Origin of the sequence: Micromonospora sp. URMC 105, assembly GCF_051386295.1 — a bacterium.
In the GTDB taxonomy this organism is placed as follows: domain Bacteria; phylum Actinomycetota; class Actinomycetes; order Mycobacteriales; family Micromonosporaceae; genus Micromonospora.
In genome coordinates this window covers 1-56,333 of record NZ_JBPQTL010000009.1, presented here as the reverse complement: position 1 = coordinate 56,333, position 56,333 = coordinate 1, and the positions used below count along the sequence as shown (strand labels likewise).

Sequence of the window (56,333 nt, the reverse complement as noted above, 5' to 3'; positions counted from 1 at the left end):
AGCCGCCCGCGCCGGTGACCAGCACCCGTCGGCCCGCCAGGCCGTTGCGCTCGATCATCAGCTCGGCCACCCGCTGGGCCCGCCCGAGCAGGTCGGTGAGCTGCAGGTCGCGTACGTCGGTGGCTCGTACCGGCCGGTCCAGCAGTTCCCGGACCGGGGGCAGGACCTTGAAGGCGGCGCCGGCCTGCAACGTGCGGCGGCGCACGTCGCGCATCAGTTCGGCGTCCGCGCCGTCGATGGAGAAGATGACCGTGCTGGCGCCGGTGCGGCGGACCGCCTGCTCGATCTGCTCGCGCCCGCCCAGCACCCGGAGTCCCTCCAGGCGCAGCCCCTGCCGTTCGCGGTCGTCGTCGAGCAGCCCGACCGGCAGGTAGCTGCCGCCCGGGTCGCCGAGCAGCACCCGTACGAGTCGTTCGCTGGCGGCGTCGACGCCGTAGACCAGGGCCCGCTCCGCGCCGCCGACCGGGCGGTCGTCGCGGTCGCGCCGCCACCGGTAGCCGGCTCGCCCGCCGGCCATCACCAGCAGGGCCACCGCCCCGCCGGTCACCGGGACGCTGGCCGGCACGGGCCGTTCGGTGAGCGTGGCCAGGGCGGCCAGCACCACGACCGCCGCGAGGAGGGTGGTGCAGGCCAGGTCGCGGGCCTCGCCGATGCTGCCGATCGGGTGCCGGCCGCGGGCCGTCGAGCGCACCTGCTCGATGGCGGCGTGGACGACCGCGCAGACGACGGCGGTGCCCAGCGCGAGGGCGCACTGCCGGGGCGTGAGGCCGAATTCGTACCTGGCCCAGGCGGCGACCAGGAATCCAGCGCACCATGCGCCGGTGTCGAGCGTTAGCAGAGACAGGGTCTTCGCACGTCGGGTGACCCAGTCGCGTCGCGGGATGTTCGTGTCGGCCGGGAGGGCTGCATCGTCCATTGGTGTCCTCTGCCTTTGTTACCTGATTGCGAGGATTCAGGTCTCCGGGGATGTTCGATCGCTTACATTCGTTTGGTCACTTCACGGCAAGCTTGCGGCGATTAGATCCTGTCATGCCGTTTGGGAAGTATTGGGGGATTTCGTGCAGTTTCACCGGCTAGTTGTCCCGGCGGAACGGAGAGCGTGATGGACATACGCACCTGCCTGCGCCTGATCCGCCGACACTGGTGGATCGTCCTGGTCACGCTGATGGTGGCGGTCGGTTCGGCCGCGCTCATCACCGTTCGCACGCCACCCCGGTACGTGGCCTCCGTGACCTTCTTCGTCACCACGCCGAGCCAGGGCGTCACCGACGCCTACCAGGGCGGGCTCTTCCTGCAGCAACGCGTGAAGTCCTACGCGGACCTGCTGCGCAGCGACCGGCTGGCGCAGAGCGTGGTGGCCGAGACGCAGGTCGGCCTCACCGCGGACGACGTGCAGCGCCGGCTCAGCACCTCCACCGAGACCGGCACCGTCCTGCTGCGCGCCACGATCACCGACACCGACCAGACCCGGGCGATGAAGGTGACCGAGACGCTCGCGGCGAAGTTCGTCGAGCTGGTGCAGAAGGTCGAGACGCCGGCCGAGGGTCGCCCGGCCCCCATCAAGATCGAGCTGGTCAGCGGTCCCCGGGTGAGTTCCAGCCCGGTCTCCCCGCAGCCCACCCGCAACCTCGTCGTCGGCGCTCTGGTCGGGCTGCTGCTCGGCGCCGCACTGGCGGTGCTGCGCGGGCTGGCCGACGTCCGGATGCGCGACGCCGCCGGGCTGCAACGGGTCACCGGCAGCCCGCTGCTGGGTGAGATCCCGTTCGAGGCCGGAGCGAAGTCGGCGCCGCTGATCGTGGGCGACGCGGCGACCTCGGCGCGCGCCGAGGCGGTCCGCAAGCTGCGCACCAACCTGCGGTTCGTGGACGTGCACGAGCCCGCCCGGGTCATCGCGGTCACCAGCGCGCTGCAGGGCGAGGGCAAGACGACCCTCTCCTGCAACCTGGCGATCGCACTGGCCGAGGCGGGCTGGCGGGTGCTGCTGGTCGACGCCGACCTGCGTCGGCCGAAGGTCGCCGACTACCTGGAGCTCGACGGCGGCATCGGCCTGACCGACGTGCTGGTCGGCGACGTGCAGGTCGGTGACGTGGTGCAGCGCTGGGGCGACAAGTCGCTGCTGGTGCTCCCCAGCGGGTCGGCCCCGCCGAACCCGAGCGAGCTGCTCGGTTCCAAGGCGATGGCGGACCTGCTGCTGGCGCTGCGCGAGTCCGCGGACATCGTGGTCATCGACACCGCACCGCTGCTGGCCGTCACCGACGGCGTGGTGGTGGCGGTGCAGGCCGACGGCGCGCTGCTCGTCACCCAGCAGGGCCGCACCTCGCGGACCCAGGTCGCCGCGGCGGCCCGGGCGCTGCACTCGGTCTCGGTCCGCCTGCTCGGCTGCGTGCTGAACATGACCAAGGTGGCCAAGGCCGACGCCTACCAGTACGAGGCCTACCGGATCGCCACCACCGGCAAGTCCTCGGTGCCTGCCGACCGGGCCGCCGCGGCGCGCCGTACCGGGTCGGACGAGGCCGACGGCGTCACGGACCGCACGCAGGAACTCACCCGGCTGCGCCGATGAGTGCCGCCACCGTCTCGGCGTCGTCCGGGGGGTCGACCGGCCGGCCGTCGGCGGGACCTCCGGCACCACCCGCGTCCGGGGCGGCTGGTCACAGCCGTCCCCGGACGCGGGGCCCGGTCCGCGTCGTGGCGCGTGACGGCGGCGGATCGACCTGCTCCGGCAGCCGGTCGGCCGCCGTCGCGGGCCGCCCGGACCGGCGCGGCGTCACGGCCGGGCACGGCGGGCCGGCGGCGCGGTCGCCCATGGCCGCGCCGAGGGGGACCCGCTGATGAGGATCGGCATCCTGTCGTACCACTTCCCGCCCGAACCGGCCTTCATCCCGGGCAGCCTCGCCGAGGAACTGGCCGCCCGGGGGCACGAGGTCCGGGTGCTGACCGGCTTTCCCGACTATCCGGGCGGGCACGTCTACCCGGGCTGGCGGCAGCGCTGGCGTCACCTGACGCGCAGCGATCGGCTGACCGTGCGGCGGGTACCCCGCTACGCCGCGGGCGACGGCTCCCCGGGCGCCCGGATGGCCAGTCACCTCTCGTTCGCGGGCAGCGTGGCGATGGTCGGGCGCCGCTACCTGGCCGACGTGGACGTGCTCTACGTCTTCCAGCTCCCGGCGACGACCTTCGCGACCGCCGCGCTGCTGCGGTTGCTCGGCCGGGTGCCCGCCGTCCTGCACGTGCAGGACCTCTGGCCGGAGGAGGACGTCGCCGGGGACGGCGCGCAGCGGCAGCGCCGGCCCGGACGCCTCGCCACCACCATGCGCCGCGTGCTGCGCGAGGCGGACGCCCTCGCGGTCACGGCGCCGTCCATGCGGGACCTGGTGCTCGCCGACGGCGTCGACCCGGAGCGGGTGCAGGTGGTGCTCAACTGGACCGACGAGCGGATCTTCCAGCCGGTCCGGCCCAGCCGCGCCGCGCAGGGCTTCGTCCGGCGCGACGGCCGGTGCGTGGTCATGCACGCCGGCACGATCGGTGTGCGGCAGGGGCTCGAGACGGCGGTCCGCGCGGCGGCGGCACTGAACGGCCGGACGGACCTGGTGCTGGTGGGTTCGGGCGCGGAGGAGCGGCGGGTGCGGGGGCTCGCCGCCGAACTGCGGGCGGACAACGTGCGCTTCGTGGAGCGCCGGTCACCGTTGGACATGCCGGAGCTGTACGCGGCCGCCGACTATCAGCTGATCATGCTCCGCGACCTGCCCGAACTGCGGGGCACGGTACCCGGGAAGCTGCAGGCCGCGCTGGCCTGCGCCGCGCCGGTGATCGCCTCGGCCGGCGGGGACACCGTGGAACTGGTGGAGCGCGCGCGGGCCGGGCTGTCCTGCCCGCCCGAGGACTGGGCCACGCTGGCCGACCGGTTCTGGCTCGCCTCGACGATTCCGGCCGCCGCGCGGTCGGAGATGGGGCGGCGGGGACGCGAGGCGTACCTGCGGGAGATGTCGTTGCGGGCGGGCGTCGACCGGGTGGAGGACCTGCTCAACCAGGTGGCCGTCGCGCGCCATCGAGGGTGATCACCCGAACGATCCTCGCAGAACGCCTTTCAGGGCGGCAAAGCGACGAAAAGCGCAGGTCAGCCTCGTTAATCGTGCTAGAAAACGATGAATCGTCATTAGTGTCCGTTTTTTGAGTGGAGAGTGGTGTGACCGAGAGCGGTGTGTCGCGTCGCGGTCGACGGCGCCTGCGGCGGCGGACCAGGGTACGCATCCGGCGCGCGTTGCTCGCCGCACTCGTGGCCGGGTCCCTGCTTCTGGCCGGCGCCGGATGGCTCGGTTTCCGGGGCTGGCAGGCGCGCTCACACCTGCTGAACGCCGCCGGCCTGGCCCGCGAACTCAGCGCGCAGATCGTCGGCGGGGACACGGCACGGGCCCAGCGCACGCTCGCCGCACTTCAGGAGCAGGCGGGGGCGGCCCGCGACGCCACCGGCGACCCGGGCTGGTGGCTGGGGCAGCACTCGCCGTACGCCGGTGACGACCTTTCGGCGGTACGTCAGATCGCGGTGGCCATCGACGACCTCGCCCGGCGGGCCTTTCCCACGCTGCTGCGCACCGACCTCGCCACCCTGGTCCCCAGCCAGGGGCGTCTGGACGTGGCGCGGCTGCGGACCGCCTCCACCGAGTTGGCCGACGTCAACGTCACGGTGCGCCAGACCCGGGACCGCCTGGAGGCGGTGCGGACCGACAACCTGGTCGGACAGGTCGGTAAGGCCCTGGTCGACCTGCGGGCGGAGATCGCCAGACTGGCCGGGCTGACCGGGGCGGCCGACCAGGGGGCGAAGGTGCTGCCGTCGCTGCTCGGCGCCGACGGCCGTCGCACCTACCTGCTCGTCTCCCAGAACCCGGCCGAGCTGCGCGCCACCGGGGGGATGCTGGGGGCGTACGCGTTGATCCGCGCCGACGGTGGCCGGGTGGAGATCGTCACCCAGGGCACCGCGGCGGACCTGCAGCGTTTCTATCCGCCCGTGGCCACGATGCCGGCCGAGTTCCGCCGGCTCTACACCGACCTGCCCGCGATCTACCCGGCGGACGTCAATCTGACCCCGCACTTCCCGACCGCGGCGAAGCTCTACCGCGAGATGGTCCGGCGCCGCACGGGCACCACCGTGGACGGCGTGCTGGCGGTCGACCCGGTGGCCCTGTCGTACCTGCTCGCGGCGACCGGCCCGGTCTCCGTGCCGGGCGGCCCCAAGCTCGCCGCCGGCACGGCCGTGCGGACGCTGCTCTCCGACACCTACCAGACGATGGGCCTCAAGGAGCAGGACGCCTACTACACGGCGGCGGCTGCCGCCGTCTTCGACGCGGTTCTCGCCGCGAAAGTCAATCCAAAGGCTGTTTTGTCCGCTTTCGACCGCTCTATAGCGGAAAGAAGGATATTGTTCTGGAGTGCCCGGTCGGAAGAACAGCGCATCATCGGCGACAGCCGGATGGGCGGGATTCTGCCGGAGCACGAGACGGTGCCCAGCGTGGGGGTGTTCCTCAACGACGGCAGCGGCGCGAAGCTCGGCTACTACCTGAAGCCGACGGCGCACCTCACCGTCGGTGAGTGCCACGAAGAGGGACGCCGTCAGCTGCGCCTCCGGTTCACCCTGCACTCCTCGGCGCCGAAGTCCGGCCTCAGCAAGTCGGTGCTCGGCCTGGGAAAGGCGGGTGACCCGTACACCGTCCGCACCCTGGTCTACGTCTTCAGCCCCGCGGGCGGCGCCGTGATGGGTGCCCGGATCGACGGGGCGGACGTCGGCCTGGGCGGCGGGACCGAGCGGCGCCGGCAGGTGGGCGTGGCGACCGTCGAGGTTCCGCCCGGGGGCACCCGGACGCTCGACGTCGACCTGCTGACCGGGCGGAACACCGCCGGCACGCCCGAGCTCTGGCTCACTCCCACAGCCACCCCATGGACCACCCAAGTTGTTCCCGCACCAAGCTGCAACCAGTAGGAGGAGACCACCATGCGGCTATCCCGCATCATCATGGCGCTCACGGCCGGCCTGGCCGTCGTGCTGGCGCCGACGGCGGCGGGGGCGGCGCAACCGCAGCCGGCCCCCGACAGCACCCCACAGCCGCCGCCGGACTACCCGCCTGGGGGAGTGGCAACCTTGACGGCGAACCCGACCACGGTGTTCGTCGGCCAGACCATCACCCTCGTAGGCACCGGCTTCGGTCCCAACGAGATCGTCGACATCGACGTGAGCGTGACGCCCTTCGCCGCCTCCGTCCCGGGCCAGGCGCCGGCCCGCCGTAGCGACGGCAGCACGGTCGCGATGGCGGCGGTGGCCTACCCGCAGCCGGCCCCGCGGCACCTCACCGCGGTGACCAACGCGGCGGGCCGGTTCGTCGTGACGTACCGGCCGACCGAGCCCGGTCGGTACGTCTTCACCGCGACCGGCCGCGAGTCCGGCCGCACGGCCAGCGCCACCGTCACGGTCCTGGCGAAGAAGCGGGACGGTGGGAAGCAGCTGCCGGTCACCGGCGACAGCATGGGCACGCCGCTCAAGGTCGGCGGCGGTCTCGTCGGCGCGGGTGCGATCCTGATGCTCGGCAGCCTCGTCTGGCGTCGGCGCAACCGCTTCGGCATGGGGTCGACGCGCTGACGACAAGAGCCGGGCAGGGCCCCGGCACAGTGAGCAAGGGCGCCCGCCGGAACCCTCCGGCGGGCGCCCGCACGTCGTGCCGTGCGGCGTCGGATCAGGGCGTCCCCGGCGATCCGACGGCCGGCAGCGGCACCGTCAGCACCCGGGCCACCGGGCGGAAGCCGGCCTCGTCGTACATCCGGCGGGCCGGATTGCCGTCGACCACGGACAGCCCCACCCGGGGCAGCCCGGCCGCGCGCGCCCCGCGCAGGGTGTGGCCCAGCAGCGCCCGCCCCAGCCCTCGCCGCTGCGCCGCCGGCGCCACCCCCAGGTTGAGGATCCAGGCGCAGACGTCGGCGGTCCACGGCACCGGCCCGGCGGTGAGGACGTGGCCGGCGCTGCGCCCGTCCGGTCCGACCACCCGCGCCGAGGCCGCCAGCAGCGGCGGCACCGGCTCGGCCCGCTCGAACATCCCCCGCACCTCGGCGGTGTCGCTCGGCTCCCACCGCCCGTCCGGGTGGTCCGGCCCGTACGCCGCCGCCAGCCCCTCGGCCAGGTCGTCGTCCCACCCGGCGGGCGCCCACGACCAACCGGCGGGCAGCGCCACCGCCTCCGGTACGTCGAGCAGGTCGTGCCGCATCTCCGTGGCCGCCCTGCGCAGCCGCAGACCATCGGCCACCAGCGCACCCGCCAGCGCCTCGTCCGGCGTCTCCAGCCGCGCGCCGGCGAGGTCCCGCCGAGCCTGCGCGGCGAGCAGCCGCACGTCCGCCCCCGGCAGGGGCGTCACCTCCTCGGCCACCCGTTCACCGTCGTCGTCGCGCAGCCGCAACCGGGCCAGCGGGGTGCCGTCGTCGGTGCTCAGCAGATGTCCGGTGGATGCTTCGGGGGCGGGGTGCAGCGGCATCCCCGCACCGTAGTGGCGGACCGGGCGCCTTCTCCACCGGATTCGCCGTGGCCCTGGCCGACCGTGCCCGGCGGGATCCCGTCACCTCGGCAGTGCCGGCTGAGCCGCGCCGGCACGATAGCGTCGCGGCGATGCGTACCCCTTCCGGACCAGGCACTCTGACCACCGCCGAGCGCGCGATCGATGCCCGCTTCCGCGCGATGCTGGCCCGGCTGCCGCGGCGCGGACCGGCCGGCTGGCTGACCGAGTTCGCGGTCTTCGGGCTCAAGCAGGCCTGGGCGTGCGTGTTCGGCGGGGCGATGCTGGCGGTCATCTTCGCGGCGCACCTGTGGTACCCGCAGGACGCGCCGCTCGCCCGCAACGACTTCCTGACCCTCGCCGCGGTCGTCATCCAGATCGCGATGGTGGCCGGACGCCTGGAAACCCTGCGTGAACTGCGGGTGGTGGTGCTGTTCCACCTCGTCGGCACGGCGCTGGAGCTGTTCAAGACGCACGTCGGCTCGTGGTCCTACGCGTCCGACGGCGTCCTGCGGCTCGGGGCGGTGCCGCTGTTCAGCGGCTTCATGTATGCCGCGGTCGGCTCCTACATGGTCCGGGTCAACCGGCTGTTCGACTTGCGATTCGTGCGCTACCCGAGGCGCTGGGTGACGGCTGTCGTGGCCGCCGCGATCTATGCCAACTTCTTCACCAACCACTACGTCCGGGACGTCCGGTGGCTGCTCATGGCCGTGGTCGCCCTGGTGTTCGGGCGCTGTGTCATGCAGTTCCGCATCTTCCGGTTCCGGTGGCGCATGCCGCTCCTGCTGGCCTTCTTCCTCGTCGCCGTCTTCATCTGGCTCGCAGAGAACATCGCCACCTGGTCGCATGCCTGGCTGTACCCCAGCCAGCTGGGCGGCTGGCAGCCGGTCTCGGCGACAAAGCTCGCGTCGTGGTTCCTTCTCATGATCATCTCGGTGGTGCTGGTCACCTGGATCTCGCCGCCGCAGCCGCCCGACGACCGATCGCCGACCGCGACGATGGACGTCGGCGTGGGCGAGTGTGCCCCGGTGTCCCCGGCGACGGCCGTCCCCCAACACGACCGGTGAGCCGGAGCGCGCGGCTCGACCGGCCCAGGGGGTGATCGCCCCGTTTGCGGCGTGTCGGGGTGTCCGGCGGCCGGGACGCCCCGACACGCCGCAAACGGGGGCGGCAGGGGCGCGCGGCCGTCCGGCCCCCGGACCTGTCCCGTGTGGGGGCGCCCCCTAGCGGCCTCGTCAGCCTCGGCGCGGATGTCCGGTCACGTGCGATCCGTCCGGATCGTGTCCGATGTCCGGGCTGGGTGCGCTGTCCGGTGACCGGCGCACCCCGCGCCGGAATGGCGACGGGGCCGGGGTCGTTACATCACCTGGACGATCGCAGCAAACGAGCCCCGCTGGCCTGGCCGACGGGGATGCGAGCCCCCCGGAATGGGGGCGGGAAGCGGGTCGTTACATCACCTGGACGACCGCAGCAGCAGCCTCCCGCCCCGGTTCGGTGACGGGGTGTGCAGCCCCGGAATGACGACGGGCCGCCGGTCGTTACACCTGAACCCCGGCGCCGTGAGCCCCCCGGCTCGCGATGACCTGCCGGACCCCTGAGACTTCCTCTGTTCTTTTGAGCGCCCTTGTTGTGGTGCTTGCACCCGCTCGACCCCCCGGTCGAGGCGGTGGTGCCGACCCCCGCATTGGAGCTTCGTGATGAACACGATCATGCGTAAGAGCGTTCTGGGTATCGCTGGTCTGGCCTTCGCCGGTGGTCTCGCCGCCGGCCCGCTCAACCACGGCACGACGACCGAGACGACGGTCGACAGCCGGCCGTTCGCGGTCGCGGTGCAGGCCGACAAGCCGGCCGTGGACAAGAACAAGCTGATCCCGCACGGTGTGCAGGGCAACCAGTCGCGCATCGACCTCAACGACGAGCAGGTCAAGAATGTGAAGGCGATCATCGCCGCGACGAAGAAGTCCGACATGGACGAGCGGGCCGCCGTGGTCGCGATCGCCACCGCGCTGCAGGAGTCGAAGCTGGAGAACCTCGGTCACCTGGGTGAGCGCAACGACCACGACTCGCAGGGCCTGTTCCAGCAGCGCCCGAGCTCGGGTTGGGGCACGGTGGAGCAGATCACCGACCCCGAGTACTCCACCAAGGCGTTCCTGAAGGGCCTGAAGCAGGTCGACGGGTGGCAGGACATGCCGCTGACCGAGGCCGCCCAGACCGTGCAGGTCTCGGCCTACCCCTTCCACTACGCGCAGTGGGAGCAGCAGGCCGCCGACCTCGTCGCCCAGCACTGGAACAACTGACCACACCTGACCGACCCGCTGGCCGGCCCTGAAACGAAGCCTCGTCGGAGCGAATCTTGGACACTTACCGTTCGGACCGAACGGCAACTGTCCAAGTCTCCCGCCGACCACCCCGCCCACCCCGATGATCATGAAGTTGGCGGCAGTGGATAGAGATCAACATCGCCGCTAACTCCATGATCAACGAGAGTGCGGCGGGTGGGCGCGTGAGGCCGGCGCGGAAGTGACGCGGAAGTGGAGGGCACGGGGAGCGGAGGCGCAACCGCCAGCAGGAAGTGCGGGCGGGCGTGGCCGACCAGGATCGTGCGCCGGGCCGCCGGGAAGTGGGGGCAGAGGGCACGGCTTCACCGGCGAAGTGGAACACCATGGCTGTCTGCGGTCGCTGGAGACGTTTGTGGTGTTCCACTCGCCGCCGACGACGAGACGCCGCGTCCGGCTGCCGAGGCACCAACAGCCGAGGAGCCACACGCTCTGGGCCCACAGCCGACGCGCTCACGCCGCCCGAACCCGTAGCCGGCGCGCCCGCACCCTCCGAAGCCCAGCCGGCGCGCCCGCACCCTCTCAAGCCCAGCCGGCGCGCCCACAAGGCCTGGGCCCCGCAGCCGGCATGTCCACGTCCCAGTGGCCCGCTGCCGACGGCCTCACGCTGATAACCCGGCGAGCGAAGCGGGCTCACCCGCAACCGGCCAACCGGTGCCAACCCCACCCCAAGCACGGCGCCACAGCGGTGGTGGCGGTCACACGGGGTGGTGGAACAGGTGGGAGGGGTAGCCTGTTGAGTCAGGTGTCGGTGTGTCCAGTGTCCCCGGGCCTCACCTAAATTGCCTTCGCGGAATACCGTTCGGCTGGAGCCGCGTCGTGCCACTCGCCGAGAGGCGACCTGCACACCGACACCCCAGCGCCGCCCCCGACCCACCAGGGCGGGGGGGGGCGCTGTCTGCACCGGCGAAAGAGATCCGCTCGCTCCCCTCGCGGACGCCGCCGCGCTGCCCTATCTTCAGGGGGTCAGGAGCGTCCGGGAGGGGGTACGGGGAGCGTGGGCCTGCGTACCTTCATCGAGGGCTGGCCGGTCTACCGGCAGCTCACCGGCACCGACCCGCTGGGCCGGGGCGCCGCGGCGCAGTCCGGCCGCTCGGCTGAGCTGACCGCGCGCACCGAGACCGCGGACCGGGTGGCCCGCTCCGTCTGCCCGTACTGCGCGGTGGGTTGCGGGCAGCGGGTGTTCGTCGCCGACGGCCGGGTCACCCAGATCGAGGGCGACCCGGACAGCCCGATCTCCCGCGGCCGGCTCTGCCCCAAGGGCTCGGCCAGCAAGAGCCTGGTCACCAGCCCGCTGCGGCAGACCACGGTCCGCTACCGCCGGCCGTACGGCACGGAGTGGGAGGACCTGGAGCTCGACACCGCGCTCGACATGATCGCCGATCGGATCCTCGCCGCGCGCGAGGAGACCTGGGAGGACGTCGACAGCGAGGGCCGGCCGCTCAACCGGACGCTGGGCATCTCCAGCCTGGGCGGGGCGACGCTGGACAACGAGGAGAACTACCTCATCAAGAAGCTGTTCACGGCGATGGGGGCGCTCCAGATCGAGAACCAGGCCCGGATTTGACACTCCGCCACCGTCCCCGGTCTGGGGACCAGCTTCGGTCGCGGTGGCGCGACGGACTTCCAGCAGGACGTCGCCAACGCTGACGTCATCGTCATCCAGGGCTCGAACATGGCCGAGGCCCACCCGGTGGGCTTCCAGTGGGTGATGGAGGCCAAGCGGCGCGGCGCCAAGGTGTTCCACGTCGACCCCCGGTTCACCCGGACCAGCGCCGTGGCCGACACGTACCTGCCGATCCGCGCGGGCACCGACATCGCGCTGCTCGGCGGGGTGGTGCGCTACATCCTGGAGAACGAGCTCGACTTCCGGGAGTACGTGCTGGCGTACACGAACGCCGCCACCATCGTCAGCGAGCGCTACGTCGACGCCGAGGACGGTGACGGCTTCTTCTCCGGCTTCGACCCGGAGACCGGCAGCTACGTGCAGGACACCTGGCAGTACGCGGGCCACGAGGACTCCTCCGGCAGCGGGCACACCGCCAAGGAGCGGGACAGCGCGGCCGGGCTGCGCCACGAGTCGCACGGCGCGCAGGTCGCCGGTCAGGTGCCGCGCGACGAGACGTTGCAGCATCCGCGCTGCGTCTACCAGATCCTCAAGCGGCACTTCGCCCGCTACACGCCGGAGATGGTGGAGCGGGTCTGCGGCATCCCTCAGGAGAAGTTCCTGGAGCTGGCCCGCGCGTGGACGCAGAACTCCGGCCGGGAGCGCACCGGCGTGCTGATCTACTCCGTGGGCTGGACCCAGCACAGCGTCGGCGTGCAGTACATCCGCACCGGCGCGATCATCCAGCTGCTGCTGGGCAACATGGGCCGTCCCGGTGGCGGCATCCTGGCGCTGCGCGGGCACGCCAGCATCCAGGGCTCCACCGACATCCCGACGCTGTTCAACCTGCTCCCCGGCTACCTGCCGATGCCGCACCACGCCGACCACCCGAGTTTCGACGAGTGGGTGGACAGCATCCGGCACCCCGGGCAGAAGGGGTTCTGGGGCAACGCGCGGGCGTTCGGCGCGAGCCTGCTCAAGGCGTACTGGGGTGACGCGGCGACGCCGGAGAACGACTTCTGCTACGGCTACCTGCCCCGGATGACCGGCGACCACGGCAGCTACCAGCAGGTGTTGAACATGATCGACGGCAAGGTCAAGGGCTACTTCCTGCTCGGCCAGAACCCGGCGGTCGGCTCCGCGCACGGGCGCGCGCAGCGCCTGGGCATGGCGAACCTCGACTGGCTGGTGGTCCGCGACCTGTTCATGATCGAGAGCGCGACCTTCTGGCGGAACGGCCCGGAGGTGGCCACCGGCGAGATCGTGCCGGAGGAGTGCCGCACCGAGGTGTTCTTCCTGCCCGCCGCCTCGCACGTGGAGAAGGAGGGCACCTTCACCCAGACGCAGCGGCTGTTGCAGTGGCGGGAGAAGGCCGTCGACCCGCCGGGCGACGCCCGCTCCGAGCTGTGGTTCTTCTACCACCTGGGTCGCCGGCTGCGGCAGAAGCTGGCCGGCTCGGACCAGCCCCGGGACCGCGCGCTGCTCGACCTGGCCTGGGACTACCCCACGCACGGTCCGCACGCGGAGCCCAGCGCCGAGGCGGTGCTGCGCGAGATCAACGGGTACGACGTGGCGACCGGCCGCCCGCTGTCCGCCTTCGCCGAGGCGCGCGACGACGGCTCCACCGCCATCGGCTGCTGGATCTACACCGGCGTGTACGCCGACGGGGTCAACCAGGCCGCCCGCCGCCGGTCCCGGCACGAGCAGGACTGGGTGGCCGCCGAGTGGGGCTGGGCCTGGCCGGCGAACCGCCGCACCCTCTACAACCGCGCCTCGGCCGACCCGCAGGGCCGCCCCTGGAGCGAGCGGAAGCGCTACGTCTGGTGGGACTCCGAGGCCGGCGAGTGGACCGGCTACGACGTGCCGGACTTCGAGAAGACCAAGCCGCCGACGTACCGGCCGCCGCCGGGTGCGTCCGGGCCGGAGGGGATCGCCGGCGACGACCCGTTCGTCATGCAGCCCGACGGCAAGGGCTGGCTGTACGCGCCGAGCGGGGTGCTCGACGGTCCGCTGCCGACGCACTTCGAGCCGGCCGAGTCGCCGTTGCGCAACCCGCTCTACGGCCAGCAGGCCAACCCGACCCGGAAGGTCTACGCCCACCCGGTGAACTCGGTGAACCCGAGCCCGCCCGAGGAGCACAGCCAGGTCTTCCCGTACGTGTTCACGGTGAGCCGGCTGACCGAGCACCACACGGCCGGTGCGATGAGCCGGACGGTGCGGCCGCTGGCCGAGTTGCAGCCGGAGATGTTCGTGGAGGTGTCACCGGAGCTGGCCGGGGAGACCGGCCTGACCCATCTGGGCTGGGCGCACCTGATCAGCGGCCGGGCGGTGATCGAGGCGAAGGTGCTCGTCACCGACCGGCTCACCCCGCTGCGGGTGGACGGCCGGGTGATCCACCAGCTCTGGCTGCCGTACCACTTCGGGTTCGAGGGCCTGGTGACCGGCGACTCGGCCAACGACCTGTTCGGCATCACCCTGGACCCGAACGTGCTGATCCAGGAGAGCAAGGTCGGCACCTGTGACGTGCGGCCCGGGCGGCGCCCGACCGGGCCGGCCCTGCGGGACCTGGTTGCCGACTACCAGCGCCGGGCCGGGATCGTTCCGGGGCGGTCGACGCCCACGGTCACCGAGGGGGTACGCCCACCGGCACCCGGCGCGGGGGAGGATGGCGACGATGCCTGACGCCAACAGCCTCTACGGCCCCCTCGACCCCGCCCCGGACGCCGGCTGGACCGACGCCGGCCCCCGGATGGGCTTCTTCACCGACACCAGCGTCTGCATCGGCTGCAAGGCGTGCGAGGTGGCCTGCAAGGAGTGGAACGGGGTGCCGGACTCCGGCTTCGACCTGCTGGGCATGTCGTACGACAACACCGGCGCGCTGACCGCGAACTCGTGGCGGCACGTGGCCTTCATCGAGCAGCCCGTGCCGGCCGGGCACCGCACCCCGCCGTTCGCCGGGACCCCCACCGGCGGGCCGGTCGGCTCCGCCTCGGCGGCCGTCGCGGCCGGCATCGGCAACCCGACCGGCACCGACCCGGGCGTGCCGCCGGGCTCGCCGGCCGCCGCAGCGCGGATGGCCGACGGTCCGGCGGGTGCCGCGGCGGCGGGAACGGTCGACGCCGCCCCGGCGAACGGCACCGGCCAGTTCCTCGGCATGCCGGGCTCGCAACCGCCCGGCCGGTCGACCGGCGTCGAGGAGCGCACCGACTTCCGGTGGTTGATGATGTCGGATGTCTGCAAGCACTGCACCCACGCCGCCTGCCTGGACGTCTGCCCGACCGGATCGCTGTTCCGCACCGAGTTCGGCACCGTGGTGGTGCAGGAGGACATCTGCAACGGCTGCGGCTACTGCATCTCGGCCTGTCCGTACGGGGTGATCGACCAGCGCAAGGGCGACGGTCGGGCGTGGAAATGCACCCTCTGCTACGACCGCCTCGGCGCGGGCATGACGCCCGCCTGCGCGCAGGCCTGCCCCACCGAGTCCATCCAGTTCGGCCTGCTGGACGAGCTGCGGGACCGGGCCGCGCGGCGGGTCACCCAGCTGCACGAGCGGGGCGTACCGGAGGCCCGGCTCTACGGCCACGATCCCGCCGACGGCGTCGGCGGCGACGGCGCGTTCTTCCTGCTGCTCGACGAGCCGGAGGTGTACGGCCTGCCGCCGGACCCGGTGGTCACCACCCGCGACCTGCCGAAGATGTGGAAGCGGGCCGGGCTGGCCGCGCTGGCGATGACGGCGGCCGCCGTCGCGGCGTTCGTCGGAGGTTCGTCGTGAGTCCGGACCGCTTGCCCGTCGGCGCCCTGTTCCGCCGCTTCCGCGACCGGCTGGAGACGCCGGAGCCCGGTGGCCTCGCGCCGCACCCGCCCCGGGACGCCGTGCCGGTGGACCGCCGGGGTCGCCGTCGGCGGGGCGGGCGGGGCGGCGAGGAGCTGCGCGTCCCGGAGGCCGAGTTCACCTCCTACTACGGCCGGCCGATCCTCAAGGCGCCGGTGTGGCGGTGGGACATCGCCGCGTACCTGTTCACCGGGGGCCTGGCCGCCGGCTCGTCGCTGCTGGCCGCCGGCGGGCAGCTCACCGGCCGCCCGGCGCTGCGCCGCGCCGGCCGGGTCACCGCACTGGGCGCGGTCACCGCCAGCGCGTACTTCCTGATCCACGACCTGGGGCGGCCGTCGCGCTTCCACCACATGCTGCGGGTGGCGAAGCCGACCTCACCGATGTCGGTGGGCACCTGGATCCTGACCGCCTTCGGCCCGGCCGCCGGCCTCGCGGCGGTGGCCGAGGCGGCACCGTGGCTGCCCGAGCGGGGAGTGCTCGGGCTGGCCCGCCGGGTGCTGCCCCCGGCGGGGCAGGTCGCCGGGCTGACCGCCGCCGCCACCGCGCCGGCCCTGGCCACGTACACCGGGGTGCTGCTGGCCGGCACGGCGGTGCCGTCCTGGCACGAGGCGTACCCGCAGCTGCCGGTCATCTTCGCGGGCAGCGCGCTGGCCAGCGGCGCCGGCGTGGGGTTGATCGCCGCGCCGTGCGCCCAGGCCGGGCCGGCGCGGCGGATGGCGGTGGCCGGCGCGGCGCTGGAACTGGCCGGCTCGCACTCGGTGGAGACCCGGTTGGGGCTGCTCAGCGAGCCGTACCGGACGGGGCGGGCCGGTCGGTTGCTGCGCGCCGGGCGGGCGTTGACCGTCGCCGGGGTGGCCGGTGCGCTGGTCGGCCGGCGCAGCCGGGCGCTCTCCGCGCTCTCCGGCGCGGCGTTGCTCGCCGCGTCGGTGGCCACCCGGTTCGGCATCTTCCACGGTGGGGTCGCCTCGGCGCGCGATCCGAAGTACACGGTGGTGCCGCAGCGCGAGCGGGTGCGCCGGCGGGAGGCCGCCGAGGGCTGAGGCTCGCTGCGCGGCCCGCCGGGGGCTGTGGTTGACTCCTGGGCGGAGGCGTTCAGGAGGCTGGTGCCCCTCCCGGTCTTCAACACCGGTGTGGTCCGGGATCCGGGCCAGGCGGGTTCGATTCCCGTCCGTCTCCGCCAGAGAACTCCAGGAGATGACGCGCATGGGCCAGGTGCCGGCGGACCCACGACGGCGGGTGCCGCGCACCGACGCTCTGCTCGCCGACCCGCGCCTGGCCGCGGCCGCCGCCACCCTCGGCCGGGACCGGGTCAAGGCCGCCGTGAGCCGCGCCCAGCAGCGCGCCCGCCGCGGCGAGATCACCCCCGAACAGGTACGCGACGACGCCCTCGCCGCGCTGCCCGCGCCGACGCCCCGCGCGGTGCTCAACGCCACCGGCGTCGTGCTGCACACCAACCTCGGCCGGGCACCGCTGTCGGCCGCCGCCGTCGAGGCGGTCGTGGCCGCCGCCGGGCACACCGACGTGGAACTGGACCTGCGTACCGGCCGGCGGGCCCGGCGGGGGCGCGACGCCCTCGACGCGCTCGCCGCGGCGGTGCCCGACGCGGCGGCCGTGCACGTGGTCAACAACGGCGCCGCCGCGTTGGTGCTCGCCGCCACCGCCCTCGCCGCCGGCGCGGAGATCGTGGTCAGCCGGGGCGAGCTGGTGGAGATCGGCGACGGGTTCCGCCTGCCCGACCTGCTGGAGAGCACCGGCGCGCGGCTGCGCGAGGTCGGCACCACCAACCGCACCACCCTGGCCGACTACGCCGCGGCGATCGGCCCGCGCACCGGTTTCGTGCTGAAGGTGCACCCGTCGAACTTCCTCGTCACCGGCTTCACCTCCGCCGTCCCGGTCCGCGCGCTGGCCACCCTCGGCGTGCCGGTGGTGGCCGACATCGGCTCCGGGCTGCTCACGCCGGACCCGCTGCTGCCCGACGAGCCGGACGCCGCTACCACGCTGCGGGCCGGAGCGGCGCTGGTCACCGCCAGCGGCGACAAGCTCCTCGGCGGGCCGCAGGCCGGGCTGCTGCTCGGCGACGCCGACCTGGTCGAGCGGCTGCGCCGGCACCCGCTGGCCCGGGCGTTGCGGGTCGACAAGCTGACCCTGGCCGCCCTGGCGGCCACCCTGCACGGCCCGGACACCCCGACCCGGGCCGCCCTGCACGCCGACCCCGCCGCGCTGCGCGAGCGCGTCGAACGGTTGCGCGACGCGCTCGGTGCCGAGGGCTGCAAGGCCGAGGTGGTGCCGAGCAGTGCCGTGGTCGGCGGTGGCGGGGCGCCCGGCGTCGCGCTGGACTCGTGGGCGCTGAGCCTGCCGGAGGCGTACGCCGGGCCGCTGCGCCTCGGCGCGCCGCCGGTGCTCGGCCGGGTGCTGCGCGGTCGGCTCCTGCTGGACCTGCGCTGCGTGCCCGCCGCCGCCGACGGCGCCCTGCGCGACGCGGTGCTGCGCGTGGCGGCGGCCGGCTGAGATGTACGTCGTCGCCACCGCCGGCCACGTCGACCACGGCAAGTCGACCCTGGTGCGGGCGCTGACCGGGATGGAACCCGACCGGTGGGCCGAGGAGCGCCGCCGGGGGATGACCATCGACCTCGGCTTCGCCTGGACCACCCTGCCCGCCGGCGGCACGGTCGCCTTCGTCGACGTGCCCGGCCACGAGCGCTTCGTACCGAACATGCTCGCCGGGGTCGGGCCCGTCCCGGCCGCGCTGGTGGTGGTCGCCGCCGACGAAGGGTGGATGCCGCAGTCCGCCGAGCACCTGGCCGCGCTGCACGCGCTCGGGGTGTCGTACGGCCTGCTGGCGGTGACCCGCGCGGACCTGGCGGACCCGGGGCCCGCGCTGTGGCAGGCCCGGGCGGAGATCGCCGCCACCAGCCTCGGCGCGGTGGAGGCGGTGCCGGTCAGCGCGGTCACCGGCGCCGGGCTGCCCGAGCTGCGCGCCGCCCTGGACCGGCTGGCCGCCCGCCTGCCGGCGCCCGCCCCGGACGCGCCGGTGCGGCTCTGGGTGGACCGGTCGTTCACCGTCCGGGGCAGCGGCACCGTGGTGACCGGCACCCTCGGCGGCGGCGGGCTGCGCGTCGGTGACCAGTTGGAGCTGGCCGCCACCGGTGAACCGGTCCGGGTCCGTGGCCTGCACTGCCTCGGCGCCGCCCGGGAGCGGGTGGACGCGGTGGCCCGGGTCGCGGTGAACCTGCGGGGCGTGCCGAAGGACCGGGTGGCCCGCGGCGACGCGCTGCTCACCCCCGGCCGGTTCCACCGCACCGACCTGCTCGACGTGCGGCTGGCCGGCGACCCGGCCGCCGACCTGCCCGCCACCCTCACCCTGCACGTCGGCTCGGCCGCCGTGCCGGCCCGGGTCCGCCCGCTGGGCGCGGACACCGTCCGGCTGCGGCTGGCCCGGCCCCTGCCGCTGCTGGTCGGCGACCGGGCGCTGCTGCGCGACCCCGGCCGGCACCACGTCAGCGGCGGGGTGACGGTGCTGGACGTGGCCCCGCCGCTGCTGCGCCGCCGCGGTGCCGCCGCGGCCCGGGCGGCCGTCCTGGCCGGCCTCGACGGACGGCCCGACCTCGCCGGGGAGCTGCGCCGCCGGGCACTGGTCCGCGCCGGTGAGCTGACCCGGATGGGGGTGCCGGTCACCGCCGCCCCGGTCGCCGGGGACTGGCTCGCCGACCCGGAGCACTGGCGGGGGCTCGCCACCCGGCTGGCCGAGGAGACCACCCGGTACGCGCGCGAGCACCCCCTCGAACCGGGCGTTCCGGTGGAGGTGCTGCGCCGACGCCTCGACCTGCCCGACCGCGCGCTGGTCGAGGCCCTGGTCCGCCCGCCGCTGTCGCTGCGCGCCGGCCGGGTCACCGCCGCCGGGGCCGATCCGCTGCCCGCACCGGTGGCCCGGGCCGTGCAGCGGGTCCGCGCCGAGTACGCCGAGCACCCGTTCCGCGCTCCCGAGGCGGGCCGCCTCGCCACCCTCGGCCTGGGCCCCCGGGAGATCGGCGCGGCGGTGCGCGCCGGGGCGCTGCTGCGGCTGGCCGAGAACGTGGTGCTGCTGCCCGGCGCGGTCGACGACGCGGTACGCGTGCTGGCCCGCCTGCCGCAGCCGTTCACCCTCAGCGCCGCCCGGCAGGCGCTGGACACCACCCGCCGGGTCGCGGTGCCGCTGCTGGAACTGCTGGATCGCCGGGGCGCCACCCGCCGGCTGCCCGACGACGCCCGCGAGGTGGTCGGCCCGCCGTCCTGACCGCGATCCGGTCCCGGCGCAGACGGCCCGGCTGTCGGCGAAGCCGCACCGGGGCGGGTACCGGGTCGCCTACCGTGACGCCATGGACCCATCGGCGGTCTGGCGGGACAAGAACCACCGCTGGCGGATCGAGGCGTACCGGGCGCCGGACCTGCGGTTCGCCATCTTCGCCACCAACGGCACCACCGAGTCGGCGCCGCTGTGGCTCTTCGGCATGGCCGCGCTGGCCCGCTGGCTGATGACCCACGCCATCTCCCTGGACGACCTGGAAAACGACTGACCCGACCTCCCCGTCGGCGCCGCTGCGGTTGAGTAGGGGCCAGGGTGGCGGGAGGGGGTGGCATGCTCGGGCAGCTCGCGCTGGTGGCCGTGCTGGTGCTGATCAACGCCGCCCTCTCCGGCAGCGAGATGGCGCTGGTGACGTTGCGGGAGGCGCAGCTGCGCCAGCTGGGCCGCTCCGGCCGGGCCGGGGCGCGGCTGGCCCGGCTGGCCCGGGAACCGAACCGCTACCTGGCCACCATCCAGCTCGGCATCACCCTCGCCGGGTTCCTCGCCTCGGCGGCGGCGGCCGTGTCGCTGGCCCAGCCGTTGATCGGGCCGCTGGGGTTCCTCGGCGGCGCCGCCCGGCCGGTGGCCGTGGTGCTGGTGACCGTGGTGCTCACCTTCGTCACCCTGGTGGTCGGGGAGCTGGCCCCGAAGCGGCTGGCGATGCAGTGGGCGGAACGCTGGGCGTTGCTGAGCGCGTCGCCGCTGGACCTGCTGGCCCGGGTGTCCCGCCCGGCGGTCTGGCTACTCAGCCGCGCCACCGACCTGCTGGTCCGGCTCGCCGGTGGGGACCCCCGGGCGCGGCGGCAGGAAGTGACCGAGGAGGAGCTGCGGGAGATGCTGGTCAGCCAGCGGGGGCTGTCGGCGCAGCAGCGGGAGATCCTCGCCGGGGCGTTCGACATCGCCGGCCGTACCCTGCGGGAGATCCTGGTCCCCCGGCGGGACGTGACCGTGCTGCCCGCCGCGCTCCCGGCGGCCGAGGCGATGCGCCGGATGGCCGCCACCGGGCGGTCCCGCGCCCCGGTCGTCGGGCCGGGCGGGCTGGACGACGTCCGGGGCCTGGTGCACATCCGCGACCTGGTCGACGGCGACGGCGACACCGCCGGCGGGCGGGCCCGCCCGCCGCTGCTGCTGCCCGGCACCCTGCCGGTCGCCGACGCCATGCGCCAGCTGCGGCAGCGCCACGAACAGCTCGCCCTGGTGGTCGACGAGTACGGCGGCATCGACGGCCTGATCACCATGGAGGACCTGCTGGAGGAGGTGGTCGGCGAGCTGTACGACGAGACCGACCGGGACGTCTCCGGGGTGGTCCGGGAGCCGGACGGTGCGCTGCTGCTGCCCGGCGACTTCCCGCTGCACGACCTGGGCGACGTGGGGGTGCGGTTGATGTTCCCGCTGCCGCGCGACTACACCACCGTGGCGGGGCTGGTGCTGGCCGGGCTGGGCCGGCTGCCCGACGGGCCGGGGGAGACGGTACGGCTGCCCGGGCTCACCGTCGAGGTGGTCGAGGTGGGCCACCGGGCGGTACGCCGGGTCCGGTTGCGCGGCCCGGCGGCCGGCTGCCGGACGGAGTGACCCGGACGGGGTAACGCCCGCGAAAACCCCCGTGGGGGTCCGGAACCGGTCGTACCGTGCGAGACGTGAAGGACCGAGGGATGCGGACGTTCCTGGCGGTGCTCGCCGGGCTGGCGGTGGTCTACTTCGGCGCGACCGGAAGCAGTGCCGACGGGGAGGGCGGGATCTCCGGCGGCGTGGTGCTGCTCGCCCTGGCGGCGGCCCTGCTGGTGTGGCACCTGACCAAGCCGGGCGACAAGCCGGCCAAGTAGCGCTCAGCGTGCCGCCGCGGTGCGGCTGACCTCGCCCGCGGACTCCTCGCCCAGGGCCACCCGGACCAGCGCCGAGGCGAGCCGGCCGAAGTCGGCCTCGCCGACCAGGCCGGCCAGGCCGCGCGGGTTCGCCGGCAGGCCCAGCTGCTTCGCCCCGCTCAGGGTCCGCCGGTCGGCGTACGGGCGCACGTCCGGCCAGACCGCCTGCGCCTCGCGCAGGAAGATGTCCGCCCCGGTCGGGCCGATGCCGGGGAACTCCGTGAGCAGCCGGCGCAGCGCGGTCGGCTGCCCGCCCGCCTCCCGGTGCAGCCGGCGCAGGTCACCGTGCCATCGATCCAGGCACAGCCGCGCGCCGGTGCCGAGCATCGTCGCGGTCCGCTCGTCGTACCGGCGGTAGTGCCCGCGTCCCAGCGCGTCGACCCGCTCCTGCCAGCCGGCCGCCTCCATGGCCTGCGGAGTGCGCCAGCCGGCGGCGAAGAGTTCCCGCGCGGCGGCGAGCGCCACCCCGGCCCGGATCCGGGTGCTCAGCAACGTGGCCAGCACCAGCAGCTGGTACAGCGGCCCCGGCCGGTCGGTCAGCCGGATGCCGGCCTCCTCGGCGTAGGTGCGTCCCTGTCGCTCCAGCAGTGCCCGGGCCACCCGTCGGTCGTCCCCCATCACCGTGCAGTACCCCGTCGGGGGCGGATCAGCCAGGCCGCCGCCGGTCGAATGTGCTCCACGGCGATGGGTAAGCCGAGGGAGTGCGCGACCCGTCGGCCGTGCACCCCGTCGGAAGGAGAGACCCGTGGTGAACCCGCAGCAGATGGAGTTCCGCCGCAACGCCAAGGGCGCGACCAGTCAGGACAGCCGGAAGACCGCCATCGACTCGGGCGGGCATCCGCAGCACAAGGGCACGTCCAACGCGGACGTGGGACGGCCGGTGCCGAAGGGGCAGGTGTCGCCGTACGGCCCGGCCGGTGAGCCGGTCGCCGAGGACGAGAGCGACGACCGGGGCTAACGGCCTCGGGTGGAGGGCGGTCGCAGCCGGTTGAAGGTGGCTGCGGCCGCCATTCCGTACGCCAGGTGCGGCACGATGTCCGCCAGCCAGTCCGACCGCCGCCAGGTGCGGGGGTCGCTGATGCGCAGCGCGACCAGCGAACCGTCGGTGGTGGCCATGACCGCGCCGCCGAGCAGCACCCCGGCGAGCAGCAGCGGCAGCCGGCGGGTGCCGGCGAGCGCGCCGAAGACCGCACCGGCGCCCGTGCCGAGGCCGTACCCGAGGACGGCCCCGAGGCCCGAGCGGCGGTTGGCCGCCCGGTCCTCGGGGCCCAGGTCCACGTGCGTGCGGTCGGCCAGCCGCCGAATGGTCTCCTCCGGAGTGCTGCTGGCTGGCCGGGCCCGGACCGCCATGTCCAGGTAGCCGACCGTGTTCAGCGCGGCGCTGCCCACCGCACCGGCGATCGCACCGTCCAGCAGGCCGGAGGCCCTCACTTCGGATCGCCGGGTTCGCGCTCACCCTTCGGGCCGTACGTCCGCTCACCGCGGACCACGCCCGTCTGGCCGCGATCCTCCTGCAGGATCCGGTTCGCGACCTGGTTGGCCTCCTGGTCCGCCGCCCGTCCCGACTGTTCGATCAGGTCGCGCAGGCGTGCCCGTGCCTTGTCGTACGCGTTGCTTCCCGGCCGTCCTGGCATCGCCGCCTCCTCGGTCGCTTCACCGCGTGCCGTACCCGCGCCGTCTACCCGTCTGCCGGCGGGTCAACCGCTCACTCCGGGGTACGCACCACGGCCACCGGGCAGGCGCTGTGGTGCAGCACTCCGTGGCTCACCGAGCCGAGCAGCAGCCCGGCCAGCTCTCCGAGCCCCCGGCCCCCGACGACCACCAGCAGCGCCCGGCGCGACGCGGCGGTGAGCGCGGCGACCGGCCGCTCGCGCACCACCTCCCGGGTCACGGGCAGTCCCGGGTGACGCTCCTCGATGCCGGCGAGGGACTGGGCGAGCACCTGGTCCTCCTCGTCGTGCAGCTTCGACTCCTGGTAGACCAGCGGCTGCATGTCGCCGGGCCCGTCCGAGTGGGGGTGGCGGTAGGCGTGCACGGCGTGCAACGCGGCGCCCCTCAGGGCGGCCTGCTCCGCGGCGAACTCCACGGCCGCCCGGGACGCCGGCGAGCCGTCCACCCCGACCACCACCGGGCCGTCGGCGTGTTCCTCGCCCCGGGCCACCAGCACCGGGCAGTCGGCGTACGTGGCGACCTGCACCGCCACGGAGCCGATCACCAGCGCGCCGAACCCGCCCAGCCCCCGGTCGCCGAGCACGACCAGCGCGGCGGTGGGGGTCTCGCCGAGCAGCACCGCCGACGCCTCGCCGTCGATGATCTCGCCGGTCACCCGGATGCCGGGTTCGGCCGCCTCCGCCTCGGCGACCGCGCGGGCGACCAGGTCCTCCGCCTGGTGGCGCAACCCGCCGCCGGGCGGGGCGTCGGTGACCGGCTCCACCGGCACCCGCAGCAGCGGCCAGATGAAGCCGTGCACCACCCGCAGCGGCCGGCGTCGGCGGGCCGCCTCCGCCGCCGCGAGCCGGACGGCGCGCAGCGCCGGTTCCGAGCCGTCCACGCCCACCACGACCGCCGCGCCGTTCGCCGAGTTCACCGCCGCGCACCTCCCGCTCGGGCCCAGTATCGCGGCCCGGGGACTGTCGCCGGGGCGATACCGCCACGGCGGTCGCCTCGCTACGCTGTCGCCCGACCCGCTGGAAGGGAGCGCCGTCGATGGCCGAGCCGGAGCAGCCGAGCACCGCCCGCATGATCGACTTCTGGTTGGGCGGTGAGCACCACTTCCCGGTGGACGTGGCGGCGGCCCGGGCCTTCGAGGAGGCGTACGGGCCGTGCGCGGCGATCTTCCAGGACCTGCGGGCCTTCCTCGGCCGCGCGGTGGCCGCCGTCGCCGAGGCCGGGGTCGACGGTTTCCTCGTCCTCGGGGCGGGCCTGCCCACCCGGGGCAACGTGCACGAGGTGGCCACCTCCGCCACGGTGCTCTACACCGACGTCGACCCGGTCACCGTCCGGCTCGGGCAGCGGATCCTGGCCGGTAGCGACCGCGCGGGCTACGGCTACGGCGACGCCACCGACCTCGGCACCCTCGACCCGGCCCAGCTGCACCGCTTCGTGCCGGGCTGGGGGCGCAGGCCGGTCGGCGTGGTCTTCCTCGGCCTGGCCGCCTTCCTCGACGACGAGACGCTGGCCCGCACCCTCGACGAGCTCTACGATGCGGTGGCCCCGGGCAGCTTCCTCGCCTTCGACTTCGACAGCGAGGAGCTGGCCGCGTACCCGCAGGCGCTGGCCATGATGGGCCCGCAGTTCCGGATGCGCGCCCCGGCGTCGTTCGCCCCGCTGCTCGGCCGGTGGGTGCCGACCGCCGACGGCATCGTGCCGGTGGCCCGGTGGCGGCCGCGGGGTGAGCCGGCCGCGGTGCCGGACGCGTTCCACGGCGGGCTGGCCGGCAAGCCCGCCGACTGACCGGCCGCTGCGCCGCCCCGGCCGGCCCTCCGTATGATGCTTGCCCTACAGCAAGAATGTGTCGGAAGGACGAACATGCCGGACGTGTCCGCGGCGGTGTCCCGTGCGCTGCGCGCGGCCCCACCGGACCAACTGGTGGAGGCCACCGACCGGGTCCTCCGGTCGAGCCTCGCCGCCTCGCGCACCGACGTCTTCCTGGCCGACTACCGGATCAGCGGGCTCTCGCCGGTCCTCGACGCGGAGCTGCCCGACGCGGGTTTCCTGGGCTGCCAGGGCGTCGCCCAGCGCTGCTTCAGCAGCCAGCAGCCGGTGCTGGACGCCCGCGACGACGGGCACTGCCGGGTCTGGGTGCCACTGACGGCCTGGGGGGAGCGGCTCGGGGTCCTGCTGGTCGAGCTGTCCGGCCCGGCGGCCCCGGAGACGGTGGCCGGGATCGGCGAGGTCGCCGGCGAACTGGCCACCGCGCTGCGGGCGGCCGACCGGGACACCGACCGGTACCGCCGGGCCCGGCGGCGGGAACGGCTGAGCATGGCCGCCGAGATGCAGTGGGACCTGCTGCCCGGGCGCAGCGTCCGGCACCAGGCGTTCCTGCTGGCGGGGCAGCTGGAACCGGCGTACGGGGTCGGCGGTGACCACTTCGACTGGTCCGTCGACGGCGACCGGCTCACGCTGACGGTGCTCAACGGCACCGGCACGGGGATGGCCGCGGCCCTGCTGACGGCGTTGACGGTCAACGCCATGCGCAACGCCCGGCGCTCCGGCGGCGGGCTGGTGGAGCAGGCGGAGCTCGCCTCGGACACCATCCACTACCAGCACCGGGGGAGCCGGCACGTCGCGACCTTGCTGCTCAGCGTGGACACCGATTCCGGCCGGGTACGCGCCGTGGACGCCGGCTCGCCGCACCTGCTGCGGGTACGCGGTGGCACGGTGACCCCGATCGAGCTGGACCGGCAGCTGCCCCTGGGCATGTTCGCCGAGACGCGCTACGACGTGCAGGAGTTCGACCTGGAGCCGGGGGACCGCCTCTTCGTGGTCAGCGACGGCGTCTACGCCGCGCAGCCCGGCGGCCAGGAGCCGTACGGGGAGCGGGCGATGGCGCGTTCGATGCGGTCCACACGGTTGCAGCCGGCCACCGAGGCGGTTGGTACCGTCATGCGCGAACTGTTCGCCTACCACGCCGACACGGACCTGGGCGACGACGCCGTCGTCGTCTGCCTGGACTGGGTCGGGGCCAGTGGCCGGGGCGAGCGGTAACCGAGCCGGCAGCCAGGTACGAGCGGACCGATCGCAGGGGGCACCGGGTGGAGCGAGCTGCGAATCTCGCCGCGGCGATCGACGCCGCCGCCGAGGCGCTCATCGGTGTGCTCGACTCCGCCACGTCACGGCACCACGTCACCGTCCCGCCGACCCAGCTGCGGGTGCTGGCCCTGATCAGCGCGCGGCCGGACACCAACGTGAACCGGCTGGCGGAGCTGCTCGACGTCGTACCCTCCTCGGCCAGCCGGCTCTGTGACCGGCTGGAGGCCACCGGTCTGCTGCGGCGGGTGGCCGACCCGCGCGACCGGCGGGAGGTCCGGCTGGTGCCCACCGCGGCGGCCGAGACCCTGCTGCGGGAGCTGAAGGAGCGGCGCCACCAGGCCGTGCAGACCGTCCTGGACCGGATGCCGCCACGGGCGCAGAACGACCTGTTGCTGGCGCTGCTGGCCTTCGCCCAGGCGGTGGAGGCCGGCACGACGACGCAGCCCGACGCCACCGCCCGCACCGCCTGACCCGTTCCGCCGCGACAGCGGCCTCCCACCGGCACTCCACTAGTGTCCTAGGATGCCCTACGCGTGGTGACGCACCGCACAACAGACACCCCACGAGGACAGAGACGCGAGGCCCCAGGGCCGATACGTGAGCCCGATATAGTGGCAACTCGCCGGCCCGCGACCACCACGTCCGGAGCGGCAGCAGGGGAGGCCCCGGGCCCGGGGCCACCGAGGCGCCGGCGCTGGCCGGCCCGTCAGCGCGCACGCCCGCCGAGGCGCCCGGGAGGCGTCCGGTCCGTGCTGCGGAGGGAGGTTCGGTGTCGCGTCGGCCGGCTCGGGCAGAGCATTCGCAGGGCACGGGCGGCGCCGCCGTCGGTGACCGGGTGCTGACCCTGCCGAACCTGATCAGCTTCGTCCGGCTGCTCGGCGTCCCGCTCTTCCTCTACCTCTTCCTGGTCCTGGAGGCCGACGTCGCGGCGATCGTGGTGCTGGCCATCGGCGGCACCACCGACTGGGTGGACGGCTGGATCGCCCGGCGGCTCGGGCAGGTCAGCCGCCTCGGCGAGCTGCTCGACCCGTTCGCCGACCGGCTCTACATCCTCGCCACGCTGCTCGCCTTCACCGCGCGCGAGGTGGTGCCGTGGCAGTTCACGGCCGCCCTGCTGGCCCGGGAGCTGCTGCTGGTCGGCTCGCTGGCGGTGCTGCGCCGGCACGGGTACGGCCCGCCGCCGGTGCACTACGTGGGCAAGACGGCCACCTTCCTGCTGCTCGCCGCCTTCCCGATCCTGCTGGTGGCGACGGCCTCGGAGTCCGCCGCCACCGCCGTCGGGGCGATCGGCTGGGGCCTGGCCTGGTGGGGTCTGGTGCTCTACTGGGTGGCCGGGGCGATGTACGTGGTGCAGGCCGCCCGCCTGGTCCGGTCCGTGCGGGCCGGGGGAGCGCGCGCATGAGCACGCCGCCGGACTCCGGTGGGCGCCCCACCCGGGCGTTCACCCCGGACTTCCTCACCGAACTGTTCCGCAACCCGCTGGACCCGGGGTACGCCGACGCGGCGGCCCGGCGCCGGGAGTCGCCGCCCCCGGCGGGGTGGCGGGGCGCTTCCACGCGCGCGGTGAGCATCGTGGTGCTCGCGGTCGTCGGGTTCCTGTTCGCGGTGGCGTACCGGGAGACGATGGCGGACGAGCCGAGCCGCAGTCAGGCGCGCGCCGGCCTGATCGCGCAGATCAAGCAGCGGGAGAGCGAGACCGACCAGATGACCGCCCGGGCGGACCGGTTGCGTGAGGAGGTCGGCCGGCAGCGCGACGCCGCGCTGAGCGGTTCGCAGGCGGCGCGGTTGCGCAACCTGGAGGCGGGGACCGGGCTGGGCCGGGTGCGGGGCGACGGTGTGGTGGTGCGCCTGGCCGACGCGCAGCCGAAGGACGACGACGCGGTCTCCGGTGACTCGGACACGGGTCCGCCGCGGGTGATCTACACCGACCTGCAGAAGGTCGCCAACGACCTGTGGGCCTCGGGGGCGGAGGCGGTGGCGATCAACGGGCAGCGGTTGACGGCGACGTCGACGATCCGGTCGGCGGGGGCGGCGATCCTGGTGGACTTCCGGCCGGTGACGAGCCCGTACGAGGTGACGGCGATCGGGCCGGGTTCGATGCGGGACAGGTTCGACGAGAGCCGGGCGGCGTATCTGATGCGGCGGGTGGCGAAGGACACCGGCCTGTCGTTCGAGGTCCGCGAGGCGGACGACCTCACCCTGCCGGCCGCGCCGGAGCCGCGGCTACGCTACGCGCAGCCTTCGGTCAGTCCGAGCCCGTCGCCGTCGGGGTCGGTCACCGGCCGTACGTCCAGTCCCGGGCCGTCCGGTCCGGGTACCTCTCCCCGCCCCTCCGGAGGTGTCCGATGATCGCGGTGCTGGCGCTGCTCGCCGGTGTGGTTCTCGGGATCTACCTGGATCCGACCGTGCCCGCCGCGTTGCAGCCGTATCTGCCGATCGCGGTGGTGGCCGCGCTCGACGCGGTGTTCGGTGGGGTGCGGGCGAAGCTGGACCGGATCTTCGACGACAAGCAGTTCGTGGTGTCGTTCATCTCGAACGTGCTGGTGGCGGGTCTGATCGTGTACCTGGGGGACCAGCTGGGGGTGGGCGGTCAGCTCTCCACCGGTGTGGTGGTCGTGCTCGGGGTGCGCATCTTCGGAAACGTGGCGGCGATCCGTCGCCACCTGTTCCGGGCGTAGGTTGATGGGTGATGAGCGACGAGCAGCGGGACACCGGGACGGGTTGGCCGCAACCGACGGAGCCGCACCGTCCGTCCGGGCCGGCGGGTGAGCCGGATCCGCGGCCGGACGCCCCGGATCCGGACGAGTTGAGTCCGTTGGTGCCTCCGGTGTCGGAGCCGGAGCGGCAGGAGCCGCCGGCGCCGGCGGTGGACGAGCCGCCGGCGTCTGCGCCGGAGGAGGAGGCCACGACCCAGCGGATCGGGGCCGCCCCGGACGAGGGCGACCCGGAGCCGGTCGCGGCGGCGCCGGCGGGCCGGCGGTGGACCTCCGCCGGGGTGATGATCGCGGTGTTGCTGGCGCTGCTCGGGTTCACCCTGGTGGTGCAGTTCAAGACGACGTCGACGGATCCGACGCTGGCGGCGACCCGGCAGGAGGACCTGGTCCGGATCTTCTCGGATCTGGATTCCCGGGAGAAGCGGCTGCAGCAGGACATCGAGGCGCTGGAGGAGAGCCAGCGGCAGCTGCGTTCGGGTGAGCAGGGCCGGCAGGCGGCGCTGGACGAGGCGCGGCGGCGGGCGGACGAGCTGGGGATCCTGGCGGGGACGTTGCCGGCGCGGGGTCCGGGGCTGAGTGTGGAGTTCCGGCCGGGGGCGGGCAAGCCGATCCGGGCGGACCGGATCCTGGACGCGGTGCAGGAGTTGCGGGGCGCGGGCGCGGAGGCGATGCAGATCTCCGGTGGTGGCGGGTCGCCGGTGCGGATCATCGCGTCGACGTACTTCCAGGACGGGTCGGGCGGGTCGTTGGTGGTGGACGGGCGGCAGATGTCGGGTCCGTTCACGATCACGGTGATCGGTGATCCGAAGACGATGGAGACGGCGCTGAAGATTCCGGGCGGGGTGGCCGCATCGGTTGCGGGTGACGGCGGTACCGTGAACGTTGAGGAGCGTGGGGTTGCCGAGGTTTCGGCGCTGCACGAGCCGATGAAGCTGGAACACGCCCGTCCGGTCTCCTGACCGGCGCGGCCGCGTCGGATCACCTCCGGCGCACCGATGGATGAAGGACGCGTCTGGTGATTCCTGAGGATCTGCGTTACACCGCCGAGCACGAGTGGGTGGTCGGCGCCGACGGCGGCACGCTCCGCGTCGGCATCACCCACTTCGCGCAGGACGCGTTGGGTGACATCGTGTTCGTCCAGTTGCCCGACGAGGGCGCGGTGGTGGCGGCCGGTGAGCCGCTGGGTGAGATCGAGTCGACCAAGAGCGTGTCGGAGATCTACGCCCCGGTGAGCGGGACGGTGGCGGCGCGGAACGAGGCGCTGGGCGACACGCCCGAGGTGATCAACACGGACCCGTACGGTGCGGGTTGGCTGTTGGAGATCACGCCGGATGATCCGTCCGCGCTGGACGGGTTGCTGTCCGCTGACGCGTACCGCGAGCTCACCGAGAGCTGAGTGTTGCCTTGGCCGGGCGTGTGGATGTTTCCGCGCGTCCGGTTGCCCTGCATTTCGGCGCTGGCTAGGCTCGCCCAGTCGACCGAGAACCCCAATAGTTGAGCGTTGTGTAATTGCCTTCCCTGGCACGGGGAGCCAGCCGCCGGGTGTGCGACTGCCCGGCGGCCAGACCCGCCATTACCCCGACGCTGACCGAACAGATCCGTGAGGTGGTCCCATGACGCGCCCAGGCGACGAGTTCCCCCCGCTCGACGTCACTTCGACGCTCAATCTCGGTTCGTTGGACGAAGTGCTGGAGGGCCCGGACACCGATGTGGTGCCGAGCCGGATGTCCGGCTCGTTGCCGCCGGGAATGGCGCTGCTGGTGGTTCGTCGTGGCCCGAACGCGGGTGCGCGGTTCCTGCTGGATCACGACGTGACCACGAGTGGGCGGCACCCGGACAGTGACATCTTCCTGGACGACGTGACGGTGTCGCGGCGGCACGCGGAGTTCCACCGTGACGGTGGCACGTTCACGGTGCGGGACGTGGGCAGCCTGAACGGCACGTACGTGAACCGGGAGCGGGTCGAGGCGGCCACGTTGAGCAATGGTGACGAGGTGCAGATCGGTAAGTTCCGGGTGGTGTTCATCGCCGGTCCGCGCCCGGAGGAGGAGGCCGGCCGGGGGTGAATGAGCCTGCGGCTTCCACGCCCCCCGGGGCGGCTCGTGCACACCCGCTGATGAGTATCGGCGAGGTGCTGGGGCAGTTGCGGGTGGATTTCCCGGACGTCACCATCTCGAAGTTGCGGTTCCTCGAGGCCGAGGGTCTGGTGGAGCCGCAGCGGACGGCGGCGGGTTACCGGAAGTACAGCTGGGACGACGTGGCCCGGCTGCGGTTCGTGTTGACCGCGCAGCGGGACCAGTATCTGCCGTTGCGGGTGATCCGTGACCAGTTGGCCGAGTGGGACGCCGGTGACGGGCCGGGCCGGCAGCGGCCGACGTTGGTGGCGGTGGGTCCCGGTGGTGAGGTGCCGGGCCGGCCGGTGGAGGAGCCCGAGCCGTCGCAGGTGCGGCTCGGGCGTGCCGAGCTGGTGGCGCACAGTGGTGTCGACGAGTCGACGTTGGGCGAGTTGGAGCGGCTGGGTGTCCTGGTGTCGGATCCGCCGGGCTGGTACGACGCGGATGCGTTGATCATCGCGCGGGCGGTGGCGGGTCTGGCGGCGTACGGGTTGGAGCCGCGGCACCTGCGGGCGTACCGGTCGTCGGCGGATCGTGAGGTCGGTCTGTTCGCGCAGTTGGTGGCGCCGTTGGCGCGGCAGAGTGATCCGGCGGCGCGGGCGCGGGCGGCGGAGACGGCGCGGGAGTTGATGGCGTTGTCGCAGCAGTTGCATGCCGCGTTGGTGCGGGTGGGGTTGCGGTCGACGTTGGGTCGGTGAGCGGGCCGTCGAGGTGCCGTGCGGAAAGATCTGCCCCGGGAAGCGTGTCGTAGGCTTGCCGGGGTAACCCTTTTCTGGCGCGGGCGTGGGGCTGGTGCGCATGGGACGACCGTGTCGCGGTCCGTGTACCGTGCAGGAAAGGCGCGGTGCGTAGGTGACGACGACACGGAGGCGGCGGTGCGCGAGCTGAGCGTGGTCGGAGTTCGGGTGGAGCTGCCGAGCAACCAGCCGATCGTCCTGCTCAGGGAGGTCGAGGGCGACCGCTATCTGCCGATCTGGATCGGTGCGGTGGAGGCCACGGCGATCGCCTACGAGCAGCAGGGGGTCAAGCCGGCCCGGCCGTTGACGCATGATCTGTTGCGCGACGTGCTGGCGGCGTTGAAGGCGCCGTTGCGGGCGGTGGAGATCACCGAGTTGAAGGAGAACGTCTTCTACGCCGATCTGTTGATCGGGGACGGCGTGCGGGTGTCGGCCCGGCCGAGCGATTCGATCGCGTTGGCGTTGCGGGTGGGTGCTCCGATTCGTTGTGCCGAGCAGGTCCTCAGCGAGGCGGGGATCGTGATTCCCGACGAGCAGGAGGACGAGGTGGAGAAGTTCCGCGAGTTCCTGGACCAGGTGCGTCCGGAGGATTTCGCCGGCTGAGGGCCGAGCCCCGGTCATCTCTGTCGGGAGCGTCACGGTGAGTGACGCTCCGTGTCTGTGCGGTGCTGTGCGCTGTCGCTGCACGGCGTGTCGCGACCGTTCCTGCGCGGTAACCCCTCAGCCCGGCGATAGGGTTGCCGTGTCGAGGGGTGCACGTCCCGGAAACGACGTGTCACCGCACTGACGGGGAGGTTGTCGGGATGCACGAGCCGCGGGATCCTGAGCCAGGTGTGGAGCGGGGCGAGCCGGGTGTGGTGTCGTCGCCGGTGGGCACGGACGGTGACGGTTCGGTCGGTTACCGGGGTGTGACGGCCTGCCACGCGGTGGGGATCAGCTACCGGCAGTTGGACTACTGGGCGCGGACGGCGCTGGTGGTGCCGAGTGTGCGGGACGCGTCGGGGTCGGGGACGCAGCGGTTGTACTCGTTCCGCGACCTGGTGGTGTTGAAGGTCGTGAAGCGCCTGCTGGACGCCGGGGTGTCCCTGCAGAACATCCGTAAGGCGATCGAGGCGTTGCGGTCGCGCGGGGTGGAGGACCTGGCGGGGATCACGCTGATCTCGGACGGCACGACGGTGTACGAGTGCCGGTCGCCGGAGGAGGTGGTCGACCTGTTGCAGGGCGGCCAGGGCGTGTTCGGCATCGCGATCGGTGGGGCGTTCAAGGAGATCCAGGGGTCGTTGTCGCACCTGCCGGCGGAGCCGGCGACGTCGGGTGGCGGGGACGAGCCCGCGGAGCCGGCGTCCGATGTGGTGGGTGACGAGCTCGCGGCGCGCCGGGCGCGTCGCCGGGCGGGCTGACAGCGGGTATTGACGGGGCGCCGCGGCCGGTGACGGGGCGCGGCGTCTCCCGCTGCGCCCATCCCGTGGGCGGTGCATCGACGGGGGTCGTCTCGTGGGTGCGGGCCGGTCGGGTTGTGCGGTAAGGGCGGCCGGTGGGGAGTGTCCGCTGTGTACGTTCCCGTATGAAGTCGGCTTGTTGACAGTTGTGGTGTTCCCAGGAATCCTGTCCAGGGCGCTCACCAAGGGCACCAACTGGTCACTCTGGGTGACGGTCTGGTGGGTGGTGCCGAGCTGATGTGTGGGGGGCGGCGCGAGGGTCGCGTCGGGGCCTGCCAGAGGACGGGGAAACGAGCCGAAGTGCACACTGACCACCATGTCGGCGTCCGTTCCGTACGGGCCGGCGGTGCCGTCGCCGACCATCCGGCGGCCGGTTGCCCGGTCACCGGGATGCCGGCGCGCCGGGAGCCGATGGACGCCGGCGTCGCCGTGGAGCGCGCCGAGGACGTCGCGGCGGAGGCGGCGGAGTTCCTGGAGCTGTACCACGGTGAGCGGCGCCTGCCGGGGCTCGCCGCGCGGCTGGCGGAGGTCCGCGAGGAGATCGCGTTGACCGGGTCGTACCGGCACACCCGCGACGAGCTGGTGTACGGGGCGAAGGTGGCGTGGCGGCACTCGGTGCGGTGTGTGGGCCGGATCCGGTGGGCGGGGTTGAAGGTCCGCGACCGGCGGCACGTCACGACGGCGGCGGGGATCGCGCAGGAGCTGGCGGCGCATCTGGCGGCCGGGGACAACGGTGGCCGGATCCAGTCGGTGGTGACGGTGTTCGCGCCGGACCGGCCGGGGGTGGGGCCGCGCGCGCGGATCTGGAACGACCAGCTGATCCGCTACTGCGGGCACCGGCGTGACGACGGCTCGGTGCTGGGTGACCCGGCGCAGGTGGGGATGACGGAGGCGGCCCGGCGGCTGGGCTGGCGGCCGCCGCCGGTGCCGGGCCGCTTCGACCTGCTGCCGTGGGTGATCGAGACGGCGCAGGAGGAGCCCACGGTGGTCGACGTGCCGCGGGAGCTGGTCCGGGAGGTGGCGCTGTCGCATCCGGAGCATCCGTGGTTCGCGGATCTGATGCTGCGCTGGCACGCCCTGCCGGTGATCAGCAACATGCGGCTGCGTATCGGTGGGGTCGACTACAGCTGCGCGCCGTTCAACGGCCACTACCTGGGTGACGAGATCGGCACCCGGAACATGGGCGACCGGGAGCGTTACGACCAGCTGCGGGTGGTGGCGGCCGGGTTGGGTCTGGACACCAGCCGGGAGGACACCCTGTGGCGTGAGCACGCGGTCCTGGTGATCAACCAGGCGGTGCTGCACTCGTTCCGGCTGGCGGGGGTGCGGGTGTCGGATCCGCACACCGAGTCGGAGCTGTTCATGAAGTTCTGCGCGCAGGAGGAGCGGGCGGGACGACCGGTGCACGGTGACTGGTCGTGGCTCAACGGCAGTGTCGGGTGGGCGGCGTTGCACGCGGTGCATCACCGCTACTACGACACCCGGGTGCCGAACCCGAACATCTGGCCGACGGAGCGGGTGTACGACCCGAGTGGCGTGGTGAAGACGACGCTGCGGGAGCGTCACGACACGGCCCGCGCGCAGGAGGACTGACGAGCATGGACAACGTGGCGCTGCGCCAGAGTTGGACGCAGTTCTCGGCCGCCGGCGTGGAGGCGGCGAAGTACTTCTACGCGACGCTGTTCGTGGTGGCGCCGGAGGCGCGGTCGATGTTCCCCACGAACATGCAGTACCAGGAGGACAAGCTCCTCAAGGCGTTGGGTCACATCATCACCAACCTGGACGATCCGGCGACGTTGACGGCGTTCGCGCAGCGGCTGGGGGCGGACCACCGGCGGTTCCACGGCCAGGACCAGCGGGGCAACCCGGTGGTGCTGGGGGAGCGGCACTACATCTGGGTGGGTCAGGCGCTGCTGGCCACGTTGGAGCGGTTCCTCGGGCCGTACTGGACGCCGGCGTTGAAGGCGGAGTGGGCGGCGGCGTACGAGGTGGTGGCGAAGCTGATGCTCGCCGGGGCGGCGGAGGCGGAGCGGACGTCACCGCCGTACTGGGAGGCGGAGGTGCTGGGCGCGGAGCGGCGCCGCTCGGACATCGCGGTGTTCACGGTCCGCCCGAACTACCTGTGCAACTACCGGCCGGGGCAGTCCCTGCCGGTGCAGGTGCCGCAGCTGCGGACGTGGCGGTACCTGTCGCCGGCGAACGCGCCGCGCGCGGACGGGACGATCGAGTTCCACGTGCGCGCCGCGGGGCGTTTCTCCACCCATCTGGTGCGCAAGCTGCGCACGGGGGACCGGCTGCTGCTGGGCCACCCGACGGGTACGGCGTTGTCGTCGTACGACCGGTCGCCGCAGCTGCCGCTGCTGCTGATCGCGGGGGGCACCGGGCTGGCGCCGCTGCGGGCGGTGGTGGAGGCGTTGCAGCAGGGCTCCGGCCGGCGCACGACGCTGGTGGTGGGCGGGCGTACCCCCGACGACCTGTACGACGACAAGGCGGTGGCGCAGCTGGCGTCGATGCCGCCGGCGGCGGCGTGGCAGAACGGCGGCACGAACTGGTTGCGGTACGTCCCGACGGTGGAGATCGGGTGGGGTTGGCAGGGGGCGATCGGCAAGGCCGCCGACACGGCGGTGCGGTTGGGGCCGTGGACTGACACCGAGGTGCTGGTCTGCGGAAGCCCGGAGATGACCCGGGACACGATCACGATTCTGGCCCGGTCGGGTGTGCAGCCCGAGCAGATCCTGACCGAGAGTTACGATCATTCCCTCTATCCGCCCCTCGCCGAGGCCGGTCCCGCGGCCCCGCGCGACTTCAGCTGGACAGGTGCCCGATGAGCATCGACCACTCCGACCGTCTCGCCCTGCCCGGGGTGCCCGACCAGGGGGAGCTGGCCCGCCAGCTGTCCATGCTGGAGGCGCGGCGGTTCAGGGGCAGTCACTGGTTGTCCGCCGACGAGGTGTCGGTGGTGATCCGCACGGCGGACGACCGGATCGCGTTGCTGGTCAACGAGTTGGAGCGGCAGCGGCGGGAGAACCACGGGCTGCTCAGCCAGGTGGAGATGCTGCGGCACGGGACGCTGCCGAGCAACGCCCCGCAGGGTCCGGACCCGATGGCGGTGGAGCTGGCCATGCGGGCGCAGGACGAGGCGAACCGGACGATCGGTGAGGCCAGCGCCGAGGGCGCGGAGATCATCGCTGACGCGCGCCGGCAGGCCGACGAGATCCTCGCCGAGGCGCACCGGCGCGCCGGTGACCTGAGCTCGGCGGGGCCGGGTGTGCCGGCGCTGCCGTCGGCGGGCGGGCCGTCGCCGGAGGTGCAGCGCCGGTTGCAGGAGCTGGAGGAGCGGCACGCCGCCGCCCTGGCGGCGGTGGCGGCGGCGCAGCAGCAGCTGGACCGGTGGCAGGCGTACCTGTCGGCGCAGGCGGAGCAGTTGCGGGCGGACGCGGCGTCGGCCGGCGGGGCGAGCGCCCAGCTGCGCGCCGTCCTCGGCGGCTAGCCGGCGCGCAGGGACTGACCGGGTCGGTCAACCGGCCATCGCGGCGAGGCGGCGGGCGAGCAGGGCAGCGGCCTGCCGCAGCTCCGGTGGCTCCAGCACCTCCGCCGCGAAGCCCAGCCGGGCCACCTGCGCGGCGAGCCAGTCGAGGTCGTCCCCGCCGACGACGAGCACGCTGCACCCGTCACGGTCGTCCTCGACGCGCCCCACCTGGGGCGGCACCAGCTCCCGCACCCGGTCGGGCCGGGCGTGCACCCGTACCCGGGCGAGATACCGGTACGGCGCCTCGGTGACCGAGCGCTGCACGTAGGCGACCGGATCCGGATGCTCCCTCGCCCGGAAGCGCCAGGTCGTCGCGACCACCTCGTGCATCCGATCCAGCCGGAAGGTGCGCCAGTCGTCGCGGTCGACGTCGCGGGCCATCAGGTACCAGCGGCGGCCGGTGGTGACCATCCGCACCGGCTCGACCGTGCGCTCGCGTTCCCCGCCGTCGCGGCCGGCGTACCGGAACCGCACCCGGACGGCGTCGCGGCAGGCCCGCGCGAGCGTCACCAGCAGCTCCGCGTCGATCTCCACGCCGGGGCCGACCAGGGTGTCGGTGGCGCCGTGCACCGCCCGCACCTCGGCGCGCAGCCGGGCCGGCATCACCTGGTCGAGCTTCGCGAGCGCCCGCAGTGCCGCCTCGCCCGCACCGGCGATCGTGCCGCCCGACGCCATCCGCAGGCAGACCGCGGTCGCGATCGCCTCCTCGTCGTCCAGGAGCAGCGGCGGCAGCCGGGTGCCCGCGCCGAGCTGGTAGCCGCCGCCGACGCCGGCCGTCGCGTGCACGGGGTAGCCGAGCGCGCGTAGTCGCTCCACGTCGCGGCGCACCGACCGGTCGGTGACCTTCAGCTCGGCGGCGAGTTCGGCGGCGGTCCAGGACGGCCGCCGCTGCAGCATCGCCAGCAACCGCAGCACCCGCTCGGTCGTCGCCTCGACGGTCACCCGGCCATCGTCGCACGAATCACGGAACGATCCTGTCCGCTATCCGCGGGAGGCTGCCACCATGACGGACCAGAACTGGAATCTCCTGCTCCGGGACCAGCTCGCCTGGCACTGGACTGATGATCGACTTCGCGGTGCCGGAGCCCGACCCGCCGCCGTTCACGACGATCGCCTGGCGACTCGGGCACGTCGTCGTCGGCGTACTCGCGGTACGCAACGCCGCGCACGCCTCTACTTGCACACTCACCGGAAGACCCGACAGGAGGCGAGCTGAGATGGCCCGCGACGTACAGATCACGTTCGACTGCGCCGACCCGGCCGGGTTGGCGGCGTTCTGGGCCGAGGCCCTCGGCTACCGGTTGCAGGACCCGCCCGGGGGCTTCGAGTCGTGGGAGCAGGCACTGGAGGCGATGGGCGTGCCGCCCGAGCGGCGCAACGACGCCTCGGCGGTGCTCGACCCCGAGGGCTCCGGGCCGCGGCTGTTCTTCCAGCGGGTGCCGGAGGGCAAGCAGGCCAAGAACCGCGTGCACCTCGATGTGCGCGCCGCGCCCGGCCTTGAGGGCGACGCGCGGATGGCGGCCCTGGAGGCGGAGGCCGAGCGGCTCACCGGCCACGGCGCCACCCGGCTCAGGCGCTACGAGCCGGCGCCTCCGCTCGGCGCCGGTCACATCGTGATGGCCGACCCCGAGGGCAACGAGTTCTGCCTCGACTGACCAGCCGCGCGGCGGGGCCGGGGCCGCGAGACCCCCGGTGACGGTCACGCAGGGGAGTGCGGGGGTGTCGCGGCGGCGGCGACGGCCTCGCCGATCGGGGTTTCCCCGCCGACGAGTTCCAGGATCCGGCCGGCGCTGCCCGGGTGGTAGAGCAGCGCGACGAGGACCCGGGCCACGTCGGTGCGGGTGACCGCGCCGCGCGGGACGCGCCGGTCGAGGTGGATGCGGCCGGTGGGCGCGTCGTCGGTGAGCCGGCCGGGTCGCAGCACCGTCCAGTCCAGGTCGCGGCGGGTCAGGTCGTCCTCGGCGGCCTTCTTGGCGCGCAGGTACGCCGCCCACACCTCGTCCCTGCCGGGCGCCGGCGGGTCCTCCACGCCCATGGAGGAGACGAGCAGGTAGCGGCGTACCCCGGCGGCCTGGGCGGCGTCGGCGAGCAGCACAGCGGCGGCGCGGTCGACGGTGTCCTTGCGGGCGGCGCCGCTGCCGGGGCCGGCGCCGGCGGCGAAGACCACCGCGTCGGCGCCGGTGAGGTGCCCGGCGATCTCGTCGACGCCGGCGTGTTCCAGGTCCGCCAGGACGGGGTGGGCGCCGATGGCGCGCAGCGCGGCGGTGTGCTCGGGGTTGCGGATGAGCCCGACGGCGGTGTCGCCGCGGCCGGCGAGTTCCCGTTCCAGCAGCTGGGCGATTCTGCCGTGGCCTCCGGCGATGACGACGCGCATACCCGTCAACCTAGCCCGGACGGGCCGTCCGGCGACGAGGGTCACCGGTTACGCCTCGCCGCCGGGGGTGGCGCTGAGGCAGCATGGACGGGTGACGGAGACGATCGACGCGCTGGCCGGCCTGGTCGCCGGTGGTGGTGTCGTGGTGCTGAGCGGGGCGGGGCTGTCCACCGAGTCGGGCATCCCGGACTACCGGGGGCCCAGCGGCGCGGCCCGCCGGCACAGCCCGATGACCTATCAGACGTTCACCCGGGACCCGCTGGCGCGGCGGCGGTACTGGGCGCGCAGCCACCTGGGGTGGCGGATGATCGCCCGGGCGGCGCCGAACGACGGGCACCGGGCGGTGGCCCGGTTGCAGGACGCCGGGCTGGTCGACGGGGTGATCACCCAGAACGTGGACGGGTTGCACACGGCCGCCGGCAGTCCGCAGGTGGTGGAGCTGCACGGCCGCCTCGACGAGGTGGTCTGCCTCGACTGCGGCAACCGCACGTCGCGCGAGGAGCTGGACCGCCGGTTGCGGGAGGCGAACCCGGGCTTCGACGCGGCGGCCGGGACGGTCAACCCCGACGGTGACGTCGAGCTGGCCGACGAGCAGGTGGCCGGTTTCCGCACGGTCGACTGCACGTTCTGCGGCACGGGCATGCTGAAACCGGACGTGGTGTTCTTCGGCGAGACGGTGCCGGCGCCGCGGGTGGCGCACTGTTTCGCGATGGTGGGCGCGGCGCGGCTGCTGCTGGTGCTCGGCTCGTCGTTGACGGTGATGTCGGGGCGGCGGTTCGTGCTGCGGGCGGCGAAGCTGGGCATCCCGGTGGTGATCGCCAACCAGGGCCCGACCCGGGGCGACGGGTACGCGGCGCTGACCGTGGACGCACCGCTGGGGCGGCTGCTGCCGGCGCTGGCCGACCGGGTCACCGGCGCGCCGCCGTCGCGGCGGGTGCCGGCGGCCGGGCCGGCCGGCGGTGCGATGCCCGCGCCGGTCGCTCCCTGACCCAGGGCGCGGCCCGATGCTGCCCGGGGGGTACGACATCTGCCGGAAACACGGGCGCTGGTAGCGTTGACCATGCCGGTACCACCCACGCGGGAGAGACCGCCCAACAGCACCCGGGCGGCGCCGAAGGGGCATATCCTCCCCGGAACCTCTCAGGCAAAAGGACCGCGGGGGCAGGCACTGTGGAGCGCCTTCGCGGGTGCGACTCAGGGGGAGGCCGACCTGTCGACCTCGCCCCCTGCAGGAGCGCCGCGCATGACCGTAGAGAAGTTCGCCGACCGGCACATCGGCCCGGACCCGGACGACGAGCGCCGGATGTTGGAGGCCGTCGGCTACGGCTCGATCGACGAGCTGATGGACGCGGCGATCCCCGAGGTGATCCGCTGGCACGGCACCCTGGACCTGCCGGAGCCGGCCAGCGAGCGGGAGGCGATCGCCGAGCTGCGCGCCCTGGCCGCCCGCAACACCGTGGCCGTGTCGATGATCGGCCTGGGCTACCACGGCACGCACACCCCCGCGGTGATCCGCCGCAACGTGCTGGAGGACCCGGCCTGGTACACGGCGTACACGCCGTACCAGCCGGAGATCAGCCAGGGCCGGCTCGAGGCGCTGCTGAACTTCCAGACCATGGTCACCGACCTGACCGGGCTGGCCACCGCGAACGCGTCGATGCTCGACGAGGGCACCGCCGCGGCCGAGGCGATGACCCTCGCGCGCCGCGCGTCGAAGAGCAAGAGCCCGGTGTACGTCGTCGACGCCGACACCCTGCCGCAGACCATCGCGGTGATCGCCAGCCGGGCCGAGCCGCTGGGCATCGAGGTGCGGGTGCTCGACGTGGAGCGCGACGAGCTGCCGGGCGAGTTCTTCGGCCTGCACCTGCAGTACCCCGGGGCGTCCGGGGCGGTGCGGGAGCACGCCGGCCTCGTCGAGGCGGCGCACGCGGTGGGCGCGCTGGTGACCGTCGCGGCGGACCTGCTGGCGCTGACGCTGCTGCGTGCGCCGGGTGAGATCGGCGCCGACATCGCCGCCGGCACCACCCAGCGCTTCGGGGTGCCGATGGGCTTCGGCGGGCCGCACGCCGGTTACCTGGCCGTCCGGTCGGGGCTGGAGCGGATGCTGCCCGGCCGGCTGGTCGGGGTGTCCCGCGACGCCGACGGCAACCCGGCGTACCGGCTGGCGCTGCAGACCCGCGAGCAGCACATCCGGCGGGAGAAGGCGACCAGCAACATCTGCACCGCGCAGGTGCTGCTGGCGGTGATGGCCGGCATGTACGCCGTCTACCACGGCCCGGACGGGCTGCGGGCGATCGCCCGGCGTACCCATGACATGGCGGCGCGGCTCGCGGCCGGGCTGCGCGCCGGCGGCGTCGAGGTCGCGGACGTCGCGTTCTTCGACACCGTCACCGCGACCGTGCCGGGCCGGGCGGCCGAGGTGGTCGCGGCGGCCGCCGAGCGGCGGGTCAACCTGCGGCTGGTCGACGCCGACCGGGTGGGCATCTCCTGCGACGAGACGACCACCGCCGAGCACGTGGCGGCGGTCTGGGCGGCGTTCGGGGTCGACGGGGTGCACGGCGACGTGGACGCGGCGCTTCCGCAGGCGCTGAGGCGCACGTCGGACTTCCTCACCCACCCGGTGTTCCGCAGCCACCACTCCGAGACGGCGATGCTGCGGTACCTGCGGCGGCTGTCGGACTTCGACTACGCCCTGGACCGGGGCATGATCCCGCTGGGGTCGTGCACGATGAAGCTGAACGCCACCACCGAGATGGAGGCGATCACCTGGCCGGAGTTCGCCCACATCCACCCGTTCGCGCCGGATACGCAGACCGCCGGCTACCGGGAGATGATCTCCCAGCTGGAGTCGTGGCTGGCGGAGGTGACCGGCTACGACGCGGTCAGCGTGCAGCCCAACGCGGGCTCCCAGGGGGAACTGGCGGGGCTGCTGGCGATCCGCTCCTACCACGCCTCGCGGGGTGAGGGGCACCGGGACGTGTGCCTGATCCCGTCGTCGGCGCACGGCACCAACGCGGCGAGCGCGGTGATGGCCGGCATGCGGGTGGTCGTGGTGGCCTGCGACGCCGACGGCAACGTGGACCTGGTCGACCTGGACGCGAAGATCGACAAGCACCGGGACGCCCTGGCGGCGATCATGGTGACGTACCCGTCGACGCACGGGGTGTACGAGACGGGCATCGCGTCGCTGTGCGCGAAGGTGCACGACGCCGGCGGCCAGGTGTACGTCGACGGGGCGAACCTCAACGCCCTGGTTGGGTTCGCCAAGCCCGGCCGGTTCGGCGCGGACGTGTCGCACCTGAACCTGCACAAGACGTTCTGCATCCCGCACGGCGGCGGCGGTCCGGGTGTGGGTCCGGTGGCGGTGCGGGCGCACCTGGCGCCGTTCCTGCCGGGCGACCCGCTGGGTGCGCACGTCGACAGCCGGCCGGCGATCTCGGCGGCGAAGTACGGCTCGGCGGGGATCCTGCCGATCCCGTGGGCGTACCTGCGGATGATGGGCGCGGCGGGGCTGACCCGGGCGACCGGGGTGGCGGTGCTGGCGGCGAACTACGTGGCGGCGCGGCTGCGCGGGCACTTCCCGGTGCTGTACGCCGGCAACAAGGGCCTGGTGGCGCACGAGTGCATCCTGGACCTGCGGCCGCTGACGAAGACGACCGGGGTGAGCGTGGACGACGTGGCCAAGCGGCTGATCGACTACGGCTTCCACGCGCCGACGATGTCGTTCCCGGTGGCCGGGACGCTGATGGTGGAGCCGACCGAGAGCGAGGACCTGGCCGAGCTGGACCGGTTCTGCGACGCGATGATCGCCATCCGGGCGGAGATCGACAAGGTGGGGGCCGGGGAGTGGCCGGCGGGGGACAACCCCCTCGCGAACGCCCCGCACACCGCGGCGATGGCCGCCGGGGACTCGTGGGAGCACCCGTACCCGCGCTCGGTGGGGGCGTACCCGGCCGGGGTGGACCGGGCGGGCAAGTACTGGCCGCCGGTGCGGCGGATCGACGGCGCGTACGGCGACCGTAACCTGGTCTGCTCGTGCCCGTCGCCGGAGGCGTTCGAGGAGTGACCCGTACGCTGCGCCGGGGCGGACGTCGTGCCGCCCCGGCCGGTGGGTCCTGGGGAGGGCGGTCCCTGGCCGGGGACTAGCCTGGTGCCGGTGAACAGCTCCGGTGACGGAGCGTGATCAACTCAGGCGACGAGAGCGTGGCGGGCGGGCCCGCGGTGCGGGGCGATGGTGCTGCCGTCGGGGAGTAGTTCGCCGGTGTCCTCGAAGACGATGACACCGTTGCAGAGCAGGCTCCAGCCCTGCTCACGGAAGCAGGCGATGACGCGGGCGGCCTCGCGATCGGTCGCCTCGGCGGAGGGGCAGGTGGGTTGGTGCTGGCACATCGGGTTCTCCGGACTGTGGGGGCACTGTGTCATGGTTCACATGACCAGTGACGCACAGTACCAAGGTCATGCGCGCGGAATCGAGCAGGCATCCGTCATGTTCCCCGGAAATCCACTGAACGGATGAGGAAGAATGGGCCAACCGGCGTGGAAACGCTCCCATATGCGCTGATCGACGTACCGGGCGTGCCGGCGTCGTGCCGCAGCGTGCTCGTCGAGCGCGACCGCTACGAATGGCGCCCCGCCGACGGCGGCGACCCGGCCGCCCTGGCCGAGGAGTTCCTCGCCGCGCACGGGCTCGACCTGAGCGACCTGGCCCGGCCCGCCACCCACCAGCCGACCGGCGCCTGCGGCGCCGCCCTGTACGTATCCGCCGCCGCCGGCGCCCGCCTGATCGGCGCCCCGCCGGGCGCGCCCACCCCGGCGCCGGCCCTGCCGGAACTGGCCGTGGTCGTTTACGGTCACGACTCGTCCCCGACCGCCGCGCCCGCCCCGGCCCCCGGCGGCCGCGACGGCCTCGGCTGGTGGCTGGGGGACTGGCGGGAGAGCTGGACACCCCGGCAGCACGCCGACGCCGTCACGGCCGTCCGCGCCGCCATCGCCCGCGGCGACGTGTACCAGGTCAACGTCGTCGGGCACGCCGCCGCGCGTTACCTCGGCGACCCGCGCCCGGCCCTGTCCCGCCTCGGCGCGCTGCCGGGCGCCCGCTACGGGGGCACCCTGCACGGCGACGGTTGGGCGATCGGCTGCGCCTCCCCGGAGACACTGGTCGAGGTGACCGACGGCCGGGTGATCACCCGGCCGATCAAGGGCACCCGCCCGGCCACCGCCACCGGACGCCGCGACCTGCTCGCCTCGGCCAAGGAACGCGCCGAACACGTGATGATCGTCGACCTGGAACGCAACGACCTGGCCCGGGTTGCGCGCACCGGGTCGGTGCGGGTGGACGAGCTGTTCGCGGTACGCCGCTGGTGCGACCTGTGGCAGGCCGAGTCGACGGTCTCCGCGGCGGTCGCCGACGGGCTGGGCCTGGCCGACCTGCTGCGCGCCACCTGCCCCGGCGGGTCGGTCACCGGCGCGCCGAAACTCGCCGCCCTGGCCCACGTCGCCGCCCTGGAACCCGTCGGGCGCGGCGCCGGCATGGGCGCGCTCGGCTGGGTCGGCCCCGGCCGGGTGGACCTGGGCCTGACCATCCGCACCGTGGCCGCCGACGCCGACCGGCTGCACGTCTGGGCCGGTGGGGGCATCACCTGGGACAGCGACCCGGACGCCGAGGTCGCCGAGGCGGCCGCCAAGGCCGCCCCGGTGCGCGCCCTGCTCGCCGCCGGCTGAACCGGCCGGGGTGCGCGCCGGTGCCTGCATCAGCACTCGGCGACGCCATGCCCGCCTGCGGGCAGGCATGGCGTCGACAGCCGAGGGGCCCTGTCCGCACCCTGTCGATCTGATGACGTAGACGATTCACACCTGCCGTCCGGGTCCGGTGATTCATCGGCGTCATCAGATCCACAGCGCCGCACACAGCCCCGCGGACCCGGCAGGAGCTGATTGGCGAGGACGTGCGCAGACCGGGCCGGGTCAGGGGTCCTGCGACGCCGGTGGGGCGAGCGCGGGCCGAGGCTGCTCGAGCAGCGCCGCGGCCCGGGCGGCGGCGAGCGCCACCCGCTGCCGCAGCGCGTCCACGTCCACGCCGGGATCCGGCGGCAGCACCGGCAGGGTGACCGGCACCGGGCCGCCCGGCGTACCCGGCAGCGGGCCCGCCGCCGTGGCGTAGGCCTCGGCGGCGGGCGTGCCGTCCGCGTCGCGGGCGTCCGGCTCCGGTCGCGACCTGCCGGGAGCCTGCCGCTCGGGAGGCTGCCCGTCGAGGACGCCCGGCCGGTCCGGCGGGCGCAAGCCGGCGAGCAGGTCCGCCGGCTCGCGGCCCCGGATCAGCAGCAGCAGGAGCGGTTCGGCCTCCAGCAGCCAGGACACCTGGTGGCACAGCGCCGCCGCGTGCCGGCACGGGTGGTCCCAGTCCGGGCAGTCGCACTCCGGCAGCAGCTGCCCGCCGGTGGGCGGCAGGGGCACCCCGGCGGTCTCGGCCGCATCGGCCGGGAGTTGCCCGGCCAGCAGGGCGGCCAGGTGCCCCGAGCGGGCGGCGACCGCCTCGGCGAGCCGGTCCCAGTCGGCGTCCGGCAGCGTCTCGACGCGGACCACGGTGCGGTGCGCCTGCTCCGGGTCGCCGTCGTGCACGCTCGCCGCGACCCGGCCGGGACTGATCGTGATCGGTCCGACGTGTCCCCGTACCGCCAGCCGCCGACCCCGGCGCAGCGGTGCCGGGTCCAACGCCGAATCGGCGAGCGCCGCCGCCCACCCGGTGGCCGGACCCGAGCGCAGACGCCGCGCCGGGCCGGCCGGGAACGCGGGAAACCCCCGGGCGGTCACGCCGGCCCCCGCAGCGCGACCAACTCGGCCAGCTCGGCGTCGCCGAGCGCGGCCAGCCCGCCGGGCCCGGCGTCGAGCACCGCCTGCGCCAGCTCCCGCTTGCCGGCCAGCAGCGCCGCGATCCGATCCTCGACGGTGCCCTCGGCGATGAGCCGGTGCACCTGCACCGGCCGGGTCTGCCCGATCCGGTACGCCCGGTCGGTGGCCTGGTCCTCCACGGCCGGGTTCCACCAGCGGTCGAAGTGCACCACGTGGTCGGCGCGGGTCAGGTTCAGCCCGGTCCCGGCCGCCCGCAGCGACAGCAGGAACACCGGCGCCTGCCCCTCGTCGAACTCGCGTACCAGTTGTTCGCGGCGCGCCACCGGCAGCCCGCCGTGCAGCAGCAGCGCCGCCACGCCCCGCTCGTGCAGGTGCCGGCGCAGCAGGCGGGCCATCGCCACGTACTGGGTGAAGACCAGCATCGCCCCGCCGGCGGGCAGGATGCCGTCGAGCAGCTCGTCGAGCAGGTCCAGCTTGCCGGAGCGGCCGGCCAGCACCGGCGCGGTCTCCCGCAGGTACTGCGCCGGATGGTTGCAGATCTGCTTGAGCGCGGTGAGCAGCTTCACCACCAGGCCACGGCGGGCGAACCCGTCGGAGGTGGCGATCACGTCGAGCAGTTCCGCCACGGTCGCCTGGTAGAGGGCGGCCTGTTCGGCGGTCAACGCGACCGGCTGGTCGGTCTCGGTCTTGGCCGGCAGCTCCGGGGCGACACCCGGGTCGCTCTTGCGCCGGCGCAACACGAACGGCCGGATCAGACGGGCCAGCTCCGCCGACCGATCGGTGTCGCCGGGCCGGGTCCAGCGGGCCCGGAACTGCGCCAGGGTGCCCAGCAGGCCCGGGGTGGTCCAGTCGAGCACCGCCCACAGGTCGGTGAGGCTGTTCTCCACCGGGGTGCCGGTCAACGCGACCCGGGCGGCGGCGGGAACCGCGCGCAGCGCCCGGGCCGTCCCGGAGGCCGGATTCTTGACGTGCTGCGCCTCGTCGGCGACCAGCAGCGGCCAGCGCCGCCCGGCCAGCTCGTCGACGTCCAGCCGCAGCGTGCCGTACGTGGTGAGCACGATCCCGGCGTCCACGCCGTCGAGGGTGCGGCCCGGGCCGTGGTGGCGGCGCACCGGGGTGCCGGGGGCGAAACGCCTGATCTCGCGCTCCCAGTTGCCGAGCAGCGAGGCCGGGCACACCACCAGGGTGGGGCCGGCGGTGCCCGGGTCGCTCTGCCGGTGCAGGTGCAGGGCGATCACCGTGACCGTCTTGCCCAGCCCCATGTCGTCGGCGAGGCAGCCGCCCAGGCCCAGCGCGGTCAGCCCGGCCAGCCAGCGCAGCCCCTGGCGCTGGTAGTCGCGCAGCGTCGCGGCCAGGGCGGCGGGGACGGGTACGTCGGCGGGTTCGGCGGTGAGCCGGTGGCGTACCTGCGCCAGCCGGCCCTCTGCGATGGCCGGTACGTCGACGCCGTCGACGGTGACCGTCCCGGTGAGCGCCGCCCGCAGCGCCGCGACCGGCGGCAGCGGCGCCGGCGCCGGGCGCCGGGCGCGGTGGGCCGACTCCGGGTCCACCAGCACCCAGTGTTCCCGCAGCCGTACCACCGGGCGGCGGGCCTCGGCCAGCGCCCGCAGCTCGGCCTCGGCGAGCGGTTCGCCGTGCAGGGCCAGCCGCCAGTCCAGCGCCAGCTCACCGAGATCGCCGAGCCCCGTGGCCGGACCGTCGGCGCGGGGGCCGCGCAGCCGCACCGCGGCGGTCAGGTCGCGGCTGACCCCGGCCGGCCAGTGCACGGGCACCCCGGCGTCGGCGAGCCGCCGGGCGGCACCGGCGAGCAGGTCGGTCAGGTCGTCGTCGGTCAGCGGCAGCGTGTCGGGGACCGGCCGGTCGAGCAGGGCGGCCAGCGGGGGCCAGTGCCGGGCCGCGTCGCGCAGGGCCAGCAGCGCGGCGTCGCGGGCGGCGGCCGGGAACCCGGGCACCGGGCCCGCCCACAGCGCGGCGGCGTCGGTGAGCAGCCCCGGGTCGGTGCGCAGGTGCAGCTGCACGGCCGCCCGCCACGGACCGTCCGGCTCGCCCACCGGTTCCAGCCGCAGGGACAGCCGGACGGCGGCGTGGGCGTCGGCGTTGACCCGGGTGGCCCAGCGCCGCAGCGCCGGCACCGCCGTCACGGTGGTCGCCGCCCACGCCCCGGCCGCGGTGTCGTCGCGGGGCAGGGTGTCGGCGACCGCGTCGAGGAAGTCGCGCAGCAGCCGGTCCGCGTCGGGCAGCCGCGCCGGGGTGCGCCCGGGTACGGGGCGGGCCCGGGCGGCGGCCGGCATCGCGGCGGCCAGGGCGCGCAGCCGGGCGGTGTCGGCGTCGCCGAGCGGGCCGACGCGCCAGGTGTCGTGCCCGGCCGGGGTCACGTCGGGCAGCAGCAGGCCCCGGGCGGCCAGGTGCAGCGCCTGGCGGGTGGCGGCCGCCCAGAACGCCGCCGCCGGGTCCGTGGACCGGCCGGCCAGCAGCAGCGGCAGTCCCGCCGCCAGCGCCGTGCGGCGTACCGGCACCGGCGCGGGTGCGCCGTCCGGGGGTGTGGCGAGGGTCTGCACCGCGGCTTCCCCGGGGCCGTCGGGCGGGCCGTCGCCGTTGGGTGACCAGAGCAGCAGCGCGCCGGCGCGGGGCGGGTCGGCGGGCACGAACGTCACCGCGTACCGGTCGATGGTCACAGGCGCCCTCCCGGCGGCGGTGCGGTGGTGCGGTCGGCGTCGGGCAGGATCGGGACCGTCTGTTGCGTCACGGCGGCGCTCACCTGCTCAGGTTTCGGTAGCGGCGCACGGCCAGGGGTCCGCAGACGGCGGTCAGCAGCAGCGGCCAGGCCACCGCCAGGGCGACGGCGTGCTGCGCGGCGAAGGACTCGCCGCCCCAGCCGGGGTTGCCGAACAGCTCCCGGCAGGCCGCCGCGGTGGCCGACAGCGGGTTCCACTGGGCCAGGGCGGCCAGCCAGCCGGGCATGGTGTCCGGGGCGACGAAGACGTTGGAGGCGAAGCCCAGCGGCCAGACCAGGATCTGCAGCGCGGCCACCGACTCCGGGGCGCGCAGCAGCAGCGCCAGGTGGATGCCCAGGACGATCATGGCGGCGCGCAGCAGCAGCAGGAGCCCGACGGCGGCGGCGGCCCGGCCGGCGCCGAGGTGCCACTGCCAGCCGACCAGGGCGCCGCAGCCGAGCATCACGGCCAGCGCGACGACGGCGTGCAGCAGGTCGGCGGCGGCCCGGCCGGTGACCACGGCGGAGCGGGCCATCGGCAGCGAACGGAACCGGTCGGTGACGCCGCGGGCGGCGTCGGTGGCCACCGCGGTGTAGGTGGCCTCCACCCCGAACAGCATGGTCATGGCGAACATGCCGGGCAGCAGGAATTCCTTGTAGTCGCCGCCGCCGGGCACCGCCATCGCCCCGCCGAGCAGGTAGCCGAACATCAGCACCAGCAGCACGGGGAAGAGCAGGGCGACGAGCATCGGGCCGGGTTGCCGCGCCCAGTGGGCCAGGGCCCGGCCGGTGAGGGTGCCCGCGTCGGTGAGCGCCCAGCGGGCGCGGCGCAGTGGCAGGGTCGGCGCGCTCACGCGGGCACCTCGTTCCGGTCGGCGGTGAGGTGCAGGAACACCTCGTCGAGGGTGGGCCGGCGGACCGCCACGTCGGCGGCCGGCAGGCCCGCGTCGTCCAGGGCGCGCAGCACGGCGGCCAGGGTGGCGACCCGGTCGGTGGTGGTGACGCTGACCCGCAGCTCGTCGGGGGCGGTGCGCGCTGCGGTGGCGGTGGCCGCGCCGATGGCCTCGGCGGCGCGGGCCAGGTCGCCGGGGTGGTGCAGCACCACGTCGACGCGGTCGCCGCCGAGGGCGGACTTGAGCTGGTCCGGGCTGCCCGAGGCGATGACCCGGCCGTGGTCGACGACCCTGATCGTGTCGGCCAACTGGTCGGCCTCCTCCAGGTACTGGGTGGTGAGCAGGACGGTGGTGCCGGCGGCGACGAGCGCGCGGACGGCGTCGCGGACCTCGCCCCGGGCGCGCGGGTCGAGGCCGGTGGTGGGTTCGTCGAGGAACAGCACCGGCGGGTCGAGGATCAGCGCGGCGGCCAGGTCGAGCCGGCGGCGCATCCCCCCGGAGTACGCGCCGACCGGCTTGTCGCCGACGTCGGCGAGGCCGAAGCGGGCCAGCAGTTCGTCGGCGCGGGCGCGGGCCCGGGCGGGGGAGAGGTGGTGCAGCCGGCCGAAGAGCACCAGGTTCTGCCGGCCGCCGAGCACCTCGTCGACGGCGGTCTGCTGCCCGACCAGGCCGATCCGGGCGCGTACCCGGTCGCCCTGGTGGCGCACGTCGTGTCCGGCCACCCGGGCGGTGCCCGCGTCGGGGCGCAGCAGGGTGCTCAGGATCCGCACCAGGGTGGTCTTGCCGGCGCCGTTGGGGCCGAGCACCGCGCAGACCGTGCCGCCGGCCACGGTCAGGTCGACCCCGGCGAGCGCCTCGGTGCCGCCGTAGCGCTTGCGGAGTCCTTCGGCCTCGATGACCGGTCCGTCGCCTCGCATGGGCACGCCCCTCTCCCGTTTGCCGTGCGCCGTACCGTACACCATACGGTACGGAACACGGTAGGGTGGCGGTCATGAACGTCGAGTACAGCGGCACCGGCGACCCCGCGCGCAGCCTCGCCCTGCTCTGGCGTACCAGCGAGAAGGCCAGCCGCCGCGGCGGCGACCTGAGCGTCGACCGGATCGTGCGCGCCGCCGTCGAGGTCGCCGACACCGAAGGGCTGGCCGCGCTCTCCATGCGCCGGGTCGCCGAACGCCTCGGCGTGGGCACCATGTCGCTCTACACCCACGTGCCCGGCAAGGGCGAACTGCTCGACGTCATGCTCGACACCGTCTACGGCGAGACCGCCCGCCCCGCCGAGGTCCCCGGCGGCTGGCGCGGCCGCCTGGAGCAGATCGCCCGGCAGAACTGGGCGCTCTACCTGCGCCACCCCTGGCTGCTGCAGGTCGCCACCACCCGCCCGCCGCTGGGCCCCAACGTCACCGCCAAGTACGAGTACGAACTGCGCGCCGTCGAGGGCATCGGCCTGACCGACCTGGAGATGGACGCCGTCATCACCCTCGTCGACGGCTACGTCCACGGCGCGGTACGCGGAGCGGTGGAGGCCGCCCAGGCGGCCCAGCGCACCGGCATGACTGACGAACAGTGGTGGCGGGCACACGCGCCGTACCTGGAGAAGGTGATGGACCCGCAGCGGTTCCCCACCGCCGCCCGGGTGGGCACCGCGGCGGGGCAGGAGTACCAGGCGGCCGCCGACCCGGCCCGGGCCTTCGAGTTCGGCCTGGCGCGCATCCTCGACGGGATCGCCGTGCTGATCGGCGAGCGCTGAGCGGGGTGCGCCACAGGCGACCCGGCCGCACGGATAGCCTTCCCGCATGACCGTACGCCCCATCAGGATCATCGGTGATCCCGTCCTGCGCACCCCCTGCGAACCGGTGACCAGCTTCGACGCCGAGCTGCAGCAACTGGTCGACGACCTGATGGACACCCTGCTGGGCGCCCCCGGCCGGGCCGGGGTGGCCGCCCCGCAGATCGGGGTCGGCGCGCAGGTGTTCGTCTACGACGCCGACGGCCACCGCGGCCACATGATCAACCCGAGCATCGAGCTCTCCGACGAGTCGCAGGACGACGACGAGGGCTGCCTGTCCATCCCCGGCCTGTACTTCCCGACCCGGCGGGCGATGCACGCCACCGTGCACGGCGTCGACCGGCACGGCGAGCCGCTGACCATCTCCGGCAGCGGCTTCCTGGCCCGGGCCCTGCAGCACGAGACCGACCACCTGCGCGGACGCCTCTACGTCGACACCCTCTCCGGCGACGTACGCCGCCGGGCGCTGCGGGAGATCCGCGCCGGCCGGTTCGACTCGCCGAGCCGGCACCGCTGACGACGCGGGGGCGGCCGACGGCCGCCCCCGCACCCGATCAACCGCCGGTCACTTCGGCGGCGGCGCCACCAGGCAGACCGCCGTGGAGCTGTTGCCGAACCCGTCCACGCCGGTGATCACCGCGTCACCGCGCAACGTCACCTTGTAGTCGATGTCGCCGGTGCCCTCCTTGACCTTGGACTGCGCACCCGGCGCCTGCACCAGCTTGATCTTCGTGCCGGCCGGGAACGGACCGAACGTCACCGCCGGGTCCGCGCTGTCGCCGATGTGGACGTCCACCGCCGTGTCGACCACGTCGGTCGCGGTGAGCTGATAGAACCCGTCCGGGTTGTACGAGCCGGGGACGGTGCCCCCGCTCGGGTTGTTCGTCGGCACGCACGCCGTGGCCGGCGCGGTGGTGTCGACCACCCGCATCGTCGCGGTGTCACTGCCGGTGTTGCCGGCCGCGTCGGTGGCGGTGCAGGTCACCGTCGTCGCGCCCAGCGGGAAGGTGCCCCCCGACGGCGGCACGCAGGTCGGCGTGAGCGGGCCGTTGACGTTGTCGGTGGCCGACGCCGGGTAGGTGACGACCGCGCCGGCGGGGCTGGTCGCCTCGACGGTCCGGTCGTCCACGACCACGACCGGCGCGGTGACGTCGTTGACCGTGACGTTGATCTGCTCGACGAACGCCGGCCCAGCGGAGAGCCCGTTGAGCAGGAAGTCCACCGTGCAGTGCAGGGTGGCGCCCTGCGGGGCGTCCCCCGCGACCGTGACGGTCTCCGCGAACGGCACGTTCGTGCCGCTCTGCTGGGTACGCGACGCCGCGTCGAAGGTGACCGTCAGCCCCGGGTCGCAGGAGGTCACCGTCGGGGTGACCGTGACGTCGAGGTCCCGCAGCCCGCTGAGGATCGCGTCGGTGACGTTCTCCGGTGCGCTGCCCACCAGCTGCCCACCGGTCGCGGCGACCACCGCGCCGGCCTGCCCGCTCACGTCCAGGCCACCGCCGCCGCCGCTGACGCTGACCGCGAGCACCTTCGCCTCATCGGCCTGCAGAGCCGAGGTGGCTTGCGCCAGGGTGTGCCCGGCGCTCGGGTCGTGGCTGGGGGCGTCGCCGACCAGCACCACGATCCGGCTGCTGCCCGGGCGGTAGGCGATCTGACCGTCGGAAACCTGAAACAACGCGTTCACCCACGCCTCGGGGGTGTCCCCGCCGCCACCGGCCGCCAGGCCGTTCACCGCGTTCTGCAGCGCGGCCGCGTCGCCGGTGAGGTTCTGCCGCACCCGGAACAGCTCCGCGCCGTCACCCACGTCCCGGTAGGAGGCCACCGCGAACTGCGCCGACGGCTGCACCGACCGCACGTTCGCGATGACCTGCTGCAGGTTCGCCTGCACGTCGCCGATGACGGCCCCCATGCTGCCGGTCGTGTCGACCAGCAGCACCACGTCGGGCTTCGGCGGGATCGGCGGCGTCGCCACCACCTTGCCGACGTCGAAGCTCGTACCCGGGTCCGCGTCCCGGTCCACCACCGCCGGGTCGACGCCCGGCGCCGCGAGCGCCTGCGCCCCGGTCACCCCCACCAGGGCCGCCACGGCGGCGGTGAGGACCGCCAACCGACTTCGACCCCGCCCTGCTGTCACTGCCATGCGTACTCCTTCGGCTCCACCGCGTCACGACGCGGCCTCTGCCAGGAGACGCTAGGGGCGCGACCGGCCCGGACCTGCCCGACACAGGCGCAGGTCAGGGTCGGGTAGTTGACCCGGCGTGGCGACTGGACACACTGCCCGTCACCGCGCGGTCAGCGTGTACTCGCCGAACTCGGCGGCCCGGGTGAAACCCAACCGCTCGTAGAGCCGCACCGCGGCCACGTTGTCCGCCCGGACGTTGAGCACCACATGGTCCACCTCGGCGCGCAACCGCCCGCACAGCGCCGCCACCACCGCCGCGCCCAGGCCCCGCCCCCGGACCCGGGGATGGGTGGTCACATTGCCCAACGCGGCCACCCGGTAGGCGGGGGACCAGACGTGCACCCCGGCCACCGCCACCAGGTCACCGTCCGCCCGGACCCCGACGTACCGGCCGGTGGCCAGCATCCGCGGGTCGAACCAGTTACCCGGATACGCCACCGCGTACAGCGCCCGCAGCGCCGGCAGGTCCGCCTCGCCCAGCACCTCCCCGGCCGGCACGACCCCGCCGAGACGAGCCGGATCGGTCAACGCCATCCGAAGATGCACCCCGGCCGGGTCGAACGCGAACCAGCGGCCCAACACCTCCGCCAGCCCGGGGGAGAGGTGCGCGTACAACCGGGCCGGCAGCACCGGCGCCAGATCCGCCAGCAGCGCCCCCAGCTCCGGCACACCGTCCGGCCCGGCGAAGGCGAGCAGCACCGGCGGCGTCACCCCGTGGTACAGCAGCGCCACCTGCTCACCCCGGCGAAACCACGACGTGTACGGCCAGAAGAAGTCGTCCAGGTCCCCGAGCTGGTACGCGTGCACCACCGGATCCCGGCCCAGCAGCGCGGCCAGCACCGCCCGGTCGTGCTCCGCGCGCACCGCCGTCACGCCCGACCCGCCGACCACTGGTCGTAGCCGAGCTTCGCCACCAACGCCAGCACCACCACCAGCAGCACCACCCGCACGAACCCCGCACCCCGGCGCAACGCCATCCGCGCACCCAGCGCCGCCCCGGCCACGTTGCACACCGCCATCGCCGCCCCCAGCAGCCACCACACGTGACCGGTCGCCGCGAACACCACCAGCGCACCCAGGTTCGTACCCGCGTTGACCACCTTCGCCATCGCCGAACCGTGCACGAAGTCCGCGCCCACCAGCGCGGTGAACGCCACCACCAGGAACGTGCCCGTACCCGGGCCGATCAACCCGTCGTACAGCGCGATGCCCACCCCGGCCACCGCCACCGCCGCGAGCACCCGCAGCCGGGTCCGCCGCGCCGGCACCGCCACCACGCCCAGCCGGGGCCGGAACACCACGAACAGCGCCACCGACACCAGCACCGCCAGCACCACCGGCCGGTACGCCCCCGCCGGCACCGCCCCGGCCAGCGCCGCGCCGACACCCGCACAGCACACCGCCAACCCCGCCGACGGCCCCGCCACCGCCCAATCGATCTTCGTGCGGCGGGCGTACGTCACCGCCGCCGTCGACGTACCGAAGATCGCGGCCAGCTTGTTCGTGCCCAACGCCGTCGCCACCGGCACCCCCGGCGCCGCCACCAGCAGCGCCGGCAGCAGCAACAGACCGCCCCCACCCACCACCGCGTCGACCCAGCCGGCCAAGGCGGCCGCGGCGAGCAGGGTGGTCAGCGACAGGGGATCCATGGCGGGCCATTCTGCCCACCCGCACCGACTGGCCGCGCCGCCCTGTGGCTGACCTCACCGCCCGGCACCACGCTCACCGGCCGCGCCGACGACGTAGCCACAACCCCACCGACTCCACCGCCACGAACACCAGCACCGAACAGAGCAACGCCTTGACCATCGGGCAACTGTGCCACGGCGACGTAGGGTGCAGGAGTGCGCCTGGCCACCTTCAACCTGCTGCACGGCCGCTCCCTCACCGACGGCCTGGTCGACCCCGACCGACTCACCGCCGCCGTGAAAGCCCTCGACGCCGACGTCCTCGCCCTGCAGGAGGTCGACCGGGACCAGTCCCGCAGCGGCAACCTCGACCTCACCGCCGTCGCCGCCCGCGCCCTCGACGCCCCCGAACACCGCTTCGCCGCCGCCGTCGTCGGCACCCCCGGCGAACAGTTCCGCCCCCTGCGCCACGACGACGACGGCCACGGCGAACCCTGCTACGGCATCGGCCTGGTCAGCCGCCACCCCGTCCGCTCCTGGCAGGTCACCCGGCTACGCCCCGCGCCCGTCCGATCCCCGATCTACGTCCCCGGCCCCGGCGGCGGGCTCGTCCTGCTCCGCGACGAACCCCGCGTCGTGCTCGCCGCGATCCTGGACACCCCGCACGGGCCACTCACCGTCGCCGCCACCCACCTGTCGTTCGTCCCCGGCTGGAACGCCCTGCAACTGCGCCGCGTCGTCCGCGCCCTGCGCACCCTGCCCGCCCCGCGCATCCTGCTCGGCGACCTCAACCTGCCCGCCGGCGCGGCCCGCCTGCTCAGCGGCTGGCGACCCCTCGGCCGCCGCCCCACCTACCCGGCCGCCGCACCCCGCGTACAACTCGACCACATCCTCGCCGACCGGCACGGCCAGGACCGGCTGCCCCCGGTCACCGCCGTCGACACCCCCCGCTCCACCATCTCCGACCACCGGCCCCTCGTCGTCGACCTCGGCTGAGCCGGCGGCGACCCCGGCCGCCGCCGCCCCGCTCAGGGCTGCCCGACGGCCCGCTGCGCCGCCCGCACCGCGTTGCGGAACAACATCGCCACCGTCGTCGGACCCACCCCGCCGACCCGCGGCGTGATCGCCCCCGCCACC

53 protein-coding genes, 1 tRNA gene, 1 pseudogene and 1 riboswitch (1 of these 56 running past the window's edge) are annotated in these 56,333 nt (G+C 74.3%); of the genes and pseudogenes, 38 read left to right on the top strand and 17 right to left on the bottom strand.

Annotated elements, in window-relative coordinates; all coding sequences use genetic code 11:
* A protein-coding gene (locus tag ACSNN7_RS05440) for a polysaccharide biosynthesis protein (RefSeq protein WP_436679523.1) crosses the window boundary here: on the bottom strand, nt 1-916 show its start. Its footprint begins 941 nt before the window's first position; the window shows 916 of its 1,857 coding nt (coding positions 1-916); it begins with the start codon at nt 914-916; its stop codon lies off the left edge, out of view.
* A 186-nt stretch (nt 917-1,102) separates the two neighbouring features.
* Here ACSNN7_RS05440 and ACSNN7_RS05435 point away from each other — a divergent pair, with 186 nt between their 5' ends.
* The 4 genes from ACSNN7_RS05435 to ACSNN7_RS05420 all read left to right on the top strand — a co-directional run bounded on the left by ACSNN7_RS05435 (nt 1,103) and on the right by ACSNN7_RS05420 (nt 6,628).
* Entirely contained in the window at nt 1,103-2,563 is a 1,461-nt protein-coding gene (locus tag ACSNN7_RS05435) for a polysaccharide biosynthesis tyrosine autokinase (RefSeq protein ID WP_436679522.1), read from the top strand.
* 268 nt (nt 2,564-2,831) lie between these two features.
* Nucleotides 2,832-4,058: a glycosyltransferase family 4 protein gene (locus tag ACSNN7_RS05430; protein ID WP_436679521.1), complete on the top strand. Its 1,227-nt coding sequence runs from the start codon at nt 2,832-2,834 to the stop codon at nt 4,056-4,058.
* Nucleotides 4,059-4,261: 203 nt separating this feature from the next.
* Nucleotides 4,262-5,974 (top strand): DUF4012 domain-containing protein, encoded by a 1,713-nt coding sequence (locus tag ACSNN7_RS05425; RefSeq protein WP_436679520.1) that lies wholly within the window; start codon nt 4,262-4,264, stop codon nt 5,972-5,974.
* 12 nt (nt 5,975-5,986) lie between these two features.
* Nucleotides 5,987-6,628: a hypothetical protein gene (locus tag ACSNN7_RS05420; RefSeq protein WP_436679519.1), complete on the top strand. Its 642-nt coding sequence runs from the start codon at nt 5,987-5,989 to the stop codon at nt 6,626-6,628.
* Between the two features lie 94 nt (nt 6,629-6,722).
* On the opposite strand, the gene ACSNN7_RS05415 is transcribed toward ACSNN7_RS05420, so the two are convergent.
* On the bottom strand, nt 6,723-7,511 hold the full coding sequence (locus ACSNN7_RS05415; protein WP_436679518.1) for a GNAT family N-acetyltransferase: 789 nt from the start codon (nt 7,509-7,511) through the stop codon (nt 6,723-6,725).
* Nucleotides 7,512-7,558: 47 nt separating this feature from the next.
* Here ACSNN7_RS05415 and ACSNN7_RS05410 point away from each other — a divergent pair, with 47 nt between their 5' ends.
* The 11 genes from ACSNN7_RS05410 (at nt 7,559) to ACSNN7_RS05360 (ending at nt 21,447) form a co-directional block, all read left to right on the top strand.
* The gene (locus ACSNN7_RS05410; RefSeq protein ID WP_436679517.1) at nt 7,559-8,596 is read left to right on the top strand and encodes a DUF817 domain-containing protein; all 1,038 of its coding nucleotides are present in this window, start codon (nt 7,559-7,561) and stop codon (nt 8,594-8,596) included.
* 630 nt (nt 8,597-9,226) lie between these two features.
* On the top strand, nt 9,227-9,826 hold the full coding sequence (locus tag ACSNN7_RS05405) for a hypothetical protein (RefSeq protein WP_436679516.1): 600 nt from the start codon (nt 9,227-9,229) through the stop codon (nt 9,824-9,826).
* 1,036 nt (nt 9,827-10,862) lie between these two features.
* Nucleotides 10,863-14,153 (top strand): formate dehydrogenase, encoded by a 3,291-nt coding sequence (fdh, locus tag ACSNN7_RS05400; protein WP_436679515.1) that lies wholly within the window; start codon nt 10,863-10,865, stop codon nt 14,151-14,153.
* Entirely contained in the window at nt 14,146-15,243 is a 1,098-nt protein-coding gene (locus tag ACSNN7_RS05395; RefSeq protein WP_436679514.1) for a 4Fe-4S dicluster domain-containing protein, read from the top strand. The genes fdh and ACSNN7_RS05395 overlap by 8 nt, the downstream gene beginning before the upstream one ends.
* Nucleotides 15,240-16,343: an NrfD/PsrC family molybdoenzyme membrane anchor subunit gene (gene nrfD, locus ACSNN7_RS05390; RefSeq protein WP_436679513.1), complete on the top strand. Its 1,104-nt coding sequence runs from the start codon at nt 15,240-15,242 to the stop codon at nt 16,341-16,343. The genes ACSNN7_RS05395 and nrfD overlap by 4 nt, the downstream gene beginning before the upstream one ends.
* A gap of 44 nt (nt 16,344-16,387) precedes the next feature.
* Nucleotides 16,388-16,483 (top strand) — tRNA-Sec (locus ACSNN7_RS05385).
* 23 nt (nt 16,484-16,506) lie between these two features.
* Nucleotides 16,507-17,811, top strand: a complete 1,305-nt coding sequence (gene selA / locus ACSNN7_RS05380) for an L-seryl-tRNA(Sec) selenium transferase (RefSeq protein WP_436679512.1) — start codon at nt 16,507-16,509, stop codon at nt 17,809-17,811.
* Between the two features lies 1 nt (nt 17,812).
* Complete coding sequence (gene selB / locus ACSNN7_RS05375) at nt 17,813-19,576, top strand: selenocysteine-specific translation elongation factor (protein ID WP_436679511.1); 1,764 nt, start codon at nt 17,813-17,815, stop codon at nt 19,574-19,576.
* Between the two features lie 82 nt (nt 19,577-19,658).
* Nucleotides 19,659-19,856 (top strand): hypothetical protein, encoded by a 198-nt coding sequence (locus ACSNN7_RS05370; protein WP_109944258.1) that lies wholly within the window; start codon nt 19,659-19,661, stop codon nt 19,854-19,856.
* Between the two features lie 62 nt (nt 19,857-19,918).
* Nucleotides 19,919-21,196, top strand: coding sequence for a hemolysin family protein (locus tag ACSNN7_RS05365; RefSeq protein ID WP_436679510.1), 1,278 nt, complete (start codon nt 19,919-19,921; stop codon nt 21,194-21,196).
* 65 nt (nt 21,197-21,261) lie between these two features.
* Entirely contained in the window at nt 21,262-21,447 is a 186-nt protein-coding gene (locus ACSNN7_RS05360) for a hypothetical protein (RefSeq protein WP_334457823.1), read from the top strand.
* A 3-nt stretch (nt 21,448-21,450) separates the two neighbouring features.
* Here ACSNN7_RS05360 and ACSNN7_RS05355 read toward each other — a convergent pair whose 3' ends face one another.
* Nucleotides 21,451-22,104: a hypothetical protein gene (locus tag ACSNN7_RS05355; RefSeq protein WP_436679509.1), complete on the bottom strand. Its 654-nt coding sequence runs from the start codon at nt 22,102-22,104 to the stop codon at nt 21,451-21,453.
* Between the two features lie 127 nt (nt 22,105-22,231).
* Here ACSNN7_RS05355 and ACSNN7_RS05350 point away from each other — a divergent pair, with 127 nt between their 5' ends.
* Complete coding sequence (locus ACSNN7_RS05350; protein ID WP_436679508.1) at nt 22,232-22,444, top strand: hypothetical protein; 213 nt, start codon at nt 22,232-22,234, stop codon at nt 22,442-22,444.
* Here the strand turns inward: ACSNN7_RS05350 and ACSNN7_RS05345 are convergent.
* The 3 genes from ACSNN7_RS05345 to ACSNN7_RS05335 form a co-directional block, all read right to left on the bottom strand.
* On the bottom strand, nt 22,441-22,917 hold the full coding sequence (locus tag ACSNN7_RS05345; protein WP_436679507.1) for a hypothetical protein: 477 nt from the start codon (nt 22,915-22,917) through the stop codon (nt 22,441-22,443). The genes ACSNN7_RS05350 and ACSNN7_RS05345 overlap by 4 nt on opposite strands.
* Nucleotides 22,914-23,120 (bottom strand): phosphatidylethanolamine-binding protein, encoded by a 207-nt coding sequence (locus ACSNN7_RS05340; protein WP_436679506.1) that lies wholly within the window; start codon nt 23,118-23,120, stop codon nt 22,914-22,916. Before ACSNN7_RS05340 ends, ACSNN7_RS05345 begins: the two co-directional genes overlap by 4 nt.
* Before the next feature lie 71 nt (nt 23,121-23,191).
* Entirely contained in the window at nt 23,192-24,073 is an 882-nt protein-coding gene (locus ACSNN7_RS05335) for a universal stress protein (RefSeq protein ID WP_436679505.1), read from the bottom strand.
* A 119-nt stretch (nt 24,074-24,192) separates the two neighbouring features.
* On the opposite strand from ACSNN7_RS05335, the gene ACSNN7_RS05330 reads away from it, so the two are divergent.
* The 15 genes from ACSNN7_RS05330 to ACSNN7_RS05260 all read left to right on the top strand — a co-directional run bounded on the left by ACSNN7_RS05330 (nt 24,193) and on the right by ACSNN7_RS05260 (nt 36,732).
* Nucleotides 24,193-24,939, top strand: a complete 747-nt coding sequence (locus ACSNN7_RS05330) for an SAM-dependent methyltransferase (protein WP_436679504.1) — start codon at nt 24,193-24,195, stop codon at nt 24,937-24,939.
* A 75-nt stretch (nt 24,940-25,014) separates the two neighbouring features.
* Complete coding sequence (locus ACSNN7_RS05325) at nt 25,015-26,193, top strand: PP2C family protein-serine/threonine phosphatase (protein ID WP_436679503.1); 1,179 nt, start codon at nt 25,015-25,017, stop codon at nt 26,191-26,193.
* A 47-nt stretch (nt 26,194-26,240) separates the two neighbouring features.
* Nucleotides 26,241-26,708, top strand: a complete 468-nt coding sequence (locus tag ACSNN7_RS05320; protein ID WP_436679502.1) for a MarR family transcriptional regulator — start codon at nt 26,241-26,243, stop codon at nt 26,706-26,708.
* Nucleotides 26,709-27,007: 299 nt separating this feature from the next.
* Complete coding sequence (locus tag ACSNN7_RS05315) at nt 27,008-27,640, top strand: CDP-alcohol phosphatidyltransferase family protein (RefSeq protein WP_436679501.1); 633 nt, start codon at nt 27,008-27,010, stop codon at nt 27,638-27,640.
* Entirely contained in the window at nt 27,637-28,587 is a 951-nt protein-coding gene (locus ACSNN7_RS05310) for a DUF881 domain-containing protein (RefSeq protein WP_436679500.1), read from the top strand. The genes ACSNN7_RS05315 and ACSNN7_RS05310 overlap by 4 nt, the downstream gene beginning before the upstream one ends.
* Nucleotides 28,584-28,916, top strand: a complete 333-nt coding sequence (locus tag ACSNN7_RS05305; RefSeq protein ID WP_067311500.1) for a small basic family protein — start codon at nt 28,584-28,586, stop codon at nt 28,914-28,916. Before ACSNN7_RS05310 ends, ACSNN7_RS05305 begins: the two co-directional genes overlap by 4 nt.
* Before the next feature lie 11 nt (nt 28,917-28,927).
* The gene (locus ACSNN7_RS05300; protein ID WP_436679499.1) at nt 28,928-29,911 is read left to right on the top strand and encodes a DUF881 domain-containing protein; all 984 of its coding nucleotides are present in this window, start codon (nt 28,928-28,930) and stop codon (nt 29,909-29,911) included.
* A 56-nt stretch (nt 29,912-29,967) separates the two neighbouring features.
* Entirely contained in the window at nt 29,968-30,348 is a 381-nt protein-coding gene (gene gcvH, locus ACSNN7_RS05295) for a glycine cleavage system protein GcvH (protein WP_436679498.1), read from the top strand.
* 217 nt (nt 30,349-30,565) lie between these two features.
* Nucleotides 30,566-31,018, top strand: coding sequence for an oxoglutarate dehydrogenase inhibitor Odhl (odhI, locus tag ACSNN7_RS05290; protein ID WP_088962138.1), 453 nt, complete (start codon nt 30,566-30,568; stop codon nt 31,016-31,018).
* A 50-nt stretch (nt 31,019-31,068) separates the two neighbouring features.
* Nucleotides 31,069-31,764, top strand: coding sequence for a transcriptional regulator FtsR (gene ftsR, locus ACSNN7_RS05285; protein ID WP_436679497.1), 696 nt, complete (start codon nt 31,069-31,071; stop codon nt 31,762-31,764).
* A 177-nt stretch (nt 31,765-31,941) separates the two neighbouring features.
* Nucleotides 31,942-32,406 (top strand): bifunctional nuclease family protein, encoded by a 465-nt coding sequence (locus tag ACSNN7_RS05280; protein ID WP_200214433.1) that lies wholly within the window; start codon nt 31,942-31,944, stop codon nt 32,404-32,406.
* A gap of 200 nt (nt 32,407-32,606) precedes the next feature.
* The gene (locus ACSNN7_RS05275) at nt 32,607-33,203 is read left to right on the top strand and encodes a MerR family transcriptional regulator (protein ID WP_334457767.1); all 597 of its coding nucleotides are present in this window, start codon (nt 32,607-32,609) and stop codon (nt 33,201-33,203) included.
* A 429-nt stretch (nt 33,204-33,632) separates the two neighbouring features.
* Nucleotides 33,633-34,835 carry a nitric oxide synthase oxygenase gene (locus tag ACSNN7_RS05270; RefSeq protein WP_436679566.1) on the top strand — a complete coding sequence of 401 codons (1,203 nt, stop codon included), beginning with the start codon at nt 33,633-33,635 and terminating at the stop codon, nt 34,833-34,835.
* A gap of 5 nt (nt 34,836-34,840) precedes the next feature.
* Complete coding sequence (locus ACSNN7_RS05265; RefSeq protein ID WP_436679496.1) at nt 34,841-36,070, top strand: globin domain-containing protein; 1,230 nt, start codon at nt 34,841-34,843, stop codon at nt 36,068-36,070.
* Entirely contained in the window at nt 36,067-36,732 is a 666-nt protein-coding gene (locus tag ACSNN7_RS05260) for a DivIVA domain-containing protein (protein ID WP_436679495.1), read from the top strand. Before ACSNN7_RS05265 ends, ACSNN7_RS05260 begins: the two co-directional genes overlap by 4 nt.
* 27 nt (nt 36,733-36,759) lie before the next feature.
* On the opposite strand, the gene ACSNN7_RS05255 is transcribed toward ACSNN7_RS05260, so the two are convergent.
* Complete coding sequence (locus ACSNN7_RS05255) at nt 36,760-37,713, bottom strand: helix-turn-helix transcriptional regulator (protein ID WP_436679494.1); 954 nt, start codon at nt 37,711-37,713, stop codon at nt 36,760-36,762.
* 275 nt (nt 37,714-37,988) lie between these two features.
* Here ACSNN7_RS05255 and ACSNN7_RS05250 point away from each other — a divergent pair, with 275 nt between their 5' ends.
* A complete protein-coding gene (locus ACSNN7_RS05250) occupies nt 37,989-38,426 on the top strand; it encodes a VOC family protein (protein ID WP_436679565.1) in 438 nt (145 codons plus the stop codon).
* A gap of 44 nt (nt 38,427-38,470) precedes the next feature.
* Here the strand turns inward: ACSNN7_RS05250 and ACSNN7_RS05245 are convergent, their stop codons facing one another.
* Nucleotides 38,471-39,145 (bottom strand): NAD(P)H-binding protein, encoded by a 675-nt coding sequence (locus ACSNN7_RS05245; RefSeq protein WP_436679493.1) that lies wholly within the window; start codon nt 39,143-39,145, stop codon nt 38,471-38,473.
* A gap of 91 nt (nt 39,146-39,236) precedes the next feature.
* Here ACSNN7_RS05245 and ACSNN7_RS05240 point away from each other — a divergent pair, with 91 nt between their 5' ends.
* Entirely contained in the window at nt 39,237-40,133 is an 897-nt protein-coding gene (locus ACSNN7_RS05240) for an NAD-dependent protein deacetylase (protein WP_436679492.1), read from the top strand.
* Between the two features lie 80 nt (nt 40,134-40,213).
* A riboswitch (glycine riboswitch) is annotated at nt 40,214-40,311 on the top strand.
* Nucleotides 40,312-40,388: 77 nt separating this feature from the next.
* A complete protein-coding gene (gene gcvP, locus ACSNN7_RS05235; protein WP_436679491.1) occupies nt 40,389-43,211 on the top strand; it encodes an aminomethyl-transferring glycine dehydrogenase in 2,823 nt (940 codons plus the stop codon).
* Between the two features lie 122 nt (nt 43,212-43,333).
* On the opposite strand, the gene ACSNN7_RS05230 is transcribed toward gcvP, so the two are convergent.
* Nucleotides 43,334-43,534, bottom strand: coding sequence for a DUF5999 family protein (locus ACSNN7_RS05230; RefSeq protein WP_088962150.1), 201 nt, complete (start codon nt 43,532-43,534; stop codon nt 43,334-43,336).
* A gap of 123 nt (nt 43,535-43,657) precedes the next feature.
* On the opposite strand from ACSNN7_RS05230, the gene ACSNN7_RS05225 reads away from it, so the two are divergent.
* Entirely contained in the window at nt 43,658-44,866 is a 1,209-nt protein-coding gene (locus ACSNN7_RS05225; protein WP_436679490.1) for a chorismate-binding protein, read from the top strand.
* Nucleotides 44,867-45,109: 243 nt separating this feature from the next.
* On the opposite strand, the gene ACSNN7_RS05220 is transcribed toward ACSNN7_RS05225, so the two are convergent.
* From ACSNN7_RS05220 to ACSNN7_RS05205, 4 genes are all read right to left on the bottom strand, one after another.
* Nucleotides 45,110-45,955, bottom strand: a complete 846-nt coding sequence (locus ACSNN7_RS05220; RefSeq protein WP_436679489.1) for an SWIM zinc finger family protein — start codon at nt 45,953-45,955, stop codon at nt 45,110-45,112.
* Nucleotides 45,952-48,669, bottom strand: coding sequence for a DEAD/DEAH box helicase (locus ACSNN7_RS05215; protein ID WP_436679488.1), 2,718 nt, complete (start codon nt 48,667-48,669; stop codon nt 45,952-45,954). The genes ACSNN7_RS05220 and ACSNN7_RS05215 overlap by 4 nt, the downstream gene beginning before the upstream one ends.
* 79 nt (nt 48,670-48,748) lie before the next feature.
* Nucleotides 48,749-49,561 carry an ABC transporter permease gene (locus ACSNN7_RS05210; RefSeq protein WP_436679487.1) on the bottom strand — a complete coding sequence of 271 codons (813 nt, stop codon included), beginning with the start codon at nt 49,559-49,561 and terminating at the stop codon, nt 48,749-48,751.
* Nucleotides 49,558-50,517, bottom strand: a complete 960-nt coding sequence (locus ACSNN7_RS05205) for an ATP-binding cassette domain-containing protein (protein WP_436679486.1) — start codon at nt 50,515-50,517, stop codon at nt 49,558-49,560. Before ACSNN7_RS05205 ends, ACSNN7_RS05210 begins: the two co-directional genes overlap by 4 nt.
* Before the next feature lie 74 nt (nt 50,518-50,591).
* Here ACSNN7_RS05205 and ACSNN7_RS05200 point away from each other — a divergent pair, with 74 nt between their 5' ends.
* Together ACSNN7_RS05200 and def are read left to right on the top strand one after the other, a co-directional pair.
* Nucleotides 50,592-51,347 (top strand): TetR/AcrR family transcriptional regulator, encoded by a 756-nt coding sequence (locus ACSNN7_RS05200; protein ID WP_436679485.1) that lies wholly within the window; start codon nt 50,592-50,594, stop codon nt 51,345-51,347.
* Between the two features lie 46 nt (nt 51,348-51,393).
* Nucleotides 51,394-51,903, top strand: a complete 510-nt coding sequence (gene def / locus ACSNN7_RS05195; protein ID WP_334456154.1) for a peptide deformylase — start codon at nt 51,394-51,396, stop codon at nt 51,901-51,903.
* Nucleotides 51,904-51,951: 48 nt separating this feature from the next.
* Here def and ACSNN7_RS05190 read toward each other — a convergent pair whose 3' ends face one another.
* From ACSNN7_RS05190 to ACSNN7_RS05180, 3 genes are all read right to left on the bottom strand, one after another.
* On the bottom strand, nt 51,952-53,526 hold the full coding sequence (locus ACSNN7_RS05190) for a VWA domain-containing protein (protein ID WP_436679484.1): 1,575 nt from the start codon (nt 53,524-53,526) through the stop codon (nt 51,952-51,954).
* A gap of 141 nt (nt 53,527-53,667) precedes the next feature.
* Nucleotides 53,668-54,441, bottom strand: a complete 774-nt coding sequence (locus ACSNN7_RS05185; protein ID WP_436679483.1) for a GNAT family N-acetyltransferase — start codon at nt 54,439-54,441, stop codon at nt 53,668-53,670.
* Nucleotides 54,438-55,217, bottom strand: a complete 780-nt coding sequence (locus ACSNN7_RS05180) for a sulfite exporter TauE/SafE family protein (protein ID WP_436679482.1) — start codon at nt 55,215-55,217, stop codon at nt 54,438-54,440. Before ACSNN7_RS05180 ends, ACSNN7_RS05185 begins: the two co-directional genes overlap by 4 nt.
* Nucleotides 55,218-55,412: 195 nt before the next feature.
* Here ACSNN7_RS05180 and ACSNN7_RS05175 point away from each other — a divergent pair, with 195 nt between their 5' ends.
* Entirely contained in the window at nt 55,413-56,192 is a 780-nt protein-coding gene (locus ACSNN7_RS05175; protein ID WP_436679481.1) for an endonuclease/exonuclease/phosphatase family protein, read from the top strand.
* A 32-nt stretch (nt 56,193-56,224) separates the two neighbouring features.
* On the opposite strand, the pseudogene ACSNN7_RS05170 reads toward ACSNN7_RS05175, so the two are convergent.
* Nucleotides 56,225-56,333: pseudogene (locus ACSNN7_RS05170) on the bottom strand (bifunctional 5,10-methylenetetrahydrofolate dehydrogenase/5,10-methenyltetrahydrofolate cyclohydrolase); the annotation flags it as partial.

Bases quoted from the DNA above. Each gene is read 5' to 3' on its own strand.
- ACSNN7_RS05435 (WP_436679522.1), top strand. From the start codon at position 1,103: ATGGACATACGCACCTGCCTGCGCCTGATCCGCCGACACTGGTGGATC.
- ACSNN7_RS05430 (WP_436679521.1), top strand. From the start codon at position 2,832: ATGAGGATCGGCATCCTGTCGTACCACTTCCCGCCCGAACCGGCCTTC.
- ACSNN7_RS05420 (WP_436679519.1), top strand. From the start codon at position 5,987: ATGCGGCTATCCCGCATCATCATGGCGCTCACGGCCGGCCTGGCCGTC.
- ACSNN7_RS05415 (WP_436679518.1), bottom strand. From the start codon at position 7,511: ATGCCGCTGCACCCCGCCCCCGAAGCATCCACCGGACATCTGCTGAGC.
- ACSNN7_RS05405 (WP_436679516.1), top strand. From the start codon at position 9,227: ATGAACACGATCATGCGTAAGAGCGTTCTGGGTATCGCTGGTCTGGCC.
- ACSNN7_RS05395 (WP_436679514.1), top strand. From the start codon at position 14,146: ATGCCTGACGCCAACAGCCTCTACGGCCCCCTCGACCCCGCCCCGGAC.
- selA (WP_436679512.1), top strand. From the start codon at position 16,507: ATGGGCCAGGTGCCGGCGGACCCACGACGGCGGGTGCCGCGCACCGAC.
- selB (WP_436679511.1), top strand. From the start codon at position 17,813: ATGTACGTCGTCGCCACCGCCGGCCACGTCGACCACGGCAAGTCGACC.
- ACSNN7_RS05370 (WP_109944258.1), top strand. From the start codon at position 19,659: ATGGACCCATCGGCGGTCTGGCGGGACAAGAACCACCGCTGGCGGATC.
- ACSNN7_RS05365 (WP_436679510.1), top strand. From the start codon at position 19,919: ATGCTCGGGCAGCTCGCGCTGGTGGCCGTGCTGGTGCTGATCAACGCC.
- ACSNN7_RS05355 (WP_436679509.1), bottom strand. From the start codon at position 22,104: ATGGGGGACGACCGACGGGTGGCCCGGGCACTGCTGGAGCGACAGGGA.
- ACSNN7_RS05340 (WP_436679506.1), bottom strand. From the start codon at position 23,120: ATGCCAGGACGGCCGGGAAGCAACGCGTACGACAAGGCACGGGCACGC.
- ACSNN7_RS05330 (WP_436679504.1), top strand. From the start codon at position 24,193: ATGGCCGAGCCGGAGCAGCCGAGCACCGCCCGCATGATCGACTTCTGG.
- ACSNN7_RS05325 (WP_436679503.1), top strand. From the start codon at position 25,015: ATGCCGGACGTGTCCGCGGCGGTGTCCCGTGCGCTGCGCGCGGCCCCA.
- ACSNN7_RS05310 (WP_436679500.1), top strand. From the start codon at position 27,637: ATGAGCACGCCGCCGGACTCCGGTGGGCGCCCCACCCGGGCGTTCACC.
- ACSNN7_RS05305 (WP_067311500.1), top strand. From the start codon at position 28,584: ATGATCGCGGTGCTGGCGCTGCTCGCCGGTGTGGTTCTCGGGATCTAC.
- ACSNN7_RS05300 (WP_436679499.1), top strand. From the start codon at position 28,928: ATGAGCGACGAGCAGCGGGACACCGGGACGGGTTGGCCGCAACCGACG.
- odhI (WP_088962138.1), top strand. From the start codon at position 30,566: ATGACGCGCCCAGGCGACGAGTTCCCCCCGCTCGACGTCACTTCGACG.
- ftsR (WP_436679497.1), top strand. From the start codon at position 31,069: ATGAGTATCGGCGAGGTGCTGGGGCAGTTGCGGGTGGATTTCCCGGAC.
- ACSNN7_RS05275 (WP_334457767.1), top strand. From the start codon at position 32,607: ATGCACGAGCCGCGGGATCCTGAGCCAGGTGTGGAGCGGGGCGAGCCG.
- ACSNN7_RS05270 (WP_436679566.1), top strand. From the start codon at position 33,633: ATGCCGGCGCGCCGGGAGCCGATGGACGCCGGCGTCGCCGTGGAGCGC.
- ACSNN7_RS05265 (WP_436679496.1), top strand. From the start codon at position 34,841: ATGGACAACGTGGCGCTGCGCCAGAGTTGGACGCAGTTCTCGGCCGCC.
- ACSNN7_RS05260 (WP_436679495.1), top strand. From the start codon at position 36,067: ATGAGCATCGACCACTCCGACCGTCTCGCCCTGCCCGGGGTGCCCGAC.
- ACSNN7_RS05250 (WP_436679565.1), top strand. From the start codon at position 37,989: ATGGCCCGCGACGTACAGATCACGTTCGACTGCGCCGACCCGGCCGGG.
- ACSNN7_RS05245 (WP_436679493.1), bottom strand. From the start codon at position 39,145: ATGCGCGTCGTCATCGCCGGAGGCCACGGCAGAATCGCCCAGCTGCTG.
- gcvP (WP_436679491.1), top strand. From the start codon at position 40,389: ATGACCGTAGAGAAGTTCGCCGACCGGCACATCGGCCCGGACCCGGAC.
- ACSNN7_RS05230 (WP_088962150.1), bottom strand. From the start codon at position 43,534: ATGTGCCAGCACCAACCCACCTGCCCCTCCGCCGAGGCGACCGATCGC.
- ACSNN7_RS05225 (WP_436679490.1), top strand. From the start codon at position 43,658: ATGAGGAAGAATGGGCCAACCGGCGTGGAAACGCTCCCATATGCGCTG.
- ACSNN7_RS05205 (WP_436679486.1), bottom strand. From the start codon at position 50,517: ATGCGAGGCGACGGACCGGTCATCGAGGCCGAAGGACTCCGCAAGCGC.
- ACSNN7_RS05200 (WP_436679485.1), top strand. From the start codon at position 50,592: ATGAACGTCGAGTACAGCGGCACCGGCGACCCCGCGCGCAGCCTCGCC.
- def (WP_334456154.1), top strand. From the start codon at position 51,394: ATGACCGTACGCCCCATCAGGATCATCGGTGATCCCGTCCTGCGCACC.
- ACSNN7_RS05190 (WP_436679484.1), bottom strand. From the start codon at position 53,526: ATGGCAGTGACAGCAGGGCGGGGTCGAAGTCGGTTGGCGGTCCTCACC.
- ACSNN7_RS05180 (WP_436679482.1), bottom strand. From the start codon at position 55,217: ATGGATCCCCTGTCGCTGACCACCCTGCTCGCCGCGGCCGCCTTGGCC.